The following is a 42,368-nucleotide window of genomic DNA, read 5'->3' on the forward strand; positions in this document are numbered from 1 at the left end:
CGTCGAGGTTCATATACAATCCTCCTTCGGCTGCGATCTTCACCCACGGCACTTGGCGGTAGATCACGCGTTCGAACTGTTTGTGCGGCGGCGGACTGAGCAGGTCGCGCAAGAGAGATAGCACCTGGTCGTACGGCACGTCGGGAACAATCATCAGGTCCAACAGTCCATCGTCGAGCAGCGCCTGCTCACACAACTGAAAGCCCCCGCCGGCCTGCCGTCCATTACCGACCGCGAAAACGTACGTGTTTCCCTGCCAGGCAAAATCAGGGGCAGTAACGTTAATGCTTCGTGCTTGCAACTTGCCGATCGATGCAACCCCGGCAATCAAATAGGCCACATGGCCAAGCAGGCGCTTAACTTCCGGTGGTGTTTCGGCGGTAACCTGGGTGCCAAATCCGCCGGTGGCTACGTTGATGAATGTGCGACCATTTACACGACCGGCATCGATCGGCGTGGATCTGCCTTCGGCCACCGTAAGAAGCGCCTGCGTCAGATCGTCGATCGGTAAATGACAACCGTGGGCAAAATCATTGGCCGTCCCCATCGGCAAGACGCCGACGGCCGGGCGGACCGATGCAGAGGCATCGAGCACGCCGCTAACGACCTCGTTAATGGTGCCGTCACCCCCCGCCGCCACGATCGCGTCACAATCGGCCCGAGCGGTCGCGGCGGCAAATCGTGCTGCGTCGCCACTTTCCCAGGTGACGCTCATCTGCACCTGGTTGCCACGGTCACGAACGGTGCGCACTGCGGCGCGCAACCGCTCGTCACAGGCTACTTTGCCGTTGGCTATGATCTGTATCGTACGAGAGGGAGCGTTGCTCGCATTGATCATTTTGAGGTGATCTTGCAACGAGGGAGCGCTTTTTGCAATTGGGCGACGCCAGCGTCTGTGATTTTGGTTCCCCGCAGCCACAGTTCCGTAAGCGATAGTAAACCTGCGAGATGCTCGAGACCTGCATCCGTAATTGCAGTCTCGCCCAGAGAAAGCCACTCCAAGGATTTGATCTTTGAGATTGGCGCGAGCCCTTCGTCCGTAAATTTTGTTTTTGCGAGGGCCAAATGCGTAAGTGCAGGCAATTCCTGCGCAAATGTAAGCGATTGGTCGTCGATCAATGTGCCGTCGAGATATAGCCCCTTCAGTTTGGAAAGGTGTGAAAGATCACGCAATCCTGGCCCACGGACGTGTGTATCGCTCAGGTCAAGCTGCTCTAGATCGGTCAATTCGGCGAGATATTTCAGTCCATCGTCAGTTACTTTTGTCCCGCCGAGAAAAAGTTCCTTGAGGGATCGCAATCCCGCAAAGTGCTGCAGTGCGCGATCGCCGATCGCCGTCCAGCGAATGTCGAGCAATTCGAGGGATTTCAAACCCTCCAGATTTACTGTGCCGTCGTCCGTGACCGCGGTCATGAACATCCACAGTTGGTTCAAGCCGCGGAGCCTGGCGACATGGATCAAACCGGCATCCGTAACCTCTGTTTCGCTGAAATCGAGGCCTTCCAGGCTGGTCAGGTCTGCCACAAAGCCCAGACTCTCGTCGGTGACAGATGGATTCTTAAATAGAAAGACTCCTTTCACTCCCGGCAGGTCTCGTAGCAAGCGCAGATCATCAGGCTGAGGTGACCGGCGGCCAAGGTTGACCGTATTGACGGAGCGAAATAACTCTTCGCCCAACGCTGATCGCAGCCATTTGGGAGCCCAGAGTTTGCGAATGACGCCTACATCGTTATTCGCGTCACGCAGTTCGAAGTTATCGACCTGCATACGGCTTCCGTCGGCCTCGCGACCATAGTCAAAATATAGGTATCCTCCGAGTTCGCCCACCTTCGCGACGGCCCGTCCTTGCTGGCGTGCGCGGTTGGCGACAACCGCCAACCAAGCCATCGACATGCACAGCAACGTCACAACGAAAAAAAGTGTTCGCAGGCTATAGATTGGCCAGCGAAGTCTTTTGTGCGTCTTCTCGGTGTGGTTGTCGACCGTGGCCATCATCTTCTTTGGTTGCCTCTCCGAAATGTCGGCCGTATATCCCGCATCGGCTACGTCTTGTCGCTGCCAGACTCCGACGCGAGTAACGGCGTACGGCCTGCCCGCGGCGGCACCGGCAACCGATTTCCCGTTGCGGCGGCGCGGCGCGCGCCGACGCGACTTTCGCGATTCAACTGGGCCATGAACGCGTCGAAATCGACCTCCATGGTGTGTCTCTTCGATTTCACAAATCGGCGCAACATCGCGGCGTGCTCGGCCGCGGTGGTCGCCCGCATCTTCGCCTCGCTCGGTAGCGCATAGCGGCCGCAAAGGTACTCGGCTGCCAGACACGCCTGTCGTTCGGCTGCCGGAAAAATTGCGCCTAGTGGCTGTAACAGCCCGATGAAGAACAAATTGTCGATTCCCGGCTTGAACATGCGCAAATACAGCGGCAGATTATTGTCCGGCGCGGCCAGGAAATCTTCGTCGAAAAAAGGAAACGAGACCTTGTAGCCCGTGCAGTAAACGATTGCGTCAATCTGTTCCGTGCTGCCGTCGGCGAAACGCACATGGTCGCCGGCCAACTCGGCAATATTAGGCTTCGGCACGACGTCACCATGCGCGATGCGATCGAGAATTACCGAGGATACGCTAGGATGGGCCTCCATGAGCCGGTGGTCAGGTTTTTGCAGTCCATAGTCTTCCATACGGCCAACTTGCAAGCGCAGCATGGGAGCGAGGAATATTCGCGCAATCCACCACGGAATTCCCGGCATCACCCACTGATCAGCCGGACGTCCTAGCAAATACTTGGGAATGATGTGCGCGCCGCGCCGCGATGCTAGAAACACTTTGTTGGCTACGTAGCTGCACTCGACGGAAATATCCATAGCGCTGTTGCCCATCCCCAGGATGAGCACGTTTTTGCCGCGGAATCGTTCCGCGTCACGATAGTCGTGCGAGTGCATCTCCAGGCCATCAAACGTGCCAGGAAACGGCGGCTCCGGCCAGCGCGGGTTCCAATGATGCCCGTTGCCGACCAGCAATGCGTCGTATACGCGTTCCTCGCCGGTCGACAGACGCACGCGCCATGTGCCATTGGACTGCCGTTGCGCGTGATCTACCCCCGTATTGAACGTCACCAGTTCGCGCAGGCCGAAATACCGGGCATAGCTGCGAAAGTACTCCAACACCTGCGTGTGATGGCAGTAGTTGGGATACTCCGCGGGCATGGGAAAATCTGAATACTGCATCCGTGACTTCGACGAGTCGATGTGCAGCAAGCGGTAGGCACTGCTGCGTTTGTTAGGATTGTTGTAATACCAATTGCCGCCAATATCATCGCTGAGTTCGAAGCAGTCGAAGGGCAGCCCACGCTCTTTGAGCGCCTTGGCGGTGGTCAGGCCACTAGAACCCGCGCCAATTATGCACGAGACGGGCAGTTTGCTCATGTGACTTGTCACCTATCGAATTCAGTCGCCGCATCAGCGTTCATGATGCGGGGGAGATATCTCGCCCTCTCAACAAGGGGCATTTCAACCACACGCCGTAAGCCTGGCCAGCCTGCGCAGTGCGGACGGATTGTTACTCCGCACTTTTTTGCGCAATCGGCGCCCGGCGGTAGTCGAGCGGTGGCTTCTGCCCCGTGACGAGCAGTGATCGATATCCTTCCCTTCCCACGCGACGGGCGTGTTCGTCTTTGGCGGCCGCGATGGTCTCGGGCCGGATATAAAGGTCATACGCCGTCGCTGCCAGCACCTTGGCGGCCAGCAGCATTCCCTTGCGACCGATAGTCGTGCCGCCAGCGGCCGTGGCCTGCCAACTATGTCCCGGGGTGCCAGGCACCCAGCAAACGGTCGAAAAACCTGTGGTAGGTACGACCCACGAGACGTCTCCCACATCGGTCGAGCCCTTGTTTTGGCCCCCCTTGTTGTCGAGCACATCGCGCAGCTCATCGAGCCCGACAGGCTTGGCCAAGGTCGAGGCAATGCGCGCGGCGAAACGCTCTTCCTCGGGCGTGAATTTCAAGTCATTCAGCTCGCGTAAATTGGCCAGCGTGACGCGCGAAAGCGCATCGTTCGGAACGAGTTCATTGGTGCCCCCTAGATACTCCACTTCCAATTTGGTTTCTGTGGCAAGCGCGCCCGCCTCGGCGCATTTGAGCAGCCGGGTGTAGACGGCCTTGGCCACCTCGGCCTGCGGATGGCGTACATAGTAGTACACCTCGGCAAAATCGGGCACGACGTTTGGCGCCCCGCCGCCGGAAGTGATCACATGGTGAATGCGGGTCAGATCAGGCGTATGCTCGCGCAGCAACTCGGCGGCATAATTAGTCAACTCAACCGCGTCGAGTGCCGAACGCCCCTGCTCGGGAGAAGCAGCCGCGTGTGCGCTCGTGCCATGAAAGCGAAATTTGGCTGCGATCCTCGCCAGGCAGGTTGCATCGCCTGCGGCGTTTCGGCTGCCAGGATGCCAGTGCAGTACAACGTCGCAATCACTGAATAATCCCTCGCGCGCCATGAACACTTTCGCCGCCCCCCCTTCCTCGGCCGGACAACCGTAAAATCGCACTGTGCCCGGCAATTTGTCTTTGCCCAGTTGCTCGGCGATGGCGATCGCGGCAGCAGTCGACGCAGCGCCGAATAGGTGATGACCGCACGCCTGGCCGTAACCGTCACCGGCGCGGGGTTTTTGTTCCGGCACGGCTTCTTGCGCCAGGCCGGGTAACGCGTCATATTCGCCTAAAATTCCGATTACGGGTTTGCCGCGGCCAGCCGTGGCAGTAAACGCAGTGGGAATGCCCGCGACTCCACGTTCGACCTTGAAGCCTTGTCCCTCAAGCATGTCGGCCAGCAACTGGGCCGATTTCACTTCCTGGTAACCGGGCTCTGCCCACTCCCAAATCTTCGAGGCCGCGTGCCAGGTCGGTTCGGCCCGTGATTCGATGGCGGCGGCCAGAGCAGACTTGTCCGCACGGCACGTCTTGGCCGGTGTGCCACACATCAGGCCGACGGCCAAAAAAAGGAGAATCCTGTACCGCGAGAGCGTGCAGCAAGAAGTGAGGCAAATCATTGCATTAGTGTACACAGCCACGCGGGTGCCGCCACATGGGGGCGCCGACTTCGCAAATGTCTTGCCCCAACAAACATACTCCCAAAAAAGTGACCGCAAACTGTTTGCCCGCCCGAGTCCCGCAGGGCAAAATACCGAAACTACGGGCTCACATCAAATCGGTAATTCGCCGTTGGGCAGTGAATGGGAAATCACGGGGCCACTACGATGAATCCTGCGCAATCGCATGTCGGAATCGGGCGAACATTTTTGCTTTGCGCACTGTTATCGTGCGGATGTCCGCAACTGGGCCGTTGTCAGTGCGTACCGACCGAGGGCAAGGTGCCCGCTGCGGACAAAAAGGCCGCCGCCAAACTTGATCTCCGCTACGCGTGGCAGCCGAACCAGGATTACCAGTACGAAGTTTCGGTCGATGCCGAACTGCCGGATCGCAAACTTACGTACAAGGGATTTAGCACGTACCGCGTGCGTTCCGCCGAAAACGGCCAGTTCGTTCTATTGCACAAAGGGAGTCTTCAGCAGCATGAGGTAATGAAGCCCCAAGAGCGTGCCGCCATGCCCCGCGGCTCGTCGCGTGGGCTCGCGCATCGCCCTCCGCATCACCTGCCGGGATCGCACTACGCGATGCCGCGGTTTGCCGACCATGAAGTGACGATCGACCAGCACGGAAAGATCCTCAAGCTCTCGGGCACCACCGCTATGCCGTTGTTATTGGGCGATCTGGCATTGTTGGTTATCGAACCGTTGCCTGAGAAGCGCGAACGACAGTGGCAAGTGAATTATGGGTTGACCGTAGTCGAAAAAAAGAAAACACCTGCAAACCAGTTCCCCCGTCGGCTCAGCCGATCAGGTGCGGAAGAGGCTCCCGCCACCCAGCGCCCTGGCGGCGAGAGCATGACTTACCGGGTGAAGGGAACCGCCGGCGGCATGGTGACGATTCTCAAGCAATCGCATTTAAAAACGGCCGACGAAACCGACGGAGCCGCCTCGCGAGAACAAGAGGGGGTTGGCGAGTTGGTGTTTGATCAGAAGCGCGGCGTCATGGCCAAGGCCGAAATCAAGTTCGTGAACATGTTCAACCAGGACAACATTGCCATCAAAGTTCCCGTTGTGATGCAGTATCGCCTGTTGGATGAAGAGGAGTTGGCCCGATCAGCGGAAGAAGGCAAGGAACGACTGGCGAAATTAGCTGAGGAACGGGCCCAGGCAGACGAGGAATCTGCCCAGCCATTCTCGGACGACGAAGTACGAGAGATCGTCGCGGCGCTCAAGAACGCTAAGTCGCGTCGCGACGCTGTGCAAAAGCTAACCAAGAAGAAACAGCCCGATGAGCACCAGGAACAAATTGCTCGCGCACTGAATCCGCTGCTCGCTGATCGCGACGATGGCATCAAGCAGGCGGCCGCCGAAGCGCTAAAAACCTGGGGCACTGAGCTAAACGTTCCGGGACTGGTCAAGTTAGTGGTGGAGCAGGACAATGTGTTCATTCGTGCGCGTGCGATGGAAGCCCTGGGACAGCTCAAGGACAAACGCGGTGCCGAGGCTGTGGCGTTGCTCTTTGTTACATCGCGTGGCGATGCTCGAAAATCGCTCGAACAGATGGGTTCCGTGGCCGAGCCGTATGTTTTGCCCTTTTTGGACAACCCCGACGAAGGGGTGCGGAGTGACGCTTGCCGCGTATTGGCCGCAATCGGCACATCGAAAAGCCGCGCGAAGCTAGAAAAAATCGCTCTCAAGCCGCGTGGTTCTGACGCACAAGCAGCCCGCGAGGCACTGGCCAAGATCGAGTCACCGTAACCAGTGGTCGATGGTGCAACGCACCCGCGGTTGCAATTAGTCGCTAGCACCTGATTCCGGGCTCCGGCCCAAAATTGGCCCTCGCGCGCCGTTTCGTACTACACCACCGGATGCAATGTTCACGCAAGCGCGCGCTTGATCGTCGGCGTCGGGGAATCAAGAGACGCAACTGTTTGGCGGTGCTCTATTCTTTCGCTTTGTCCGCCGCGGCGGCGGCTGTCGGTGAATTGCGCGGGTTGTCTCCGGCTGCCAGGTCTTTGCCAGCCACCAGCGCGTCGAGTTCATTCTTCAGCTCGTCCTCTAAAGCGGGCGAAAGACCTACGTGTACGACTTGCACAATGCCGTCTTTGCCGACGATCACTGTCTGTGGAATTGAGTTGGCCAGATAAGCCCTGGCCACGGTTCCTTCTTTGTCGAGCGCGATGGGAACGTGCAGGCCTGATTCGTCGACGAACGACTTAACTTCTTCGGGCGTTTCTTGAATATTGACGGCGTAAAGCAGGACGCCTTTGTCCTTGTACTCACGAGCAACCTTCTCGATGATTGGCATGGCCTTTTGGCACGGTCCGCACCAGGTTGCCCAGAAGTCAAGGATCACGACGTTCTTGCCCTTGAGCGCCGCCAGATCGAGCGTGCCACCGCCAAGTAGATCGAGCTTGATCGCCGGCGCCGCTTTGGCCAAGAGGGGATGGGGGCCGCTTTCGCGACCACCGATCATATCAGCCAAGGATTCCGCCTTAACTGCTCCTGCGGGGACATTGAAAACAAACGCATCCTCCCCGAACTTAGGATTCTCAACCCAATCCTTGTACGTCACGGTGTCGGTTACTTTTACATTGGCAAGCGCTGCGTTGCCGCCTCGCGCGCCAGCGGCCATTTTGGCAAACGTTTTTGTCAGATCAGGTACAAACTGTCGTGGCAGGGGCTTGTCGCCTACGTCGACCCATAACTTCCAGTCAACTTCATTGCTCATGACCTCGATCAGGTGGCACTTCACGCCGTCGAGCATCACTTCTCCACCGTACTTCGCCGACTCGGCGGTCGACAGCAACAGCGTCGCAGACTCGTGCGATAAGAGCGACAACGTGACAAGCTTGGCGTTGCCAGGACTGATGACGGCCGCGGCGAGTGGATTTTGAAAGATCTTCTCCCACGTCTCAGGCGACTTCTCCTCCAAATATTTGCCTAGCCCCTGGATGAAAATCGACAAGTTGACGCCGTCACACACCAACTCACCATTGGACGCATCGGACTTTAGAATAAATGTCAGTTTGTTGGGGCGTTCGGCCTGCAGCTTTTGAACGATCACAAACGATTTTGTGTCGGCGCCCTGCGACACCTCGAGCTTAATGTCGGTCGTTACGCTGAAGCTTTTCAATCCAGCCAGATACGTCCCCATGTGCTCAAGCACTTGGCGAGCCTGCGGCTCGATCGCTGCGGACGCCCCGGGCTTATCGTTTGCAGCACGGCACGGGGCGGCAGTCGCAACCGCGAGCAGCGCGGCAACGGCAATAATCGCATTAAGTCGCAACGAAGACCGCATTGTCTGGACTCCTGGAAAGGTGAACGACTCTTGATCGCGGACGACTGCGACAACCGGCCCGTAGTTCGCCCGTCGGCAAAGATCGGCGGCACAAATACGATGGGCAATGTCCGGTTAATAGGCGATCGCCCGCGAGCTGCCAAACTCGCGTCCGAATTATATAGGCCATCTCTCCACGCGTCGTGTCGACGCCAACGGGGTGCCTTTCACGCGCCCGAACACTGGCATTCCTGGCGGCGCCCGCAAACCATCCGCAACGGTTAAGGAGCACCACGTTGTTTGTGTTCGCCGAAATAGTCCCTTCGGGGGGATGTCGATAAGCTAGTAGCCTCATTTCTCTTGCCACAGTCGATCAGGACGTAAGCCAGATCGATGTTTGAGACTGCATTTCCCTGCAATCGCTAGCATGTCGTCTACTGAAAACCGGATAAATCGGGCTACTTTTTTCTAGCGGTGGAATCCATTCCTCGTTATACTTGGGGCGTACGCGGGCCAAGCGGCTTGAGGTCTACACGCACGCCGCCTTTCATGCCAGTGCCAGGGGAAAGCTAGCGAACTCATTCTGCCCACATGTTCGTCTAACGATCGGAATGGCCGCATCCCTTGCTGAGGGACCGGCAGTGTTCCCTGGTCTGTGGGTCTTTCGAGAATCGCTATTCAGGTAGTGTCGCGCGAAGTCCTGTGCGCGGTACTCAGGGCTTCGGTAGCCCCTGATTCAAACACTCTCGCGGCTATCCCATAGCCTTGGAACACCCGAGACGCGCACCAAATTCGTCGCTCGATGGCGGATATCACGCCGCCACGATCTGACGACTGAAGGTAGCTGACGGGCGATCTCAGGATTGCACGCCGGTCTGTCGTGACGAACTTCGGCGATGAGTTTCAAGGCAATTTCAATCGATAAATACGACGCCGTCGGAGCTTTGAGGCCAGTGTTCGCATTACGTGAAGAGGAGTCAGAGAAGTTGGGAGCCTATGCAATGCAACTATTGAAATTCGTGGGTCTTTGTCTCGTCGCTACGTGTGCCTTGGGACTATCGGGCGATCATGCCGGGGCGGTGACCCTCACTGTGGACGGCAATCTTGCCGATTGGGGTTTTCACGTCGCCGACAACAACCACAGCACGTTTGTGCCGGCACCCGGACTCGACCTATTAGGGATTGACGTTCATGACCACAACGACAATGGCGGCATAAACGCCCCCTTGGACGTGTATTCGGGTGGCCAAAAATTCGACGCCGAATGCTTGGCTGCGGCTGTGCAGGGCGGCAATCTCTTTATCGCCATCTCGACCGGACAACGACCTGACAACGGCTTTACCAACTATGCTCCGGGCGACATCAAGATCGACACTTCGGGCGGAGTCTACGGTGTCGAGGTGGGCGGCGGCATTGGTGGTGGCGCCGGCAGCGCCATTACCACGGGGGCTCCTGGCGCGAGCTATACGATGAACGAAGGATTCACCACGGCATTCCATTCGACTCCCGCGGCACAAACCGCGGGCTCGGTATGGTTCAATCCGTATTTCACCTTCTTTCAGCAGATGCAGATTCCCGGTGCCACGTTCGTCGGAAACTCGAACTTTATCTATACGCGCAACACAGAAACTTCGCAGCACGCGGTCATCGAATTGTCGATACCGCTCAGCTTCTTCGGCACCAATACGATCCAGAACATCAGTTGGGCCCCCTCCTGCGACAATTCCTTCTTGTCAATTAACACCACCCAGGTGCCAGAGCCATCGTCGGTAGCGTTGGCATTGCTCGGCGCTTTCGGAGCATGTTGGACAACCCGCCGCCGGCGCGCTGTGAAAACCGCGTCGGTGTGAGCGGCGTTGTTCGCAATGCGGGCGAAGCGATAAACGTGCGATTGCGCGTAGCGCCCTCGTAGGGCGCGGCGAGTGGTTACTTCGTTTCCCGCTCGCGCTCGCTCAGCAATCCGCGCATCAAGATCTCGAGCAGCGATTGATATTGCTCTGTAAGCGATACCGACCGGCCGATGAAGTGGTTGGTAAACATCGTGCCGTAGAGCAGATTGCCGATGGCGTCCATAATGCGCTCCACGGGAATATCGTCGCGATAGCGCCCGGCATCGATCAATCCTTCGTGAACCGAGCGCCACTTCTGCCGATTCGCTTCCCGATATTCAAAGTACGTGGGGCGGCTGCGACTTTTGAAGTTGGCCCGCTCCTGAATCAACAGCTCCACGTGCTCGGGATGATCTTCAAAAAACTGTAAATAAGCGCGGATGCCCCTGGAAATGCGGTCTATTGCATCGCCGGCCTCGTCGGCAGCCTCGCCGACGGCCGCTTGCATCTGGCGCATGCCGTTATCGACGCAGCTATAGAAGAGCGCTTCCTTGCTGGGGAAATAAAGGTACAGCGTACCCTTCGCGATCCCTAACTCGGCGGCCACGCGTTCCATTTCGCAGGCACTGTAGCCGAGTTCCGCAAATAGTCGCGCCGCGGCTTCGATGATGGCCTGACGTCGCTCCTCGCGACGATCGCTTGTACAAGCTTCAGATGATGGCGTTGACGCCTGCGGATTCGACATTAAAGGCTCTTAAGAAACAGTTACATCCGACCGCCTTGCGGCGGCTTGGATTACCTCAAAAGAGTGGCTTCCGACACAACCCGCTCGGAAATGATTCCTTACTTGACGCTTCAGCCTTCCCCCGGGCAACGTTCGCGTCAGCCTTTGGACAACCTTGAACCAGCGGATGCGGTTATTTGTCCTCACCCTCGTATTGCACAGCCTTGGTAGCCGTCTATAATCTACCAAGAAGCTGGGTGACTGACTAGTCAGTCACCCAGAACGAACCGTCTTCCCTGCCGAATCCTGCCCCCCTCGTAAAGCATTCAAATGTCGCGACCCTCTGCCAGGAATGTCGCTTTGCCTTCCCAAGTTGGGTTATTTCGCCCGTCGGTTGTTCCTTTTGCAGGCTTGCTCGTACTCACGGTCGGCTTGTCCGCGATTGGCGGCTGCAATCGCAAGGCGGCCCCTCTGCCGGCCGCTAAAGCCCAGCAGGTTTTGTACACAAACCCGGTCGAGGAAACCATCTCGGAGTACGAGGAGTTCACGGGCCGCACTGCCGCAGTCAAGACGGTCCAAATTCATGCCCGGGTTAGCGGGTATCTCGACAAGGTTTTGTTTGAAGACGGTGCCGAAGTCAAAACTGGGGACATGTTGTTTCATATCGACCCACGCTGGTTTCAGGCCGAAGCCAATCAGGCTGCTGCCAACGTGAATCAGTACGAGTCGCGGATCGAGAGGCTCAATCGTCAAGTGGCGCGAGCCACTCCCTTGATCGAAAATCGGGTCAAGTCCCAAGAGGAATTCGACCAATACACATTTGACCATGCCGAAGCCAAGGCCACGCTCAAGGGGCTGATCGCCGCCCAGCAGTTGGCCGACCTGAATCTCAGCTACACGCGTGTCACTTCGCCGATTGATGGCCGGATTAGCCGCCGCATGGTCGACCCCGGCAATTTGGTTCGTGCCGATCAAACAGTGCTCACTACCATCGTTTCGATGGACCCGATTTATGCTTACTTCGACATCGACGAGCGCACGGTGCTGCGCCTGCGGCGTTTGGTGCGCGAAGGTCGGATCAGGTCGACGCGCGAATCCCAAGTCACGGTCCAGGTAGCACTAGCCGACGAAGCCGAATTCAATCTCTCAGGCGCGGTGGATTTCGTTGATAACCAAATCGATCCCAGCACTGGCACCCTGCGGTTGCGGGCCGTAATTCGCAATCCGCAACGACTGCTGTCTCCCGGCTTGTTTGTGCGCATTCGTTTTCCTGTCGGCGATCCGCATCCTGCGCTATTGATACCCGAAGAGGCCCTAGCGACGGACCAAGGGCAGCGATTCGTCTATGTGATCGGCGATAATAATCGGGTGGCCTACCGCCGCGTGATCGCCGGCATGTTGCTGAACGGTCGACGTGTGATTACTGAAGGACTGGCGGCGACCGATCGTGTCGCCGTCACAGGCCTGCAGCGGCTGCGCAAGGATCTGGAAGTCGACCCTCGGCCCCAACAAAGTGAATCAACAGCGACGGCCGCCATTGACACCTCAGCTCCCACGGTTACCGAGGCGAAAGGGCCGTCGACCGGGCCTTCTCCCGGAGCCCGTTAGACGCCGCGTTGTGGATGACGACGCAGCCGAGCGTAGCACGATTGTCGTTGCGAGGGCGGCGTAACGATGTCCTGTAACAAGTGAGCGTCCGAGCGTGTTTTCACGATTCTTCATCGATCGGCCGATATTTGCCTCGGTGCTGTCGATCGTCATCACGCTGGCCGGCGGGGTCGCCGTTTATACGCTGCCCCTCGCGCAGTTTCCGCCGGTCACGCCCCCCACGGTACAGGTGGATTGCAACTATCCAGGCGCCAGCGCCCAGGTCGTGGCACAGACCGTGGCCTCGCCCATCGAGCAACAAGTCAATGGCGTCGAAGACATGCTCTATATGTCTTCGCAGAGCACCAACGACGGCTCGTATACGCTGACCGTCACGTTCAAACCGGGCATTGATCTGAACCTGGCCCAGGTGCTGGTACAAAATCGCGTCAGCCTGGCCATGCCGTTGTTGCCCGAGGTCGTGCGTCAAACCGGTGTCACGACGCGTAAGAGATCGCCCGACATCCTGATGACGGTCAGCATCAATTCTCCCGACCGGCGTTACGACCAACTGTATTTGAGCAATTATGCCCTGATGCGCATTCGAGACGAATTGTCTCGCCTTTCAGGAATCAGCGAGGTACTGGTCTTTGGTCAGCGCGATTACAGCATGCGCATTTGGCTCGACCCCGATAAGCTGGCCTCGCGCAACCTCGAAGTTTCGGACGTCGTGAACGCCGTGCGCGAGCAAAACATGCACGTCGCGCTCGGCCAAATCGGTCAACCGCCGGCGATTTCCGGACAACTCAAGCAGATGCCGTTGGCCGTGCGCGGACGTCTCATTACCCCGGAAGAATTCGAGAATATCGTCGTTAAGTTCACCGAGGAACGCCGCTCAGTGCGCGTTCGCGACGTGGGGCGCGTCGAACTCGGCGCGCGCAGCTCTGACATCAGCAATCGGTTCGATGGCAAACCGACCGTGGGCTTGGCGGTATTCCAGCTGCCCGACGCTAACGCCTTGGACACGGCCGATCGCGTGAAGGCCAAGATGGTTGAACTATCGCATGATTTTCCGGACGGGGTAGTTTACGAAATCGGCTACGATACGACCCCCTACATCCGCGAATCGGTGGGCGAGGTCTTTAAATCTCTGCGCGATGCCGTGGTGCTCGTGGCGCTTGTGGTACTGGTATTCCTGCAAGGATGGCGCGCCTCGATCATTCCTTTGGTCGCCGTGCCTGTGGCGATCGTGGGAACATTCGCCGCCATGGCCGTTGTCGGCTTCAGCTTGAACAACCTCACATTGTTTGGGCTGGTGCTCGCCATCGGCATCGTCGTCGATGACGCTATCGTCGTCGTCGAAGCAGTCGAATATCACATAGAACAGGGATTGTCCCCCCGCGATGCGGCCATTCGCGCCATGGACGAGGTCGCAGGGCCGATCATTGCCGTCGGTCTGGTGCTGACGGCCGTCTTCGTGCCTTGCGCCTTTATCTCGGGCATCGTCGGACAATTCTTCCGGCAATTTGCTCTGACGATCGCGATATCTACCGTCATTTCCACAATCAATTCGCTGACCCTCAGCCCGGCACTCGCGGCCGTCTTGCTTCGCCCGCGACACGGCAAGCAGGATTGGCTGACGCGGATTGTGGATTTTGTGCTCGGCTGGTTCTTTCGCCTATTTAACCTGGGCGTTCGCACATCCACTTCCGCGTACATCAGCGTCGTCGGAAAACTGCTGCGGGTTCCCATACTAGTGCTAGGAGTCTACGGCGTTTTGCTGTGGCTCACCTACTGGGGTTTTCATCAGTTGCCGAGCGGGTTCATCCCCTCGCAGGACAAGGGCTATCTCGTCGCCAGCGTGCAAATGCCGGATGCCACAAGCGCCGAGCGTACAAGCAACGAAATGGCGCTGATCGAACAGATCGTCATGGAGACGCCAGGCGTCAAGAACGTGAATTCGGTAGCCGGCAACTCGTTCATGCTGAGCGCGTATGGCTCGAGCTTTGGTTCGATGTTTATCATTCTCGACGACTTCGACGAACGGAGGACGCCCGACCTTTCGGCCGATGCCATTTTGGCGTCCTTGCGCAAGCAAATCGCGGCAGAAGTGCCTGACGCGCTAGTGAATATCTTTCCGCCGCCGGCGGTTTCTGGTTTGGGGCGTGCCGGCGGATTCAAGCTGATGGTCGAGGATCGTGGCGATCTGGGATTGGTCGAGTTGCAGCGTCAGACCGACAACCTGGTGAAAAAAGGAAACGAAACCCAAGGTTTGACCGGTCTGTTCACGGTTTATAAAACCGATTCTCCGCAGTTGTACGTCGACGTCGATCGCAAAGCCTGCCTGACGCAGGGGATCAGCCTGGGCGAGTTGTTCGACACGCTGCAATCGTATTTAGGCTCGCGGTACATCAACGATTTCAACCGCTTCGGCCGCACCTGGCAGGTAATAGTCCAGGCGGATTCGAGGTTCCGCGACCAGGTCGAAGATGTCAAACGATTGCGTGTGCGCAACGCGGCGGGTGATATGGTGCCTCTCGGCACGCTGGCGACTGTCTCGCCTGTCGGCGGGCCGTTAGTGCTGACGCGATACAACATGTATCCGGCTGCCGGCATCAACGGTAACGCGGCACCAGGTTTTAGCACTGGACAAGCGATCGACGCGCTGGAAACCGTGGCGCGTCACGAGCTGCCGCAGTCCATGTCTGTCGAGTGGACCGAGCTAGCTTACTTGGAGCAGTTGTCCGGCAATACGGGCATGATCGTTTTTGCCTTCTCGGTAATCTTCGTGTTTTTGGTACTCGCCGCGCTGTACGAGAGTTGGTCGATGCCCTTGGCCGTCATTCTGGTGGTGCCGATGTGCGTGTTGTGCTCCATCGCCGGCGTGGCCATCGGCAAGATGGACATTAATATTTTTACGCAGGTCGGATTCGTCGTGTTGATCGGTTTGGCATGTAAGAACGCGATCCTAATCGTGGAATTCGCAAAATACCGGCGTGAAGAGGGAGCCGCTGTTCGCGAGGCCGTACTGCAAGCCTGCCGGCTAAGATTGCGCCCGATCTTGATGACTTCCTTTGCGTTCATTTTGGGGGTTTTGCCGCTAGTCGTGGCCACCGGTGCCGGTGCCGAAATGCGGCGTGCCCTCGGCACTGCCGTATTTGCCGGGATGTTGGGAGTAACTTTTTTTGGCGTCTTGCTGACGCCCGTGTTTTTCTCGGTCATCGATCGGCTGGCTCACCTGCACGTGTTCACGCAAGGGCCACTGGCGCGGCTCGGCGCCGGCGTATTGGCGATACTGCAACCACATGGATGGTGGCTTGTAGCGCGGCGAGGCGTCGGGGCGATCAGGCGCGTCAAGCCAGACATAGAGCCGGAGAGCGAAGCAGAACTCGCTCGCAAGGAGACTTCGTCGAGCACGCCCGATAGCTAGGAAGCCCATTAGACAAATTAGAGCCAACTGAGCACTACCCACCCGTTAACTGACTACTTGACGCTGGCAACACATGTTCTCCCGCTTCTTTATCGATCGGCCAATTTTCGCCACAGTGCTGTCCGTGGTTATCACGCTCGCCGGAGCGATCGCCATTTTTGCGCTGCCGGTGACCCAATATCCCGAGATCACTCCGCCTACGGTCGAGGTATCGACGACCTACCCTGGCGCCAATGCGCAGGTCGTGGCTGACACAGTAGCAGCCCCCATCGAGCAGCAAGTGAACGGCGTCGAGAGCATGATGTATCTCTCGTCGCAATGCACCAACGATGGCAACTACGTGCTAACGGTCACCTTTGAGCCCGGTACTGACCTGAACCTGGCCCAAGTCATGGTGCAAAATCGCGTCTCACTGGCCGAGCCGATTCTGCCAGACCTGGTTAAGCGACGCGGCGTGACTGTCAAAAAGAAGTCGCCCAGCGTATTGATGATCGTCAATTTGTTTTCCCCGGACGGCAGCCGCGATAATTTGTATCTGAGCAACTATGCCACCATCCAATTGCGCGACGAGTTGTCGCGTGTGTCAGGCGTGGGGGCCATTTCGTTCCTCGGCCAGCGTGACTACAGCATGCGCATCTGGCTCGACCCGCAGCAGATGGCGATGCGCGGTATCAGCTCGGCCGACGTGGTTCGCGCCATTGAACAGCAAAACACGCAAGTTGCCGCAGGGCAGATAGGGCAACCACCAGCGCCGACGGGCCAGGTCTTTCAGTACACCATGACCACCCTCGGTCGGTTGGCCGAGGAGCTGCAATTCGGCGACATGATTCTGCGGGCCGACACCGAACGTCGCATTATCCGGCTGCGCGATGTCGCCAAGACCGAGCTGGGCGCCTTGGCGTATGATCAGGTCTGCACGTTGGACACGCAGCCCTCTGTGGCGCTATCGATCTATCAGCGTCCCGGATCCAACGCACTCGACACAGCTGAGATGGTGCGCGCGAAAATGGACGAGCTCAAGGCTCGCTTTCCTGAAGGAGTCGACTACGCCATCGTTTACGATACGACTCCGTTCATACGCGAGTCGGTCAACGAGGTTTTCGGTGCACTGCGCGATGCCGTGATCCTGGTGGCGATCGTGGTACTGGTCTTTCTACAAGGATGGCGGGCCGCGATCATTCCGCTCGTAGCCGTGCCGGTGGCAATTATCGGCACATTTGCCGCAATGGTAGCCGCGGGATTCAGCCTGAATACCCTCACGTTATTCGGCCTGGTGCTGGCCGTGGGCATCGTCGTCGATGATGCCATCGTGGTGGTGGAAGCGATCGAGCATCATATCGAAGAGGGTCTTGCGCCGCGTGACGCGGCCGTGCAAGCGATGCAAGATGTCGCTGGCCCCGTTATCGCCGTGGGTTTAGTGCTCACGGCCGTTTTCATTCCTTGCGCCTTTATTTCTGGCGTGATTGGCCAATTCTTCAGGCAGTTCGCCGTAACGATCGCGATTTCGACGATCATATCAGCGTTTAATTCATTGACGCTTAGCCCGGCACTCGCGGTGCTGTTGTTACGGCCGCGATCGTCCGGTCATGGCGAGGCATTACCGCGCCTCGGGTTGGCCATTGCCGGAGCCTGGGGCGGCGTGCGATTGCTGGCTCCGTATTTGGAAGAATGGATCGCCACGCCGCTGGCAGACTTGCCGCTGGGGCTCGGCTCGCCCTGGCCCTGGATCGGCGGCGCAATCGGGACGATCGTAATCTGGTTCACCAGCGGCCTGATCAACGCGGCACTTCTCTGGGTGTTCCGCGTCTTCAACTATGGGTTCAATTTGCTGACTGGCGGGTACGTGGCCAGTGTGAGCTTTCTATTGCGTGTCAGCGTTATCGTCCTGGTACTCTACGCGGGTTTGACCGCCCTGACGTTCAAAGTGTTCACCGAAACGCCTACTGGCTTCATCCCCTCGCATGACAAAGGCTACTTGATCGTCAACGTGCGTTTACCCGACTCGGCGTCGCTCGAACGAACGCAGGCGGTGATGAAATCGATCGAGTCCATCGCCGACGCACGGCCCGGTGTCAGCCACACGGTTGCGATCGCCGGGCAATCGCTGTTGTTGGGCGCCAATGCCCCCAACTTCGGATCGATGTACGTGATGCTCGACGAATTTCACGATCGTGCCGTGAACGGACTTACTGCCGATGTGATCGCCGGGCAGCTCAAGGAACTTTTCGAAGAACAAGTCCGCGATGGAGAGATCAACATCCTGGGTGCCCCGCCCATTGATGGGCTCGGCACGGCGGGTGGATTCAAAATCGTCATTGAAGATCGCAGCGATACCGGCATTACCGCGCTCGAAGCCGTCAGCGGCGAAATCGTCAAGCAGGGGAACGATTCTGCTGGCCTACGCGACCTCTTTACAAGCGTGCGCGCCAACACGACGTGGCTTTATCTCGACATTGACCGCGCCGCCGTCAAGGCGATGGACATCTCGATGTCCGATGTGTTCAACACGCTGCAAGTCAACTTCGGGTCACTGTACGTGAACGATTTCAATCGCTTTGGCCGCACCTGGCAGGTCAACGTGCAGGCCGATGCCCGCTATCGAATGCAGCCCGACGATCTCAAACGCCTTTACGTGCCAGGCAAGCAAGGGCAGATGGTCCCATTCTCGGCCTTCACCAAGGTCAACGAAGTCAGCGGACCCGTTATGCTCGTGCGCTACAACTTGTATTCGTCGTCCTTCATCAATGCCGATGCAGCCCCTGGAACTAGCTCGGGCGAGGCCATCAATCAGCTACAAGAACTTGCCGAAAAGAATCTAGGTCCCTCAATGCGGGCCGAATGGACGGAACTGGCCTTTTTGCAGCGACGGGTCGGTAACACGGCCATGTTCGCCTTCATATTGGCCGTGGTGCTCGTATTTTTGGTGTTGGCGGCGCAGTACGAAAGCTGGTCCTTGCCACTTGCCGTAATTCTGGTGGTGCCCATGTGCTTACTGTGCTCGGTCGTCGGCGTGATCGTGGCCCATATGGACATCAACATCTTCACGCAGATTGGCTTCGTCGTTTTGGTGGGTCTGGCGTGCAAGAACGCCATTCTGATCGTCGAGTTTGCCCGCGCCAGACAAGTGGCCGGGGTCGACCGATATCAGGCGACTCTGGCCGCCTGCCGCCTGCGATTGCGGCCGATCATTATGACCTCGTTTGCCTTCATCTTCGGCGTCGTGCCACTGGTTTTGAGCGAAGGAGCTGGGGCCGAAATGCGTCGCACGCTAGGCACTGCGGTGTTCGCCGGCATGCTCGGCGTGACGATCTTTGGCATCTTCCTGACGCCGGTCTTCTTTTACGTCATCCAAGGCGTATCGGACTGGCGCGAGCGCAACAGGTCCGCATAAAATGATCGAGACCGACCAGGGTCGTCCCGCCTGCCGGCGGTGGACATCCCTGGTGTCGGCCCCGAATCCCATGAAACGCCCTAGTCGTCAAGACGCTGGCGTGCCCGCGGTCGTCGTCGGCGTCGAACCTGATGTGACGCCCCCGGCCGTGGTTCCAGTGCCGGTAGATTGTCGATTCCACCAGTTTTGCCAGGCCGCGTGCTCGTCAGCCCTTTGGGTGCGCCGCGCTGCTTCGAGATTACGGTCGGCGTTGTGGAGACTGTGCTCGTCGGCCTTGGTTTGCGAACGATCGGCTTGATAGGTTTGCTTATCCGCGCCCAGCTGAGATTTATCCTGTGCAATCTTGCTGGCACTTGCCCCGGAGCTCTCGTCCCGATGCAATGTGCGCTCGTCGCTGCGGACATTATTGCGCGCTGTATTCATATTGCGCATGTCGGTGCCAACCTGGCGGCGATCAGACGCCACAGTGCTACGGTCGGCCTTGACAGCCGAATTCGCCTGCCCGAGCTGGCTGGTACTACCCTTTCCGGCAGTGCTCTGGCCAACGCTGCCGGTGCCATTCAGGCCCTGGCGGCTCATGCCGTCGCGAAACATTCTCTGCCAGGGCGAGTTCCCTCCGCTGCGGGCAGCGTTGAGATTTCGCTCATCGTGGCGGAGGTTGTGCTCGTCGCGACCTTCCTGACGTCGATCGCCCCGGTAGTTCTGCCCGTCGGTGCGGAGCTTAGACATGTCCTGCTTTAGCTGGGCGGTATTGCCGCTAGCCAAATCCTTGCGCACCGCGCTAAAGTCTTTGCCAAGCGCCGCGCGATCCGCTCCGGTTTTACTTTTAGCCGCGGCTAAAGCGTGGCGATCCTGCCCGACTTTGCCTTTGTCGTGTTGATCGTGGTGAGAGTGGTGATGATGGTGGTGTCCCCCGCTCCCTTTGCCTCCGCCATTCATGTGGCTACCTACATGAAGGCCACCACCACCACTGTGGCCGCCCCCCTTGCCTCCTCCGCCATGTCCACCGCCGCCGCTACCACCTCCGCCCCCGCCGCCACCACCGCCGTGGGCCAGAACCTGGGTCGGTGCTAGATAGGTCGCGACCAGGCATACTAAGCAAACTGCGATGAGCCGGCGAATCATGGTTGCGCTCCTCATTTCACGTATGGTGTGAATCAGTGTGTTCCGACAACTGTCGTTCAGTGACAAAGTGCTCCTACCAGGGTTTTCAGCATCCTAGTGTTCACTAAAACCGTATCATTCAGCGGTTGAGGACTTGAGCCAAAGCGGCCCGCCGGGATTACCTCTCCGTTAGGAGCCGGCCGAGCGGATACGATTGTGACGCTCGCACCGGGTGGAACGCCTGCGGACAATGGCCGACCGTTGCCGCGAGCCCGCTTAGAACAGGCTCGGATTGCCTCGGATACGAGGGTTTAGTAGGTTACCCTGGCTTACGACCGGCGGACTTCGGTCGCTCTCGTCGACTCAGACCTGCGAGTTTGCATGGACGCAAATGTGCCCTCGAAAGCGAAGTTCCAGGCAACACGGCGACGGCTCGTAGTGTTGCGACTCATGGCGGTCGTGATGGCGGTTTGTGTGACCCTGCTCCTCGCCGAAGCCGGGCTGCGACTGGTCGGCTACAGTCCGGCCTATTTGAACGCGATGGGCAGTTTTCACGAGGCGGACCAGATCACTGGGCATCGCGGCAAGCGCGATTTCAGCGCGCGATTCAAAACACCGCAATTCGACACCCTGGTGGTGCATAACGAGCGGGGTTTTCGTCAGCAGGAGCATGAGAACCCAGAGCCATCGACGGCCCATCGCCTGTTCGTTTTTGGCGACTCGTTCGTGTGGGGATGGGGGGTATCTCAGGGTGAGGTATTCACCGATCAGCTCAGTCGCAAATTACCCGATTGGCACGTCGAGAACCTCGGCATTAACGGCACAGGCACCGTGGCACAATACGAGCTGTTTTCAGCGGAATGCCGCGATTCTCTCACTCCGGGCGATGTTGTGTTACTCACCTTTTTCGGCAACGATTTCACCGACAACGTCGAGGGTGCACGCCGAGCAACGATCCAAGATGGCAAGGTTGTCACGCTGCCGGCTGACTCACCATTGCGCGGCGGCTGGCAGAGGATGCTGCAGGAATCGTCATACCTGTTCAACTGCCTATCGTATGTCGTAAACCGGTGGCAGCTCGATCGTCGGCTTCGTCGCGCCCACGAGCAAGCCGTGGTACTCGCCGCTGCGGCCGAAGTCGAGTATGCAAAAAAGGCCGAAGCCCAACATGCCCTAGCGGCTGCAATTCCGCAGGTCCCCGCCTCTACGACTGCAGTTTTGGGCGATACCACCGCTGCATCCGCCCCCCCAATCGCGAGCACCGAATCGGAAGCCGACCTCTCGCCTGCCGCCGCTGACAGTGCAGTATCGCCCGACGATTCACCGCCGCAAATCGTGGTGACCCGTCACTTTTTGGAAAAGTGGAAACAAGATTGCGATCGCCACCAAGTGCGATTTCTAGTGGCTTATGTGCCCGGAGTCGCTGAACTCGACGAGGGGGGCAACGCGGCGATGGCCATGGAGGAGCGGGCTCTCCGGCAGACTTTCTTTTACTGCGCGGATTCGCTAGGCATCGACGTGATCGACCTGCTGCCTGAAATGCTGGCCGCCAAGAAATCCGGTGGGATTGATCAATTGCTGATCCCAGCCGATGGGCACTGGAATGCCGTGGGACACGGTATTGTCGCCGATATCGTGGCGGCACGGCTACCAGGTGCCTCGATGGCACGTCGCTAGCGGCAGAAGCATGATCAGTAGGTCGCAATAACGCCTGCACCGACGGTCGGCGACCGCAATCTCGCCCGAGAATCAACGTCGGTTGACACGCCCCTGCTATTGCGACAGGGGAGCAGAACGATGCCGGTGAACGAGCGTCCGAATCCCGCGTGCGCCGAGCCGCCCGCCTTAGCGGGCCCAATATGTTGTTGGATTTGCTCGCCATTTTTTCCTTGCGATTCGCCTCCGCCTCATTTCTAATTGAGCCGAACAATGACCGGGATTCACGTGGCGTAGTTTTCGGCATTGTCCTCGGGCACCCTAAGAGCGCCATTCGATGTCGCTTCGGGAACGGAAGAGATCCATCGGGCGGGTGATTCTCTGCGCTGCGACTGCCGCAGTAGCTGTGTGCCTTTGTCCGCGTTGGGTAAACTCTGCGGTCAATTGGGTCGTCGCGCCACCGGGCACCACGATCGCCGCTTCGGACAAAGACGAGTCGAAACGCCCGTTTCGACTCATCGCTCAGTCAACCGACAATACCGAGGCTTGGCAGGACTTCGACCGCCATCGGCAACGCGGCACCTGGGAACGGGCCTTCAAGGCACTTGAAAAAGCTAAGGCGTCGAATCCCAACGCGCTAGTTCCTCGCGACGACGACTTTTACATTCCGAGCCGCATGTATACCCGCCAGCTGTTGGCCAGCTTGCCGCAGGCGGGCAAGGACGCCTACCGAATATTCAATGATCCAGAAGCCAAGAAGCTTCTCGACGCTGCGCAGGGTAAGGACGAAGCCAGCCAACTAGCCGACCTGGTCGAGCAGTACTTCCTGTCGTCGGTGACTGACGTTGCGGCCGATCGACTTGGCGATCTCGAGTTCGAGCGTGGCGATGTCGAACAGGCCGCAGACCGCTGGCTGTCTGTGTTGCGCTACCGCCCGGAAAGTTCGCTCTCGCGGGCGCAACTACTTACGAAAGCAGGCATCGCGCTGATCCGGGCTGGTCGCACGGACGAGGCACGCGGCATTGCCCGGCAATTGCGCGAGCGATATGCCCAAGACACGGTGCTACTAGGTGGCCGCGAGGTCAACGCGCTGGCCCATTTAACCGCGGTATTAGCCGGACCGTCAGGCGCGAAGCAAGACCAACAGGATATCAGCTCGGCAGATCTGAGCTTTGCGGCCGATGGCCATGCGCTGTGGCGTTTCCAGATTCTCTCGCCGGCCAGTGCCAAGCAGTTGGCAGAAGCCAACAACGGCTGGATGTGGAACGGCTCGATGATTCCGACTGACCTGGTTCCTCCCACTGCGACCGACGGCGCGCGCGTCTATGTAAATTACGTGGGGTATGGATTCGCATTGGACCTGAAAACCGGCAAGTTAGTCTGGCGAACGGCGAAGTTTCACGACGTCGTGCAGAAAATGCGGCAGAACCACCGGTTGCTTCCCGAGCACTTTGGCATCTGCACGGCCGCGGATCGAGTCTTTTTCGTCGCCCGTGATCCGGCCAAGATGAACGAGCAGAATCAACCTTTTCTGCTGAGCTGCCGCGAGACTGCGACCGGCAAGGAGGTGTGGTCCTCCGACAAAGTCGAGACGTTGAAAACTTGGCACATTTGGGGTTCGCCCACTGCGTCGGGCGACAGGGTCTACGTTTCGGCCCTGCAAGCCGGCAAGAATCGTGATCTACATGTTTTGGCCATCCAGGCATCCGACGGCAAGTTGCTGTGGTCCACGCATTGCGGAACCTATCAAGCCGACGAATCGCAACTCTACAACCAACGCGCGAGCAAGCCGGCTTTGGTACTGCAGGGAGAACGACTGTACATCGACACCCACATCGGCTCGCTGCTTTTGATCGACACCAAGAGCGGTGCGACCTTGTGGGGCTTCAACTACGATGCGGATCCACCCAGCACCGACTATTGGTGGGGCGAGCCAAGACCGTTGCTAACGGCCGGGCCACCCATCATTTCCGATGACATGCTGTTCGTTAAAGGAATGCGATCCTCGCGGCTCTGCGCCGTGCAGCTCTCTGGTCCGTCGGTGGCATTCAAGCGTGCTGTCGGCACGCCGGCCATTCTGATCGGCGGGGACGAAGATCGGTTGTATCTCGGCGGCGACGAAATCATCGCTATCGATCGCAAGACGCAAAAGCTTCTGTGGGCCACGAAGGTTCCCATCGCGACCGACTACACGCGCCCCATCATGACCGCTGGTCGCCTGTATCAGTTCACGCCTCGTGGCATCTTCGAGATCGACAAACTGACCGGTGACGTCATCAAACGACATCGCGGTAGCGACCTGGACTCGCTCGGCGGAACGCTGCGGATCGAGGGCTCGACGCTGGTTAGCGTTTCGAACCTGGCCGTCACTGCTTATGCGTTGTCGGGTGAGCGCGCGGCCGCTCCCGCGGGAGCGGCAGGACAGTGATGCACTTTCGCTCTCGGATTGACACGCGCCCTGTAACAACTACGAAGGCTACGCTTCTGGCCGGTAGACACCCGCGAGGTTCCTCAATGAGACGGTTGGCTGCATTATTTTTATTTGCTGCGCTGCTGCTGTTAGCTCCCTACACGCAGTGGGTTCATGGGCAAACGATATCGGACACGGACTCCGCCGAGCACACACGTGGAATCACCGTATCGGGAAGCGGCGAAGTGCGGGCCAAACCCAACATGATTGAAGTGCAACTCCGTTCGGCGGCCAAGGCGGAATTGACCGGCGACGCCATTGTCAAATATCGCGACGCCAAGAAACGAACCCTGTCGGCCTTCACGGGTCTGAAGATCGAGAACATCGAAATCGAAGAGGAAGGTCTGTCGATCACGCCTGGTAATGCCGCCGAAATGATGCAGATGATGTGGCGCGGCATGGCCAATACGGCATCGAAAACGCAGATCGAGTTGGCCAGTACGCTGACGGTGCGTCTCAAGGGTATCGACACTCTCACCCCGGAAGAGATGACTGAAACCATTGGAAAGATCTTGGACGTCGCGCAAGATTCCGGTGCCACGGTGGGGCCATCGCAAGAGGAAGCCGCTATGGCCCGTTGGAACGGTCGCATGCAGCACGGCGGCATTGTGAAGTTCGTTCTTAACGACATCGCCGAGATTCGCGAGAAGGCCTATGCCAAAGCTGCCGAGGATGCGCGCACGCGCGCCACACGGCAGGCCAAGCTGTTTGGCGTCGAACTGGGGGACATCGTCAACGTCCAAGAAGTTTTTGTATCGGGGGACAACAACAACTCTTCGCGGCAGTTCAACCCTTGGTATTACGACGGACCGTCCGACAATAATGAGAAAGCATCGCGGATCACTTCGGATTCGCTGACCGAGATTCCGTTTCGCGTGAAGTTGCTGGTTCGTTTCGGGATTCGCCCGGCCGCAGCCAAGGCCGGCGCCGACTAAATAGACCAATCGTGCGAGTAAGGAGGCTTATCGATGACATTACTGCGCTTTGATTCGCGGGGATTTGCCCGCTTGATCGCGCGCGTACTGACACGATGCCTCCCAACGCATCAGCTTCGAACACCGGCCACCGTGGCATTGCTCAACCTGGCAATAGTTTTGGCAAGCGGTCGAGGGGCTTGTGCCGACGAAGTCCTACCCAAACATGTCAACGCGGACACGATCAAGGCAGTTCGTGCAGGGCTAGACCATTTGGCTACCACGCAAGGGAGTGACGGTGCCTGGGGAGACGCCGGGGGGCGCGCTTATCCTGTGGCCGTTTCTTCATTGGCGGGTATGGCCTTTCTGGCACATGGCAACACACCCACCCGCGGTCGCTACGCACCGCAAATACAAGCCACGATCGAATATCTGCTGAAATGTGCCCAGCCCTCGGGATTGCTCACCGGCCCGGGCCAGGATTCCGGTCAACCAATGCACGGCCACGGCTTTGCAATGATGTTTCTGTCGTGCGTATACGGCATGGAGACGAAGGAGTCTACCCGCGCGCGAATCAAGGAAGTCGTGCAGAATGCCGTCGAGCTAACGGCCAAGGGACAAAGCGGCGCCGGGGGCTGGACCTACATCCCGGGTGCCGGCGATGAAGGTTCCGTCACGGTGACTCAGGTGCAAGGACTTCGCGCTGCGCACAATGCTGGCTTCAGCGTCCCACGGGGCACGATAGAACAGGCCGTGCATTACATCGAGCGGTGCAGCACGCCCGAGGGGGGAATTTGCTACTCGCTCAGCAGTGGCGGCGGGCCCCGTTTGGCCATCTCGGCCGCGGCTGTCGCCACACTTTACAACGCCGGCGAGTACGACGCCCCTGTGGCCGAGCGTTGCCTGGAATACGTCTGGCAGAACTTCAAGGCGACCAACGGTTGGAGCAAAGGGGGCGGCCACGATTTCTATTGCCAGCTGTACGCCTCGCAAGGCTTCTACATGGCGGGGGACCAGTACTGGGACGAGTACTTCCCCGGCATGCGCGACGAGCTCTTGAAGAAGCAGGACAAAGGTGATGGTTCCTGGCCAGGAGATTTCATCGGCAAATCGTACGGAACGTCCATCGCAGTGATCATTCTCCAGCTACCTTACAAATATTTGCCTGTCTTCCAACGTTGAACGAGAGACTCCTGTGATCGACCAAGCAACCGCGACCGACGCCCAAGTCATCGACGCCGACCTCGCCGGACTGGAAAAACTGCGCACAGCGCACAAATCCTTACGCGAACAAATCGCGCGAGTCATCGTCGGCCAAGACGAAGTGATCGATCAGTTAATGATCAGCATATTTGCTCGCGGCCATTGCATGCTGGAAGGCGTGCCTGGGCTGGCCAAGACCTTGATGGTCAGCACGTTGGCCGAATGCCTATCGTTGGACTTTCACCGCATTCAATTCACGCCAGACCTGATGCCCAGCGACATTACCGGCACGGAAGTCCTGCAAGAGGACCGCTCGACCGGGGCGCGCGAGCTGCGCTACGTCCCGGGCCCGATATTCGCCAACGTCGTCCTGGCCGACGAAATCAATCGCACGCCTCCGAAGACGCAAGCAGCCTTGCTCGAGGCCATGCAAGAGCGCCATGTGTCGGCCGGCGGCCATCGGCATCATTTGCCCGACCCGTTTTTCGTGCTGGCGACTCAGAACCCTATTGAACAAGAAGGTACGTACCCCCTTCCCGAAGCGCAACTCGATCGCTTCCTGTTCAAAGTTTTCGTCGGCTATCCTTCGCCGGACGAAGAGCGAAAAATCTACCGAATGACTACGGGCGGACAGCCGCAGGCAGTGACCAAAGTGCTCGCCGGTCACGAAATACCCGAGCTGCAGTCGCTCGTGCGGCGTGTGCCGGTCTCGGACCATTGCCTGGATTATGCCATGGCGCTCGTGCGTTCGACGCGCGCTGGAGAGCCCAACGCGCCGGCCTACGCGTCAAAATGGATCGCCTGGGGCGCAGGGCCGAGGGCCGGCCAGGCACTGATCCTCACCTCCAAAGCGCGGGCCGCGCTCGAGGGCCGTTCGAGCGTCACGATCGAAGATATTCGCGCAGTCGCGCCTCCCGTACTTCGTCACCGCCTCGTGACGACCTATGCGGCGCAGGCCGAGGGACATTCGTCAGATTCAATCATCGCCAAGCTGCTGGACGACGTTCCCGTCCGGCCAGGAGTAGCAGAGGTCGATGGACAAGTCGCCCAAGTATTCCGATCCTGAAGTCCTGGCGCGGATCGCGGGGCTGACTTTGCGTGCCCAGCACGTGGTCGAAGGGACCATCTCGGGCTTGCATCGCAGTCCGTTCCACGGCTTCAACGTAGAGTTCGCCGAGTACCGGGAATACTCGCCCGGAGACGATCTGCGCCGGTTGGACTGGCGCGTGCTAGGACGCACCGATCGCTATTACGTCAAGCAATTCGAAGAGGAAAGCAACCTGCGGGCCACGCTAGTAATGGATGCTAGCGCGTCGATGCGGTACGGCTCGGGCCAACTCACCAAATTCGATTACGGAGCCACGGTGGCCGCATCGCTGGCCACGTTGCTTGTCGACCAACGCGATCCCGTCGGCCTGGCACTATTCGACAGTCAGCCCCGCAAAATCATCCCACCCGCCGCCACACAGGCACAACTGGCGCGAATCATCGGCGAATTGGAACAGTCGCAGCCCGATCGAGAGACCGAGCTAGGGCCCGTACTCGCCTCCCTCAGCGAGCAGCTCAGCGGCCGCGGTCTGATCATCATCATTTCCGATCTATTGACGGATCTGGACGCAGTCTACGACGGGCTGGCTCGGCTGCAATATCGTGGCAACGAGATCATGATACTACACGTTCTCGACGGCGACGAGATCGACCTGCCATTCAACGAGATGGTTCTGTTTCGCGACATCGAAGGGCAGGAAGAGCTGTACGCCGAGCCGTGGGCATTTCGCAAGGCCTACGGCGCGGCGATGCAGGAGTTCATCTCCGGCGTTCGCGATGCTTGCGGCAGCCGCGGCGTCGACTACCTGTTGCTTCGTACCGACGAAGAATTGGGCCGTTCACTTAGTCACTACCTACACGCCCGCGAACGTTTCCGCGGCAAGAAAAACTCCGGCCCCAAACGCTAACGCGGGCCGGCTAGTGCGTGCCAACAAGCTGGGCGAAACGCGGACATGTTCAAACCAACCCAATCACTGGTAAAGCCTGCGGCTCCAAGCCCGCACCGTTTGGTTCCAAGGCTGGCTAACGCCCCCAGCCTTTCGCACCTTCGTCCTTCGGCATTCCGCGCGCTCACGAGGGTCCCCCAGTGAGCGGAATCTCTTTTCTCAACGCGCCGCTGCTTTGGGGGTTGGCTCTCGCCACGATCCCCATCCTGATTCATTTGTTGTTTCGCAGGCGATTTCGTCGCGTCGACTGGGCCCCGATGCGCTATCTGAAACTGTCGATTCAGAAGAATCGCCGTCGGTATCGGGTCGAGCAATTGCTGCTGCTATTGCTGCGAACCGCCATAGTCCTGGCGATGTTCTTCATGCTCTCCCGCCCCGTAATGCATGCTGAAGGTCTCGCCGGTTGGCTGGCCGGGCGGAGTCGCACCAGCCAACTACTCGTTATCGACGACTCGCTCAGTATGGGCTTCCGCGACACGGGAAGGTCGGCCTTTGATCGTGCGTCCGAATTGGCTCGGGAGCTCGTCAATCATGTCGGCCCGCAAGACCGGTTTACGCTGGTCGTCGCTTCGCGGCCGCAACAGCCGGTGCTGCGCGAGGTCGAGGTGCAAAACGCCAACGAAATTCAACAATTAATCGCCGATCAGCCAATTTCCGACTCGTTTGTCGCTTGGAAGTCTGTGTTGGAAGCCGTCGACGAGCTTGTCAATTCGGGCACCTTTCCGATTCGCGAAGTGACACTGATTACGGACCTGCGGCGTGCTGGTTGGAATGACGAAGTCGCCCAGTTGGGGGACCATTGGGCAGATTCCCAGGTGCGACTGCGCATTTTCGACGTGGGGAGCGAGCAAACAGAGAACGTCGCGCTGGCCGAGCTGCGGCAGGTCGATCGTGTATCACTGGCGGGTGCCCCGGCTCTTTATGAAGCAGTGATTCGCAATCAAACGTCTCAGGATCTCAGCGGCGTTGAAGCCTCGCTCTCGGTCGACGGAAAGCCGACGTTGGTTCGCCTTCCCACGATCATCCCGGGTGGTACAGCTCAAATGCCGTTGCTGGCGACATTGCAAGAATCAGGCCTGCATCATCTGTCGTTCAAATTGCCCCAAGACGATTTTGCAGGCGATGACGAGCGATTCACGATCACAAAGACGCAAGCCCGTTTGCGAATCGTATTGGTCGACGGTGAGCCATCAAGCGAGCCGTTGGCGGGTGAGGTGGATTTTCTGGCCCTGGCCATGTCGCTAGGGGTTGGCGACGCCGACGCGTTCCAGGTCGAAATAGTTACGGATGCGGATCTGACATCTGTTCTTGCCGCGGCCCCTGATCTGCTGGTTTTGGGCAACGTTGTCAGTCTCTCGGCTGCTCAGGCCGACGAATTAGAGCGTCAGGTCCGTGCCGGAATGGGCCTGATGGTGTTCGTGGGGGATCAGGTGGATTCGAGCAACTATAACCAATTGCTATATAAGTCGGGCGCGGGCCTGCTCCCGGCAGCACTCGATCTGCCTATTGATGAAGAACTCAGCGGGCTGATTGTCGAACCAGCGATCGACGGTCCGCTAACTGCACTATTGCAACTAAGGCCGGCAGTTCTGGAACGAATCCGTATCCGCAAGTGGTATCAGCTGTCTGCGACCGAGCAAACAGATGCGCGCGTGCTGGCTCGTTGGAACAATGCCGGCACAGCGCCCGCGGTGCTGGAAAAGAAATTTGGCGCCGGTAGCGTCTTGTTGTGGACTGTATCGGCCGATCGTCAGTGGAGCGACTGGCCAACGGACCCCAGCTACGTGCTGGCGATGCGCGAAGCCGCGGCGGGTATCGCCCGCACTGACGCCGGATTGCGTCAACTCACAGCCGGCGAGACGCTGCGGTATCCGTTGGCCAAACGAGACGTGGCGACCGCGCCCACGGTCGAGATACCGCACGGTACGGCGCCAGAGCCTTTGGCCATCGACATCGACCGCAGCGATCCGGCAGCTGGCGAACGACAGGTGTTGACCTATACCGACACGCGGCGAGCGGGCCTTTACCGCCTCAATTGGAAGGATGCCAAGGGACAGGCACAAACCGAGTTGATTGCGGTCAATCCCGACGCGCGCGAGAGTGAGCTGGAACGTATTCCAGCCGATCAGTTGCGCGCGTCTTGGGGGCGGCTGCAACCCGAGATAATTGTCGGCAAATCTGGTGGCGACAGTCCGATCGCCGTGCGCGGCAGGGAAATATGGCGGTCGTTGGCCTCCGGGTTGCTCGCCATGCTGTTGGTCGAGACGTGTTTTGCCACCTGGTGTGGTCGACAACGCTGACTCTTGAGCTGTGTGTTTCGTGTATCGCGAAATGGAAAGCGTATGAGCAAGTTTCTCGCCTGGCTGCTGGGAATGGAAGCGACTCCCGAGTCGCTCGCCGGCGGTCGGTGGTCGCTCGAACTGCAATCGCTGCCCGAAGGGGGCTGGGCGGTGCTCGCGCTTGCTACTGCGATCGGAGGCGTCGCGGGAATCTGGTGGCTCTACCGCATCGAGGGACGCTCGCTCGGCATTCGACGACGGTTGATCCTAGCCGCGCTGCGCGGACTGGTGCTTGCGGGTGTGGTACTGATGCTCTTGGAAGCCGTGCTCGTCATTACGCAACAAGAATTCGTCGATTCGCATCTGTCCCTACTGGTCGACAAATCGGAAAGCATGTCGCTCACGGATCCCTATACCAATGAGGATCTCGCTCGCCAAACCGCGCGCAGCGTCGAATTGGTTTCGTCTGAAGGCCAGGCTGATGTGACGGCACTCCGCCAGCGTAGCCGCATCGACCTGGCGGCCCGGTCGATTGACAAGTTGGCCGAGCCGCTTGCCAACGGTCGCGCGCTATCGATGTACAGCTTTTCGTCGAGCCTCGAGCCCCTTGATCCGGGAGTTGCCACGCTGGCCGAAGCACTTAAGCCCACCGGCAGGGTAACCGGCATCGGCGACGCGTTGAAGAACGCCTTGGCTTTGCACAGGGGGCATCCCCTGGCGGGCCTGTTGCTGCTCAGCGATGGCCGTTCCAACACAGGGGATGATCCGCGCAAAATCGCGGAACAGGCAGGCAAGCTGGGCGTGCCCATCAACGTTCTGGCCATTGGCACCGAGGAACCTCCTCGCAACGCGCGGCTGGTTGAAATAGCCGTCAGTCCGGTCGTCTTTGTGCGCGATCCGGCCGAGATCGGCGTCTTGGTCGAAGCGCATGGGCTGCAAGGCGCCACCGGCATTGTCACACTCGAGCAACGCACCGAAGGAGGCGCGTGGACCGAAGTGCGCAGTGAGGAAATCACGCTGGGAGAAACGGGCACCGTCGAGCGCGTGCCATTCCGTTTTACTCCGGAACAGGCCGGCCAGTACGATTTTCGTGCCCGTATCGCAGATGTCGGGCCGGAATTGAGCGACACCGACAACGAAGCGATCGCCACGGTAAAGGTGATTCGTCAGAAGATTCGCGTCTTGCTGATTGCCAGCGAACCTTCGCCCGAGGTGCAGTTCTTGCGCAACGCGCTATTGCGCGATAAAGGTCTGGAATTCGCCTCCTGGTTGCAAAGCGCTGGCGACGGCTATGAACATATTGGCCATCGCCCCATTCGCCGGCTGCCAGCAACTCAGCAAGAGCTGAATCAGTACGACGTGCTGCTGCTGGTCGATCCCGACCTGCGACAACTCGATGCCGCCTGGCCCGAGATGCTGACCAAGTTCGTCGGCGATGCCGGGGGCGGCCTGATCTATGTTGCCGGCGAGCTGAATTCGCAGAAGCTTCTCAACGCCAGCAGCACGCCTAGTGACAGTGCCGGTCGGGTGGTCGACGCGTCATGGCTGAGCATCCTGCCCGTCGTACGTGACGCCGGTCTGTATCAGTCCGAGGCCGACGTACGGCTTAGCTCGCTAAATACTTACTCGTTGGAATTGACCAAGGAGGGAGGCGCGGATCAGATCTTCCGCTTCGCCAACGATTCGAATCAGAATCGTGAAGTTCTGGCCAGCCTGCCCGGCATGTATTGGCATTTTCCCGTAACCAGAGCCAAGCCCGGGGCGACGGTGCTCGCGCACCATGGCGATCCGCGGATGCGGAACTCGTTCGGACGGCACGTGCTCATGGCCACGCATCTGTATGGCCCCGGCCGGACCGCGTTTCTCGGGTTCGATAGTACGTATCGCTGGCGATATTTGCACGAAGAATACTTCGACGGCTTCTGGGCACGCCTTATTGATCGTGTTGGGCGCAGCAAGGTTTTAGGAGGACGCTACCCGTTTACTTTGGCTACCGACAAGAGCGCCTATCGCGTCGGCGACCGTGTCGTGGTGCGTGCCGAATTGGTGGGTAGCGCCGACGAAATCTCGGGCATCACGCAATTGCGCGGCGAAGTCGAGCACGCAGGCGAGGCCCCCTCGCCGCTCGATCTGGAACAATTACCCGAATCGTCCAATGTGCTCGAGGCCAGCTTTGTGGCCGAAGATGCCGGAGCTTACATGCTGAAAGTATTGCCCGCGACTTCAGGCGAAGCGACCACGGAACTTCGCCCGGCGACATTGGCATTTCGGGTCGAGCCTCCGCAACAAGAATTTGACCAGCCGACGCTCGATCGTGCCTTGCTCGAGGACATTGCCAGCGCCTCAGGCGGACAGATGTTTACACTCGCAAACCTATCGGATATTCCAGAAGCCTTTCAGGTAAAGCGCGTGCAGCGGTTGTCGGAGTACCGCAGCGAGGTGTGGGACGCACCGATCCTGTTTGGCGGGATTATGGTGTGCCTGGTCGCGGAATGGGTTTTGCGAAAATATTACCGAATGGCGTAGCGCAAGTAATAAACGATGTCCACCACGCTCGAACCCGATGTCATTCGCCGCGCTGTTTTGCCGCACGGCGCCCTCGTGCGCCGGCAACTGGCCGCGGTGCGCCGCCAGTTGCGCCGGCATCTAGTCTGCGAGGGCGTCGCTTGGGTGATTGGTGTCGCTGCGCTGTTGATCGTGGTGAGCTTCATCGTCGACCGTTGGTTGCGCTTAGAACCGGGTGCGCGGTTGGCGTTATTACCGATGGGCATAGGTCTGTTGGTGGCGACGATCTATTTTCGCCTGGTCCGTCCGCTTCAATTACCTTTCGCGGATCTCGACCTGGCGGTGATCGTCGACCGCCATTTGCCTGGCGTTGGCCAACGAGTGGCCAATGTGCTCCAGTTGCCGACGTTGCTCGACGCCGATCCGGCGGCCTCACCGTCCATGATCCGAGCGGCAGTTTTGCAGCAATCGCGCGAGCTGGGCCAGCTGGATCTGCGAGCTCCGTTCAATGGCGATCGCTTTCGCCTGCTAAGCGCTGCGATCTTGATTCCGACTTTGATTCTTGTGTGCGCCGCCATGCTGTGGCCCAACACAGCCACTATCTGGGCCAAACGCTGGATGCTAGGCTCGCCACAACGCTGGCCACAACACACTTACATTACCGTCGTAGGGCTGGATGATCAGAATCGACTTCACGTGCCGCGCGGTGAGTCGATTGTCTTGGAAGTCGAAAGCCGTCCGCGGTTCGCGCCGCGCGCCGAGGGTTGGACTCTCCCCAGTCGAGGCACGGGGCTCACGGTTTGGCATCCGTCGGAACCTCGCAGCGAAATTCCCGACGAGGTGCGCATTCGTTTTCGACAAAATGGCTCGCTGAAGCAGGGGGTCATGACGCAATTCACGAACACCCGTTTTCGCTATGAGCTGCCGCCCGTCGAAGAACCGGTCAAATTCTCGCTCACCGGCGGAGATGACTGGCTTGGCCCAATCATCGTCGAGCCGCTCGATCGGCCGGGCATCAAAGACTTGCAACTGGTCTCGCAAGCGCCCGGCCGCAGCGAGCAGGACACCCATACGTTTGCCAGTCAGGACTCTCAGCTATTATTTCTGCCAGGAACTAAACTCGAGTTGCTCCTGACCAGCGATCTGCCCTTGGAGAGTGCCTCGCTCGTGAGTAGCGTCGGCGAGGTGCCTTCGTTCGAGCGAAATGATGATACGCATTACGTCGCCCGCTGGGAGATGAGCGAATCGCAAACGTTCGAGATCAAATTGGTCGATGCCCAGGCAAACCTGGCCTCGAAGCCGTATTTTATCTCGCTTAATCTGCTGCAGGATCGCGTGCCACGCGTCACGATCCGCTCGACGGGCGTTGGTCGGCGCATCACACCGTTGGCCACGATTCCGATTTCGCTGAAAGCCATCGATGACTTTGGCCTCACGGCCGCCAAGATCGAGATCGAACAGACAGTGGTCAAGGAAGAGAAGCCAGAAGCAGAATTGCATGAGGTGGCCGTGACACTTCCGAACGCCAGCCCCACGGAGGCGCCGCGAGAGATGGACGCGGATCAGCGGGTTTCGCTCAAGGAGTATCCGATCGCTCCTGGGAACACCATCCGATTGCGTGGAACGGCCAACGACAATCGCGCGCAGGGAACGCAGGTGGGCCAATCGCGCTGGTTGACATTTCAGGTCGTGACGCCGGAAGAGCTGTTTTACGAGATCCTGATGGTGCAACGGGCACAGCGTGAAAAGTTCCGCGCAGCGCTCGAAACCGAGAAAACCTTGTCGTTGGCATTCGAATCGGCCATCGAGTCAGAGGAATTGAGCGGTCTCAATCGCACGCATCAGGTCGCGACAAGGCAAGTATCTCAGATCGCCAATCGTCTCGACGCCACCTTGCAAGAGATGTCGCTCAACGATCTGGGAAGCACGCAGGCGCGCGAAATCCTGGCTTCGGGCATTATCACCCCGATGAGAGAATTGCAGCGTACGCCAATGGCCAGTCTGCGAGGGCTACTCGATCAGCTAGCGGCCGAGCCCAACCGATCGAGCGAGCTCGTTCCGAAAGCCACCGCCGTGTCCAAGGAAGTTGTCGACTCAATGTCCCGAATTCTGGACCGGATGGCACAATGGGAAAGCTTCGTCGACGTGCTGAATCAGGTTCGCCAGGTCATTCAGATGCAGAACCAGGTGCTCGATTCGACGCAAAAAACCAAAACAGAGCGCGTTAACTCCCTTTTTGATGAGTAATAAATAGGGGCGGCAAACCAGGATTCCAGATTTTATTGACAGCCGCCCGCAAACCACCTAGAAGTGAGGGTGGCATTCACCTCAGCAGAGCGGTTCTTGAGAGGGCATGATGAATCGTCTCCCGCCAAATTCTGCACCGATCGCGGCCAGTTCGTGCGACCGCAAAATCTGCGCGATGCTCCTTGTGGGTTTAGCCCTGGCCGTTTTAGCACAAGCACCGCAAATGGCGCGCGGGCAAGGCAATCTCGTTCTTACCATCGACCCGGCACCAGTTGGCGCGGACAAGGCTACGGCCAAAGAGGCCGCCGCCAAAGGTGACGGCAAGAAAGATACCAAGATCGGCGATGCCGACGCCGCGGCCAAGGTCAACGAAGGCGAAGTGTTGGGCTTTCGCCAGTCGGAAGTCGCATCCCAGATGGGCGAGCTTGAGGAGCGAATGTTTCGTCTCGCCGAGGCCATCAGGCAGCTTGAACCGGAGAACTCGTCGCGTTTGATGTTGGGACTTAAATTCGCGCGCGAGGAGCTGATCCTGCACCAGATGAAGGATACCCAGGCGCTGCTTGACAAACTGAATCTGGGCGAAGCCGCGGTCGAGCAAAAGCATCTGTTGTCGAAGCTGCAGCGCCTGCACGACATGCTCCTATCAGCCGACCTGGACCTGCAGATGCGCCTGGAACGACTCCGCGAGCTGCGTGAGATCCTCCGCCGGCTGGAGAAAACCGTCAGAGAGGAAAAGCGCGAACAACAACAATCACTCGAAGTCGCAGTACTTGAAAAGGACATTGAACAGCTTCAGGCACGCCAGGTCACTCTCGTAGCACTAATCAAGCGTCAGAAGGGTCATATCGAAACGGCCAAAAAGCTCGTACCAGGAGAACCAGCCAAGGTCGATTCGCCCGCCGAGAAGCCGGCGGCCATTGAGTCCAATGCTGATCAGCCGGCTGCAGTCGAGAATGCGGCCGTCGGTAAGGACATTGGCGAAAAGACACAAAACGAAAAAAACAAATCCCATGTGGAGCTAGCTGCCGATCAGGGCCGTACTCGCCTGGACGCTGAGAAGCTGTCGGATGTCAACGCCCAGCAGGACGTCAAGCTTTCGCACGTCGACGAGGCAGTGAAAGCGATGGCAGCGGCGGAGAAATCCTTTGGCGCTAATGCTCTCGATGAGGCGGCGGCGCATCAGCAAAAGGCATTGGAATCGCTCGAAAGCCAGCTCAAAGACTTGTCCAACGAACTGTCGGCCAAAGAATCGGCACTAACCGCCGACAAATTTGCCGCTCTACAAAAAGACCAAGCCGGTAACCGTGAGCAGACCGACGCCATTACCGATCTGGTGCGCAAGCTGGGTGATTCAGGAGCCGCGGCTCTCGGCAGCCTACAGGCCGCCACGGGCAGTATGACGGGCGCCGAAAAGGATTTGGATATGCGTCATGCCGAGCCGGCTAGCGGCGAACAAGCCAGCGCAGTCGAGTCGTTGAATAAAGCGCGAGCGCAATTGGACGCCGAATTGGAAAAACTTCTTGACCGACTGCGCGCCGACGTGAAACGACGCGTGGTCGAAGATCTCAGCCTCATGCTCGAGAAGCAAATTGCCGTCCGCGAATCCACCGTCGTGCTGGGCGCCCGCGTGCAAGGGGGCGGGCGGCAGGTCTTGGCCTCGATCATCGCTCTGTCGTCCTCGGAAAATCGGATCGTCAACGTTGCCGACGAGTTGCTAGCCCTGGTCGAAGAGACGGAATTTGGAATTGCCTTGCCAGCCGCCTTGACAATGATTCGCGATGCGATGGTGACCGTTAAGGATTCGCTCACCGCGGCCGACGCCGGAGAGCCCGTGGTGGCGCACGAGCGCGAGATTGAGGATGACCTGAAGGATTTACTGCTGGCCATGCGGAAAATGCCCTCGTCGAAAAACGCGCAGGATGCGGCCGACGCAAATCGGACCCGCGAGCGCGAACTTAATCGACTGATCGCGGAACTGAAGATGATTCGACTGGTCCAAGTTCGCGTTAATCGTACGACCACTCAGACCGACGAGCGACGCGCGGCTGAGTTGCAAGCCCTCAACGCCGAACTGCGCCGGCAAATAGAGAACGTCGCCAACCAGCAAGATGACGTCCGCGAAGTGACCGAGCGATTGTTTTCCGAACGGGGCGGTGAGATTCTTCAATAACTTATGCCAGGTCAATTATGATTAAACGATACTTCGTGCTGCCCGCGATATTAGTAATCATTGCCGCTATGCCGGTTGTTGCCCAGGAACAAGAAGGCGCCAACGAATCGGCGACAAAGGTTGTGGACAAGATGCATTCCGCCGTGGGCCAATTGAAGAAGCTAAACACCGGCACGCCTACGCAGAAAACCCAAAAAGAGATTATCGAGAATCTCGACGGTTTGATTACCATTTTGGAGAAAGAGGCCGACGGAGCTTCGGGCATGAAAGACCCGAATGCACGCAGGCCTATGACCGATTCGAGGATTGGCAAGGGGCCCGGCGGCATGGGCGATCTCCTCGCCGCTCGCAAAGAGGGTAAGGATTGGGGCGAGCTTCCGCCCCACGAGCGCGATAGAATTCTGCAATCTATGACTGAAGGGTTTCCACCTCACTACCAACGCATTTTGGAACGCTACTATAAGCGACTCGCGCAAGAGACGCCTGTGGCCAGTGACAAGGAAGAGACGGATGCCACCAAGGCCGCTGCAACCGACGACAAGGCCACCGCACCTCCAGCAGATACCCAGCCGGCGATCAAGCCGGTTGCCAGCAGCGAGAAAAAGTAATGCCTGCCGTGCGCGCTTTGTTGTTGGGAATTGCTCTGAGTACGGCTGCGCACGCTGACGAGGCCAAGCCGGCGCCTCCAACGCCGCGCGCTACCACGATACATGAAGAGCAGGTCAGCGCCGCGACCGAAGGAATCACCGACGGTAAATTGATTCTCAAAACCGAGCCGCCACGGCAGCTTCCGCTCGACGAACTTTCGCGTGTCGACTTCGGCAACATGCCCACGCTCACCGCGCGATGGCTCGGGCAAGACAACCGCGACGTCGCACAGGCCAAGCCTGTCGATGGTCCAAGCGGCATTCAGGATCTGCACGTGCAAATCACTGGGTTGATTCGCAATCGACCGATCAAGCAGATCATTCTTAGCCAGGGGTTTTACTTGTGGAAATCCGACACCGGCAAAACGAAGAATTGGAAACTGGTCGTCGACCACACGCCCGGATCAGGCACCGCCGATTTGTACGCTGAGCCGCTCAAAGCAGATCGCAAGGACGCGGATTTTCACGTAACGGTCATCTATAGCGAAGGGGACAAGGCCCTCGCTCCGGTCAAGGCAACGACGTCGACCGACAATACTTTGAAGGTTGTCGCCAACGAAGGACAGCCGCCAGTTCCCGTCGCCGCCGGTACTCAGGCGGTGGTGGTTCATTTTGAAGACGGCAGCGAGCTGAGCGGGCAACTCGAAGGTCTTGGTAAAGAGGCTCTCCGCCTGAAAACCGTCAATGACGCTACGTTGGATATTCCCCTCTTGCTGCTGCGCGGCGTATGGTTCGAATCTGCTGGCGGTGCCAAGGCTAAGACAGAATTCACGGCGCGTCTCAAGAAGCCGGCCGCCGAGGACACGGCGTTCGTCCGCTCGCAGGATCAATCCGTAACCGACATCGCAGGCGAGGCGCAAGAGGTTCGCGATCAGAAACTTCGATTTGCCTATCAAGGTGAATCACGTTCGATCAACATCGCGCGGCTCGTAGCCCTGGTCTTCGCAGCCCATCCGCCATCAGCCCCGGTTGATCGCCCCTATCAGATTGTTCAGTTGGCGAGCGGTGATCGGATCGCAGGAGTCTGGTCTGGCCTGACCGATGGCGTATTGGAATGGCAGCTTCCTTGGGGAGAGAAGCTGCCGCTACCCGTGGCCACGGTCTCGTCGGTAGATTTTCGCAATGGCAAGCTTACTTACGTCTCGGATCTTGAACCTGCGTCGATCGAGGAAGTAGCCTATTTCGACCGTGCCATGCCACACCGCCGCGACCGCAACCTTTCTGGCGAACCACTGAAGCTGAAGGGGGCCGAGTATCGCAAGGGAATCGCGGTTCACTCGCGCACCGTGCTGACGTACGCGATCGACGGCAAGTACGCCACGTTCAAAACAGTGGTTGGCTTCGATGAATCCGCGCCCAAGCGTGGACGCGTTGCCTGTCGCGTACTGGGCGACGATCGCGAGCTGTTCGTCGAAAAGGACCTCCGCGCCGACCAGGATCCCAAACCTCTGGAGTTGGACGTCAAAGGAATAGCGCAACTGACGCTCGAAATCGACTTCGGCGAAGAAGAGAATATCTGCGACCGCGTAATCTGGGCCAGTGCGCGACTGTATCGCGAATGATTGTGCAAAGCGTAACGCCCATTCCGTTTTGTCGCACGTTGGTCCAGCAAAACGAATCGACAATCGCACTCAGACAGCAACCTTGAGGCGCATGTGAGGCAAATCCGTACGATTCTGAGCTCGGCACTTTGGACGGCGGCCATGGCCCTTGCCGCGGCCTGTTGGCTGGCTGCCAGCGCACGCGCCGCCGACCCAATAGCGATCGAGGTCCATGAATGGTCTCTGTGGATCGTTGATCCCACGCTCAGTCAAACTAACGCGAAGGATCATTATCCCAATAATCTGCCTGTGTTTGTTGAGAGCACACGTAGCCGGCTCTCGGGACGCGCGGAGAATCGGCCGTCGCCGATGGGGATGATTACCTTTTACGGCGAGCCTGCCAAAGATGTAGAAGTCGAATTGCAACTTGCTTCGTCGAGCCGCTTCTATTCCCACTGGCCGCCGGCGGAGACAAAATCCAAGCGAGCGCGCTGGCTCGATCTGGTACTTTCCGCGGCCGCCGATGCCGACGGACTGATGGGTACTCCCGAGGAGGGGCATTGGTTCGTCCCCGCGCGGTCGCTGGACGGGGCGTTGTTCCTTCGTCACGGAGCGCGCACCGAACGGTTTCTCTACTACGACGTTGAGACATCCTGGGCCCCGCAAATAAAGCTCACCAAGGGTCCAGATCGCTATCAGATCGAGAATCTCGACAAGAATCCGGCCGACGATATTTTTGTCATCCTGCCAGTGGGGGAATCTCGCCGCGTTGGGCGGCTAAAGCATTTGCCCGGCAAGCAAACCACGGTTCCCGAAAAAGGAAAGGCCGCCAAGGACGACAGCAAACCGAAGGAACCACAAGTGGCCGCCGCCCAGCCTGCCGCTAACGGGATCGTCTTCGCTCCAGTTGTCGCAGAAAAGGTCGAGGAAAAACCCAAAGACGACAAGCCGGCCGAGGAGAAACGCGCGGAAAAAACGCCGGAGAAAAAAGAGAATGGCGCCGAAGGAGCGAAGGATGCCGCGCCCGTCGACACCAAGCCGCCCGAGTGGATTGCCGAGATCGAAATGTCTCCACCGTTCGCCCCGGACGACGAGGCATTTTTAGCCGACACCCGCACGGCCCTGCACAAGGGACTTGTCGACGCGGGCTTAAAGCCAAGCGAGGCGGACCTGCTATTATCGATTTACGCTGATCAGATCTTCAAGGCCAAGGAGATGGTCGTGCTGTTCCGCCTACCAGGCGCCGCGCTCGACGAGCAGTTTCCGTTGGTCACATATCCTGACGCCAAGCGAATTATCCGCGTACCTCTCATACTCATGCGCAATGCCGATCCTCAGTTGCAAGGGGGTCTTAAGGATTTCGTCGCGCGCCTAGGGGACAACAATTACGAAGAGCGTGAAAAGGCCGAGAAGGGATTGAAGGACTCTGGCCGTTTAGCCGTGCCGCTCTTGAAGGAAGCCCTGAAGAACGGCGACCCCGAAGTAGTGATTCGTGCCGAGCGTTTGTTGCTCGCACAAAACGAATCGATCGACGCTAGTTCGGCTGTCCTGCCCGTGCCGAAGGAGGATAAGAAGGAGGAAGGCAAGGATACCAAGAACGCCGATAAAAAAAGATCCTGAGAAGGACAAGGACACTGACAAGAAAGACGGCGCTGTTGCCGAGGCCCAAGCGGCCGAGGACGAGTCGTAGGGACCCGCAACATGCGAGCGTTGCATATATGCACAATTGGCCTCGCCATACTTCATGACCGAGGCGGTCGCCCACAATTCGCCACAGAATCAGGAAAGCTATGGCTCTTCGGTCGTCCCCTTCGCGACCGTTATGACACCGAATCGCTTGCACCTTCGGTGCTGAGTTCATTTTCTGACGATTCGTCATCCACCACGGTGGGGACGCCGGCTGCGTCGGGGGCCACCGCCGGCAGGCCGAACTTCTCGGAACCCGCGTCAACGAAGACTTCGTCGGTTTCCGTGCCATCGACCTCGTACCGCAACAGAAAGTACGTGATCGTGGCGGCGCTGAAAAAGAACGTATAGGCGAAGCCTGCCACGACCGCCTGCACCAGACCCAACCAGAAGCCGCGGATCTGCCCCGCGGTCGTCGCAACATCGAACACCTCAGCACCCGATCCCCAACTCACGCTCCAGGCAGTCATATAGATGACCGTTGCGGCAAAGTATTGCACAAATAGCCAGCCGAGTGCGCCCAGCAAACATGCCAGCGTGATAAACCAAAGATAGTGCAACGGTCGTTGATAGACATAGGAATACGATCTCGATAGTGCATCAAAGCTGTCGGTTCCTTCAGCGCTGAT

The 42,368-nt window shown here is 58.6% G+C and carries 26 protein-coding genes; 18 read left to right on the forward strand and 8 right to left on the reverse strand.

The window, feature by feature from the left end; genetic code table 11:
* The 4 genes from yegS to VGG64_24215 form a co-directional block, all read right to left on the reverse strand.
* On the reverse strand, nt 1-838 hold an 838-nt coding region (gene yegS / locus VGG64_24200), incomplete at its 3' end, for a lipid kinase YegS (GenBank protein HEY1602729.1).
* Entirely contained in the window at nt 835-1,992 is a 1,158-nt protein-coding gene (locus VGG64_24205; protein ID HEY1602730.1) for a hypothetical protein, read from the reverse strand. The genes yegS and VGG64_24205, both read right to left, overlap by 4 nt.
* A 50-nt stretch (nt 1,993-2,042) precedes the next feature.
* Nucleotides 2,043-3,422 carry an NAD(P)-binding domain-containing protein gene (locus tag VGG64_24210; GenBank protein HEY1602731.1) on the reverse strand — a complete coding sequence of 460 codons (1,380 nt, stop codon included), beginning with the start codon at nt 3,420-3,422 and terminating at the stop codon, nt 2,043-2,045.
* A gap of 133 nt (nt 3,423-3,555) precedes the next feature.
* On the reverse strand, nt 3,556-5,043 hold the full coding sequence (locus tag VGG64_24215) for an amidohydrolase (protein HEY1602732.1): 1,488 nt from the start codon (nt 5,041-5,043) through the stop codon (nt 3,556-3,558).
* A gap of 321 nt (nt 5,044-5,364) precedes the next feature.
* Here VGG64_24215 and VGG64_24220 point away from each other — a divergent pair, with 321 nt between their 5' ends.
* The gene (locus VGG64_24220; protein ID HEY1602733.1) at nt 5,365-6,840 is read left to right on the forward strand and encodes a HEAT repeat domain-containing protein; all 1,476 of its coding nucleotides are present in this window, start codon (nt 5,365-5,367) and stop codon (nt 6,838-6,840) included.
* A gap of 184 nt (nt 6,841-7,024) precedes the next feature.
* Here the strand turns inward: VGG64_24220 and VGG64_24225 are convergent, their stop codons facing one another.
* Complete coding sequence (locus VGG64_24225) at nt 7,025-8,383, reverse strand: DUF2092 domain-containing protein (protein HEY1602734.1); 1,359 nt, start codon at nt 8,381-8,383, stop codon at nt 7,025-7,027.
* A gap of 980 nt (nt 8,384-9,363) precedes the next feature.
* Here VGG64_24225 and VGG64_24230 point away from each other — a divergent pair.
* On the forward strand, nt 9,364-10,212 hold the full coding sequence (locus tag VGG64_24230; protein ID HEY1602735.1) for a PEP-CTERM sorting domain-containing protein: 849 nt from the start codon (nt 9,364-9,366) through the stop codon (nt 10,210-10,212).
* A 76-nt stretch (nt 10,213-10,288) separates the two neighbouring features.
* On the opposite strand, the gene VGG64_24235 is transcribed toward VGG64_24230, so the two are convergent.
* Nucleotides 10,289-10,936 (reverse strand): TetR/AcrR family transcriptional regulator, encoded by a 648-nt coding sequence (locus tag VGG64_24235; protein HEY1602736.1) that lies wholly within the window; start codon nt 10,934-10,936, stop codon nt 10,289-10,291.
* 339 nt (nt 10,937-11,275) lie between these two features.
* Here VGG64_24235 and VGG64_24240 point away from each other — a divergent pair, with 339 nt between their 5' ends.
* The 3 genes from VGG64_24240 to VGG64_24250 all read left to right on the forward strand — a co-directional run bounded on the left by VGG64_24240 (nt 11,276) and on the right by VGG64_24250 (nt 19,323).
* Complete coding sequence (locus VGG64_24240) at nt 11,276-12,523, forward strand: efflux RND transporter periplasmic adaptor subunit (GenBank protein ID HEY1602737.1); 1,248 nt, start codon at nt 11,276-11,278, stop codon at nt 12,521-12,523.
* Nucleotides 12,524-12,617: 94 nt separating this feature from the next.
* Nucleotides 12,618-15,932 carry a multidrug efflux RND transporter permease subunit gene (locus tag VGG64_24245; protein ID HEY1602738.1) on the forward strand — a complete coding sequence of 1,105 codons (3,315 nt, stop codon included), beginning with the start codon at nt 12,618-12,620 and terminating at the stop codon, nt 15,930-15,932.
* Between the two features lie 73 nt (nt 15,933-16,005).
* On the forward strand, nt 16,006-19,323 hold the full coding sequence (locus VGG64_24250) for a multidrug efflux RND transporter permease subunit (protein ID HEY1602739.1): 3,318 nt from the start codon (nt 16,006-16,008) through the stop codon (nt 19,321-19,323).
* 87 nt (nt 19,324-19,410) lie between these two features.
* Here the strand turns inward: VGG64_24250 and VGG64_24255 are convergent, their stop codons facing one another.
* Nucleotides 19,411-20,448 (reverse strand): hypothetical protein, encoded by a 1,038-nt coding sequence (locus tag VGG64_24255; GenBank protein HEY1602740.1) that lies wholly within the window; start codon nt 20,446-20,448, stop codon nt 19,411-19,413.
* Between the two features lie 360 nt (nt 20,449-20,808).
* Here VGG64_24255 and VGG64_24260 point away from each other — a divergent pair, with 360 nt between their 5' ends.
* The 13 genes from VGG64_24260 (at nt 20,809) to VGG64_24320 (ending at nt 41,673) form a co-directional block, all read left to right on the forward strand.
* A complete protein-coding gene (locus tag VGG64_24260) occupies nt 20,809-22,104 on the forward strand; it encodes an SGNH/GDSL hydrolase family protein (protein ID HEY1602741.1) in 1,296 nt (431 codons plus the stop codon).
* 316 nt (nt 22,105-22,420) lie between these two features.
* Nucleotides 22,421-24,511: a PQQ-binding-like beta-propeller repeat protein gene (locus VGG64_24265; GenBank protein ID HEY1602742.1), complete on the forward strand. Its 2,091-nt coding sequence runs from the start codon at nt 22,421-22,423 to the stop codon at nt 24,509-24,511.
* 86 nt (nt 24,512-24,597) lie between these two features.
* Entirely contained in the window at nt 24,598-25,488 is an 891-nt protein-coding gene (locus tag VGG64_24270; protein HEY1602743.1) for an SIMPL domain-containing protein, read from the forward strand.
* Between the two features lie 33 nt (nt 25,489-25,521).
* Nucleotides 25,522-26,649 (forward strand): prenyltransferase/squalene oxidase repeat-containing protein, encoded by a 1,128-nt coding sequence (locus VGG64_24275; protein ID HEY1602744.1) that lies wholly within the window; start codon nt 25,522-25,524, stop codon nt 26,647-26,649.
* A 13-nt stretch (nt 26,650-26,662) separates the two neighbouring features.
* Nucleotides 26,663-27,736, forward strand: a complete 1,074-nt coding sequence (locus tag VGG64_24280) for a MoxR family ATPase (protein ID HEY1602745.1) — start codon at nt 26,663-26,665, stop codon at nt 27,734-27,736.
* Nucleotides 27,705-28,625: a DUF58 domain-containing protein gene (locus tag VGG64_24285; protein HEY1602746.1), complete on the forward strand. Its 921-nt coding sequence runs from the start codon at nt 27,705-27,707 to the stop codon at nt 28,623-28,625. The genes VGG64_24280 and VGG64_24285 overlap by 32 nt, the downstream gene beginning before the upstream one ends.
* Before the next feature lie 179 nt (nt 28,626-28,804).
* Entirely contained in the window at nt 28,805-30,964 is a 2,160-nt protein-coding gene (locus tag VGG64_24290; GenBank protein ID HEY1602747.1) for a BatA domain-containing protein, read from the forward strand.
* Between the two features lie 42 nt (nt 30,965-31,006).
* Nucleotides 31,007-33,469, forward strand: coding sequence for a vWA domain-containing protein (locus VGG64_24295; protein ID HEY1602748.1), 2,463 nt, complete (start codon nt 31,007-31,009; stop codon nt 33,467-33,469).
* 15 nt (nt 33,470-33,484) lie between these two features.
* Nucleotides 33,485-35,695 (forward strand): hypothetical protein, encoded by a 2,211-nt coding sequence (locus VGG64_24300; protein HEY1602749.1) that lies wholly within the window; start codon nt 33,485-33,487, stop codon nt 35,693-35,695.
* Nucleotides 35,696-35,918: 223 nt separating this feature from the next.
* Nucleotides 35,919-37,865 (forward strand): hypothetical protein, encoded by a 1,947-nt coding sequence (locus VGG64_24305; GenBank protein ID HEY1602750.1) that lies wholly within the window; start codon nt 35,919-35,921, stop codon nt 37,863-37,865.
* 17 nt (nt 37,866-37,882) lie between these two features.
* Complete coding sequence (locus tag VGG64_24310) at nt 37,883-38,473, forward strand: hypothetical protein (protein ID HEY1602751.1); 591 nt, start codon at nt 37,883-37,885, stop codon at nt 38,471-38,473.
* Nucleotides 38,473-40,074, forward strand: coding sequence for an NPCBM/NEW2 domain-containing protein (locus VGG64_24315; protein ID HEY1602752.1), 1,602 nt, complete (start codon nt 38,473-38,475; stop codon nt 40,072-40,074). Before VGG64_24310 ends, VGG64_24315 begins: the two co-directional genes overlap by 1 nt.
* A 141-nt stretch (nt 40,075-40,215) precedes the next feature.
* A complete protein-coding gene (locus tag VGG64_24320; protein HEY1602753.1) occupies nt 40,216-41,673 on the forward strand; it encodes a hypothetical protein in 1,458 nt (485 codons plus the stop codon).
* Between the two features lie 200 nt (nt 41,674-41,873).
* Here VGG64_24320 and VGG64_24325 read toward each other — a convergent pair.
* On the reverse strand, nt 41,874-42,368 hold a 495-nt coding region (locus VGG64_24325), incomplete at its 5' end, for a hypothetical protein (GenBank protein HEY1602754.1).

The sequence above is a fragment of the Pirellulales bacterium genome (genome assembly GCA_036490175.1).
In the GTDB taxonomy this organism is placed as follows: Bacteria; Planctomycetota; Planctomycetia; order Pirellulales; family JACPPG01; genus JACPPG01.

Coding starts and splice junctions, on each gene's coding strand:
- VGG64_24275 (HEY1602744.1), top strand. CDS start 25,522: ATGACATTACTGCGCTTTGATTCGCGGGGATTTGCCCGCTTGATCGCG.
- VGG64_24285 (HEY1602746.1), top strand. CDS start 27,705: ATGGACAAGTCGCCCAAGTATTCCGATCCTGAAGTCCTGGCGCGGATC.
- VGG64_24295 (HEY1602748.1), top strand. CDS start 31,007: ATGAGCAAGTTTCTCGCCTGGCTGCTGGGAATGGAAGCGACTCCCGAG.
- VGG64_24300 (HEY1602749.1), top strand. CDS start 33,485: ATGTCCACCACGCTCGAACCCGATGTCATTCGCCGCGCTGTTTTGCCG.
- VGG64_24260 (HEY1602741.1), top strand. CDS start 20,809: ATGGACGCAAATGTGCCCTCGAAAGCGAAGTTCCAGGCAACACGGCGA.
- VGG64_24250 (HEY1602739.1), top strand. CDS start 16,006: ATGTTCTCCCGCTTCTTTATCGATCGGCCAATTTTCGCCACAGTGCTG.
- VGG64_24235 (HEY1602736.1), bottom strand. CDS start 10,936: ATGTCGAATCCGCAGGCGTCAACGCCATCATCTGAAGCTTGTACAAGC.
- VGG64_24225 (HEY1602734.1), bottom strand. CDS start 8,383: ATGCGGTCTTCGTTGCGACTTAATGCGATTATTGCCGTTGCCGCGCTG.
- VGG64_24270 (HEY1602743.1), top strand. CDS start 24,598: ATGAGACGGTTGGCTGCATTATTTTTATTTGCTGCGCTGCTGCTGTTA.
- VGG64_24265 (HEY1602742.1), top strand. CDS start 22,421: ATGTCGCTTCGGGAACGGAAGAGATCCATCGGGCGGGTGATTCTCTGC.
- VGG64_24320 (HEY1602753.1), top strand. CDS start 40,216: ATGGCCCTTGCCGCGGCCTGTTGGCTGGCTGCCAGCGCACGCGCCGCC.
- VGG64_24230 (HEY1602735.1), top strand. CDS start 9,364: ATGCAACTATTGAAATTCGTGGGTCTTTGTCTCGTCGCTACGTGTGCC.
- VGG64_24210 (HEY1602731.1), bottom strand. CDS start 3,422: ATGAGCAAACTGCCCGTCTCGTGCATAATTGGCGCGGGTTCTAGTGGC.
- VGG64_24205 (HEY1602730.1), bottom strand. CDS start 1,992: ATGGCCACGGTCGACAACCACACCGAGAAGACGCACAAAAGACTTCGC.
- VGG64_24255 (HEY1602740.1), bottom strand. CDS start 20,448: ATGATTCGCCGGCTCATCGCAGTTTGCTTAGTATGCCTGGTCGCGACC.
- VGG64_24305 (HEY1602750.1), top strand. CDS start 35,919: ATGGCGCGCGGGCAAGGCAATCTCGTTCTTACCATCGACCCGGCACCA.
- VGG64_24315 (HEY1602752.1), top strand. CDS start 38,473: ATGCCTGCCGTGCGCGCTTTGTTGTTGGGAATTGCTCTGAGTACGGCT.
- VGG64_24310 (HEY1602751.1), top strand. CDS start 37,883: ATGATTAAACGATACTTCGTGCTGCCCGCGATATTAGTAATCATTGCC.
- VGG64_24215 (HEY1602732.1), bottom strand. CDS start 5,043: ATGATTTGCCTCACTTCTTGCTGCACGCTCTCGCGGTACAGGATTCTC.